Source organism: Pseudomonas syringae (genome assembly GCF_001698815.1).
Lineage (GTDB): Bacteria > Pseudomonadota > Gammaproteobacteria > Pseudomonadales > Pseudomonadaceae > Aquipseudomonas > Aquipseudomonas syringae_A.
Genome location: NZ_LGSI01000066.1, coordinates 55,968 through 110,031 on the forward strand (window position 1 = coordinate 55,968; position 54,064 = coordinate 110,031).

Here is a 54,064-nt window from a genome sequence, read left to right on the forward strand (position 1 = left end):
CGCCGGAGAACCCGGCATCGGTCGGGCCGTTGGCCAATTGCGGGGCGGCGCTGATCCGTTGTGGATCCATATTGTAGCCAGGCCCGCCATCAGTCTTGATGGCCCACTGTTCTTCGTCGGTGCCGTCGGACCGGCCGAAATGAACTCGCGATGACGGGCCACCTCGAGCTTGGCTTGTGTGGCTGGATTGTCATGGTCGAGGGGCAGCGGGATCATGATTTTCCCAACCGGTTTGCCAGGCTTGGCCGGTCGCCGCGCATCGTTAAATCTGGTCCATCCTCCGAACGACACCAGCGTACAAGCGCCTACCATCGATCACTGTGCGCTATGACCGTGCCGTTATGCCCGCCGACAAACAGATCGCGCAACGCCTTCGGCCCGGAGTAGCTCAGCTGTCGCCTATAGACAAAATTGCGCCCATCTCGTCTACCGACCAAGGCCATGATCGAACTCCTCTCGAAGCCAAAACTTTTAAAACCTTCCCCACGTCATCCCGCCAAGAATGTTGAGTGTTATCAGGGATCAAGGCCCCTGCGACCTGTGAGGGTTGTCCACTGACGCGGGACTGGCGGCTCCTTACGACCGGGAGCTCGGGCATCTCATGATCTGGCCTCCTGAACACTTCCGAGGAAGTGGGCGGGTGGAGGCTGCACTGGCTGACGAGACCGGCGCCGCGAGATCCTGAGTCAGGTGAGGGCAGTGATGCGATGACAGGGGCATGCCTGACTGTCAGTCAGGTGCAGTCCATTCTCTGGGCTGCGGCACCATCATCTGCATCGCTGTTGCTGGTGATTTCGGTGTTTGTCACGCCGATTGTCACGAGGGGGAATGCCGCAAAGCCTTGTACGAGTTGGGCTGCAGCAGCGGTAGGAGCGCCCGTCTCTTTCCGGAAGAAAGAGACGGGCGCAGGTTGGCGCAGTGAAATGGCCAAGCGGATAGGTTGCTGCAGAGCAGCTATGAAAGGGGATGAGTTGCCGCAGTGGGCACACTGTTAAAAGTAGGCATCCATCACATCGCTGTGAGCGTGCGAGCCGCCGGACGCTAATCGCACTTTGGGAGAACCACCACGGTGTGGCGTAACCTTAAAGGTTCTGGCTACCTGGGTTGCTGTCAAAGACAGCGCTTTGCCCGATCTTTTCTACGCCTGTGGATAATTTGGGTCAAGGCTCGAATTTTCGGGAATTCTGCGGCTGTGGATGAAATTATCCACCGGTGGAAATCTATGGTTTTCCACAGACAATTTGCGTGGGCTTTAGATTTTTTAAATGAGGTCCATCCAAGCAGGGCGGCTTTGCAGCCCCGCTTGGATGGACCCGCGTGGAAGGGCGGACAACGGTGATCTCACAGGCTTACCCACGTTTGGATGCGCCACGGCTATTTTGTAGGGCCGTGATGTTGTCGCCGACTGGGTGAGCGAATTCGTGGGGTGTCACATGCCCATGGCGGTTGGCGTCGATGTAGTTGCTCCACCACGCCATGATCAGCCTGCGCTGCTCCAGAAATTCAGCTTTGTGGATATACGCGGCGCGCACGCGGTTGCGTTCCTTGTGGCTCATTTGTCTTTCGATGGCTGCGTCGGTCCATAACCCGGACTCCAGTAGGGCGCTACAGGCCATGGTCCTGAAGCCGTGGCCGCACACGTCCTTGCTGGTGTCATAGCCGACGTTGCGGAGCATGGTGTTCACCGTGTTCTCGGACATGGGCTTCCAGTACTTGTGGTCGCCCGGTAGCACCAACTCTGAAAAGCGACTGAGGCTGCGCAGGCGCTCCAGTATTTCGATGACCTGCGGCGATAGCGGAACCATTTGAATGTCGCCGTTCATCTTGGTCCCACGTGTGGAGTTGCGTACCCCTTCAATCGGTGCGCGCGTGTCGGGGATTTCCCACATGGCACGTTGGAAATCGAACTCACTCCATCGTGCGAAGCGCAGTTCGCTGGAGCGGACGAATACGTGCAGCGTCAACAGGACGGCAAGGCGCGTCAGCTCGCGGCCGTTGTAGTTGTCGATACGGTGTAGCAGTTCGGGTAGGCGGTTGAGGGAAAGGGCCGGGCGATGGACTGTGCGCGGCGCGTGGATCGAGCCTGCCAGATCCAGCGCGGGATTCATGGTGATCTGCCGAGCCCTTTTGGCCCCGCGCATGATGGTGGATAAGTAGTTCTGTACCCTTAACGCCACATCCATAGTGCCGCGTTCCTTGATGCGCTGGGTGATCTCTAGCAGGTCGTGGGTATCGAGTTCGGCGATGGGCCGTTGGCCGATCAGCGGGAAGACGTGGGTACGCAGTCGGCTCATCACGGTTTTTGCGTGTCCTTCGGTCCAGCGACGGGACATGTCGGCGTGCCACTCCAGAGCAACGGTTTCGAAAAGCAGTGCCGCCCGCTGGGCTACGATCTTGGCCTTCTTCTTTTCTTCCATTGGGTCGAGGTTGTCGAGCAGCAACGCCTTGGCTTCGTCTCGCTTACGTCGTGCGACGGAAAGGGTAACGATGGGGTAATTGCCGATGATGAGCGTGCCTTCCTTGCCGCTGGGCTTGGTGTACTTCAAGCGCCAGGTCTTCACGCCATTGGGTTTGACGAAAAGGTACATGCCGCCGCCGTCGAACAGTTTGTAGGCGCGTTCGCGGGTTTTGGCCGTGCGGCATTGCAGGTCGCTGAGGGGGATCGCTAGACGTGGCATAGGGGTACGCGCTCCTGACCGGGAAATCGCAGTACCCCTAACATACTCTCGGGGAAGGGGGATTTTGTTGGATCCCGACAGAGGGTCCTGGAACGAAAAAACCCGCCAAAGGGCGGGTTTTCGGGGCTTCCAGAGCATTCGGTGGAATGCAATGGAGCCTAATGTGGTGCCGGCACCAGGAGTCGAACCCGGGACCTACTGATTACAAGTCAGTTGCTCTACCAACTGAGCTATACCGGCATGATGGGCGCAGAGTATATAGAGGTTTTCGGGCGTGTAAAGTCTAGCTGCCTGATTCGGTTGAAAAATATTTTCCTACGGGGTTTTTGTGCGCTGTGTAGCGCGGTTGCGTTGTGTGCGGGTTTCGCTGGGGAAAGCTTGTTAAGATGGCCCGTCGCCATGGATTGCAAGCTGAATGCCCAAAACACGTACGTATTACGACGAGCTCAATGTCGCCCGGGATGCTTCTGCGGAGGAGATCAAGCTCGCCTTCAGGAAGCTCGCGCAGCAGCTGCATCCGGATCGAAATCCGGCGGTCAATGCGTCGGATCTGATGGCGTTGCTCAATGCGGCGCATGATGTGTTGGCGGACCCGGCCAAGCGTGCGGAGTACGACGCGACCCTGATTCGTCAGGCGCAGGCGGGCAGGGCGCCGGTTGCTCCGTCGGCCGCCGCCAGACCTAAACCTTCGCGCCCAGCGGCGCAGGCTAGAACTTCCAGGCCGCTTCGACGTGGCAGCCGTTGGCGTTGGGCGGCGCTGTTTATCGTGTTTTGTGCAGGCGGTGCGTGGATGGGTTATGACCCGGATGCGGGCAAGTCTTTCGTGCCGCCGCCGGTCATCGAAGCGGTTGCGGCTGTCGCGCTGGTCGAGTCCAGGCCTGAGGCGGTAGTTGTGCCGATTGGTACTCCGATCAAGTTGGTCGACCCGGCCCAGCCGCAATGCATCGCGCCGCCGGTTGATCCGCTGGGCGCGCCATGGCCGGTTGCTGCCGGATATATCAGCGGCATGCCGGTGATTCGGGATGGCGGATGGTCGGAAATTACCGTGGATAACAGCGCGGGCGATGAGCCGGTGTACGCCAAGGTTACCGATGCCGGCGGGCGTCACGCTTATCGACATGCGTTTGTTCCGGCGCACGGCTCTTTCACGTTTGCGCGCATGGACGTCGGTTATTACCTGTTGAAGTACAGGATGCTCGACACCGGTTGTGCGTATGCGTCCAGTCGAATTCGCCTGGAGGAAACGGCGGTGAGTAATCGGGTCAAGTCGACGGTGTACAAACTGACGCTGCGCAAATTGGAGAACCGCAATTCGCAGTTTTCCAATGTACGCAGTGATGAGTTTTGAGGTCTGGTTGCCGTGGTGCAGGGCTTTTCGCGAGCAAGCTCGCTCCCACATGGGCTGCTCAGGTCATGCTTAATCGGTAGGACCGGCCGGGGTGGCGCTCCACCTTGTCCGGGAAGGCGTCTGCCGAGCAGATCTTCAGCGTTTGCACCGGCCTCTTCGGGGACAAATCCCCTCCTACCGAGTTGTGTTTGGCGCGGTAAGAGTCCTCCTGCCGTTAGTGTTGCGTGATACTCAAGAAGTACGACCCGACTCAAACAGGAACCAGATGCGGCGTTCGGCTTCGTCGATCCAGTTTTCCAGCAGGCTGGCGGTGGCGACGTCGTTGTGTTCGTCGCACAGCGCGTGGGTTTCGCGCATGTAGTTGGCCAGTTGCATGTTGTCTTCGCGCAGTTCGGCGAGCATGTCGGCCGGCGTGACGAAATCGGCGTCGTTGTCGGTGATGCGTTGCAGGCGTTTGATGTGGCCGGTTGAGCGTAGGGTCGTGCCACCCAGCTTGCGCACGCGTTCGGCGATGGCGTCGGTGGTGGCGAAGATCTGGTCAGCCTGATCGTCGAGCAGCAAGTGGTAGTCGCGGAAATACGGGCCGGACATGTGCCAGTGGAAGTTCTTGGTCTTCATGTAGATGCCGAACGTGTCGGCCAGCAGGGCGTTGAGTTCGCCGGACAAATCGCGACGGGCATCTTCGCCCAGGCTGTTCGGGGTGTGCAGGTCGGCCTTGCGGTGGTCTTTGGCGGCTTCGAGATTCTTCATGGACGTTTCCTTCCTGATTGATCAATAGACGGAACGGGATGGCAAAAAAGGTCGCGCAGACTGCGTGCAGGCACCTGAAGCGGGCCTGGCAAGGCGAACCTTATCCTGGGACGAATACGCCTGTTTGGGCAATGCCAATGTGACGGATGTCAGTGTTTGGCATTCCAACAGCCCCGGCTGCGGCTTTCTTTACTGCGCGTGCTCAAATCTTATGCACAGGCTCTGAACCACGCGAACCAATTTGGCAGATGTTTCTGGAACCGTTCTCATTTCTCGGGAAACCGCTGTTTACAGGGGCTTTGAGCAACGTCAAAAAAATCAGCGCACGAATTAAATAGCTAGCGAGCTAAGTTTTTGGGGCACTCTGCCTATTTTCATCAACAGAGTTATCCACAGGTTTTGGTGCTTTTGGGCGATCAGCCAAGTTGGGCGATCAATAGCAGATTGCGTGGGGTTAGATGGCTGTCACAGAAGGTCCCGACGCGAACGTTGTAGTGGCGTTCCTGTAGATACAGCGCCCGGTCCAGCACCAGCCAAAGCTCCAGCGGGCGACGGAACAGGTTGCGCACCAGCTCCAGATTGCGCACTTGCGCCAGACGTTCCCAGCCAGCGGCCTCCAGCGCCGACCAGTCCTGCTCGGGAATCGGCGGCAGATCCTTCAAGGCTCCCAGGTCGCGACAGTAGTCGGCGAAAGGTTTGTCCAGCCAGGCAACCGGCAGCGAAGGCGTGGGTAGGTAGTCGTCGGTAGCGCGCAACTGGCGCTGCAGCAGGTCGAAGGCCAGGCGGCGCGCCATCGAGGTGTCGCGCTGACGCCGCACACGAGCGCCAGCGGTGACGGTTTCGCTGAGGGGCAAGCCCAGATCGTCCCTGGACAGTTTCAGTGCGGAGGCCTGGGCTTCGATGGACAGAGGTTGATACTGCTCGGCGTCGATGCGGTTGTAGCAGCAGGGTGCGATAGCCACTTGCGCGCAGCGGACCCGGGTGGCGATGCGCATCAGTTGCACATGCAAGTCGCCGCAGGCGTGCAGGGCGACCGGAGTGTGATGGGCTTGCAAGCGACGCCAGGCATCGTCGGCCATGACGTCTTGCTGCACATGTGTGGCGTTGATGTTCAATCGGTCGCTGAGCTGATGCCCGGCCTGCACCAGTTTCGGATCACGCTCCAGGCAGGTCAGCGACTGGTCTTGATGGGTCAGGCGGCGCCCGAGATGGCCTTTGCCCGCGCACCAGTCCAGCCAGTGTTCGGGTGTCCTGGTGAATTCCAGGCAACTGGCGAAGGCTTCGATCTGCTGCCATTTTCGCCCCGGCACATCCACGCTCATGCGCGACGCCACAGGCGTCAGATTGAATGCAGGAAGCGCCGCAATACTGCTCAATTCAACGGCTTCGGCGGCCAGTTGTGGAAAAGGAAACGGTGCGTCGAGTTGTTCGGGACGGTTATGCGCGACCTCGGCTTCACTCAGCGAGCGTTGCCGCAGCCAGCCGGCCAGCTCCGGATAGCGACTTTCCCACGGCAGTTGCAGATGGGTAAACGGCCGGGGGCGCCATAGCGATTGATAGGCGAACAGGAAGCTGTCCAGCGCGCGAAAGCGGCTGCGCAGGTGTTCGTCTTGTGCAACGGGGTCGTGGGCCATGGTCGGCTGCTGTCTGGGTGCGAAAAAGGCTGGTCGGGAAACCAGCCCTCTTCATAGCAGCACGTTTGGTGCGCGTCTAGGCAAAATGCAGGGGCGACCGGCGATTAATACCGACGATCGCGACACAATCGGCTTAAAGAATGCTGAACGGGAAGTACTTGTCGTTAATTTTCTTGTAGCTGCCGTCTTCGATGATTTCTTTGATTGCCAGGTTGAGTCTGGCGCGCAGCGGGTCGTTCAGGCGCACGGCGATGCCGATCTTGTCGTTGTCGTAGACCGGATTACCCTTGAATTCGAAGCTCATGCCCGCGTCGCTTTTCAGCCATTCGTAGCTCGGGTATTTGTCGGCCAGGATCGCGTCCAGATGCCCGGCGGCCAGATCGGCGTAGGCGCTTGCCTGCGTGTCGTAGAGCTTGATTGTGACTTCTTCGCCCAGATTCTGTTGCAGCCAGGTCGCGGATACAGTGTCGTTCTGCGTGCCGATGGTCTTGCCGCGCAACGAGTCTTTGATCGACGCGGTGTCGGTTTTGATGTCGCTGGTCTTGGGGGCGATGAATTGCAGTTTGTTGGAATAGTACGGGGTGGTGAAGTCCACCAGCGCGCTGCGTTCCGGCGTGATGGACATGGACGACATGATGAAGTCGTAGTTGCCTACGACCAGCGACGGAATCATCTCATTCCATCCCGTAACCACCACTTCGCACTCGACTTTCATCTTCGCGCACAGTGCATTGCCGATCTCGACGTCAAAGCCGACGACCTGGCCGCTGGCGTCTTTGTTATTGAACGGCGGGTAAGCCCCTTCGACGCCCATCTTCAACTTGTCCACAGCAAAAGCGCTGGTCGTGAAAGCCAGGGCGGCCACTGCGACCAGCAGGCATTTTCTGTACATCTGCATGGGTGTTGCTCCGTTTGCGGTTGCTGGACATGAATGATTTGCGCCGTGCCGGCAGACCGTTGGAGCGGTCTGGCGCGGCGATTCAGCTCTTCGACCCTGGCGCGCGGTAAAAGCTCAACGTCCGAGGGCGCCGAATGAAGTTTATTTCATGGACGAGCGGGCGTGTGGGATGGTTTTAGCTGAATGGGTCAGATGGATCGACACGCGTTGTACGAGGTTTCGCAATGGACCTGCAAAGACCGGACCTTGTAGGAGGGGACTTGTCCCCGATTGCAATGCGTCCTGCACCGATAAAATCCGAAAGTAACGCCGCCTGTACCGGCCATTCGGGGACAAGTCCCCTCCTACCTGTAATCCAGATCGCACCATGGTGGCAGATTCTCTCCTGCGCATTTACGAGTTACGTGCGCTTGTTTTTCCGCACACCCAGACAAGACGCACCGCTGCGGTGCATCGAGATCCTGGGGTGTGTAGTTTCGGTGCGTTCTCGTGTCGCGTCTTGGGGCGGCAGGTAACAAATCCTACAAAAATGGCTAAACGCCAGTGCAATCAATAAGTTGTCGTATATCTCCCTAAAGCCTCTATTCCAAGGGCGACGTCGTTTTTGAAACATTTTGGCGTAATTCTTGCGTCAATAATAAAAAACAGCACCGTTGCTTTCTTTTTACGAAGAGGTCCGGTGCGAATCGTTCCCCCTCTCAAAGGTAGGTTCAATGAGCAGTACCCCGATTTCTTCCGAGCTCGATCAGGGGCTCAAGCCGCGGCACATTACGATGTTGTCGATTGCCGGTGTGATTGGCGCCGGTTTGTTCGTTGGCTCCGGACATGCCATCGCCGAAGCCGGTCCTGCTGTTCTGCTGGCCTATGCTGCTGCGGGAACATTGGTGGTGCTGGTGATGCGTATGCTGGCCGAGATGGCGGTTGCGTCGCCCGATACCGGCTCGTTTTCTACCTATGCCGACCGCGCGATCGGGCACTGGGCCGGTTTTACCATCGGCTGGTTGTATTGGTGGTTCTGGGTGCTGGTGATTCCGCTGGAGGCCAACGCCGCCGCGACCATCCTGCATGCCTGGTTTCCGAATGTGGCGATCTGGGCGTTCACGCTGGTCATCACCTTGCTGCTCACGGTCACCAACCTGTTCAGTGTGAAGAATTACGGTGAGTTCGAGTTCTGGTTTGCGCTGATCAAAGTCGTGGCGATCATCGGTTTTGTCGTGCTGGGCGTTGCGGCGATCTTCGGTTTGCTGCCCAACAGCCAGGTCAGCGGTGTCAGTCATCTGTACGACACCCAAGGCTTCTTGCCCAATGGCATGGGCGCGGTGCTGGCCGCGATGTTGACCACGATGTTCTCGTTCATGGGTACCGAGATCGTGACCATCGCGGCCGCTGAATCGAAGGATCCGGAAAAGCAGATCACCAAGGCCACCAATTCGGTGATCTGGCGGATCTCGTTGTTCTATCTGCTGTCGATTTTCCTCGTCGTGGCATTGGTGCCATGGAATCACAGCGGCCTGGCTGAAGTCGGTTCCTACCAGACCGTGCTGGACATGATGGGCATTCCGAACGCCAAGATGATTGTCGATATCGTGGTGTTGATCGCCGTGACCAGCTGCCTTAACTCGGCGCTGTACACCGCTTCGCGGATGCTGTTCTCCCTGGGCAAACGCGGTGATGCGCCGGCTGTTGCCAAGCGCACTACGCAAAGCGGCACGCCTTATTGGGCGGTGATGTTGTCTACGGGCGCGGCGTTCCTGGCTGTTTTTGCCAACTATGTCGCCCCGGCAGCGGTGTTCGACTTCCTGCTCGCCAGCTCCGGTGCCATCGCGCTATTGGTGTACCTGGTGATCGCCGTTTCGCAATTGCGCATGCGCCAGAAGAGCATCGCGGCAGGTGAGAGCGTGGCCTTCCAGATGTGGTTGTTCCCATGGCTGACCTGGGCGGTGATCGTGTTCATCGTTGCGGTGCTGGGCGTGATGCTGATTCAGGAATCCCATCGCGTGGAAATCCTCGCCACTGGCTTGCTCAGCCTGCTGGTCGTCGCCGCTGGCCTGTTCGTTGCCCGCCGCCGCAAGATTGAACGGGCTGGCAAGGTTGTGTTGAGCTGACATCGCACATGTAGGAGCCAACTTATGTGGGAGCGAGCTTGCTCGCGAAGCGTCCTGACATCGCCTCGCCAACAAGTTGGCTCCTACAAAATCAACGCATCCGGTACAGCACCGAACGCCCTGTCACTTGATGCTTGATCACGGCCAGCAAATGCAGGATCACCAACACGGCAAGTAGCGCACAGAGAAGGTGATGCACGCTTTGCAGCTCGGCCAGGGTGGGCGTTGAGTGAATCAGTTGAGGCATCGGGATCATCATCAGCAGGATGACCGGGTGATTCATCATCAGAACCCCAGTGATCAGCACGCCCGCAATCAGCAGATACAGCGCGCTGTGGGTTACCCGTGCCAGTGTCGCCTGAGCTGACTTGGCGGTTGTTGCAGGTGCTGGCGCCTTGAGGTGCAGCCAGAAGCGCCAGGCGAAGAAGGGGATGAACAGCGTAGATACTTGCGGATTGAGCGCTTCGACCCATTGACGCAGCGCATCGCCCTTGGGCAGCAGCGCCACGCCGAAACCGCTGACGGTCGCCCAGATGATGACCAGGGCGGACAACCAGTGCAGGAAAACCCGAACGCTTGAGTAAGTCTTGGGTCGGCCTGTCGTAGGATCAGCGGTTGGTGTTGTGCTGTTCATTGCGTTCAACGTTGCGCTCGCTGTTGAGAAATAGAGTCATTCTCTTTAAGCAGCGTAAGCTATGCCCTGAAGCGCTCGATGTAAATTAAATAACAGCGTTGAAAATTGATCTGGCTCAGCGAGCCGGCTTCTCGTTGCGCTTGAGCAGCAGGCGCGAGGCTTCGTTGTAGTCAGTTGCAGAAGGTCCTACGCGGAGTCCTACGTCATTCAGAGATAATTCAGTCAAGCCGAATGGCTCGCTTCCTCTTATCTAGGTCTAACAATTTTTCTAGTTTCACGCCCTCACGATTCTTTGGCTGAATCGCTCTGTGGGGGCGAATGATCAATGAAGCAAGTAGGGAAGTCCCGAAGCTGTTCCTGTTCATGTTGTGTGAGCATAAGGTCACCGACCAAGGAGTTTCTGGAGCGACAGCGTCAGCTGCGCGGAGCCGAAGATGTCCGCCGACAGCAGGCGGCGAGGGCTGCTGACGAGGCCCGGATGCAGGAGGATTTACGCCGTTGGGAGGAGCGCGAAGAAGCCAGGCGGCTTGAGCCACCAATCGTTCAGCAATGCACTTTTGCCAAATCACTGATGGTGCCCAGGGGGCAAGCCTGTTATCCAAGTGCGAAGGCGCCGTTTGAAGGGCTGAGCAATTACGGTGATTTTGCTGTGCTCAGTACGGCTGAAGAGATCACCGATGATGGTGCCACGCTGCATTTCATCGGTGGCTCGGTAGATGCGCTTACCCTGTCGGGGCGACTGGGCAAAGGTGCGTTGTCATTAGTGCGTACTGTCCCGGTTGCTGTCAGTGGTGCGGGAGCCGCAGCAATTGCTGGTGCAGCAGGCAGCTCCGTGGCGGGTGGTCTGCTGGCGGGAACCGTCGCCATGCTGATACCCAATTGGTCCTTGGCTCCCGATGCAGCTTTCTACACACGCGAGGACTTCGCGGACCTGACGACAGCCACTACCGGCGTTCGCATCAATATCAAATACCTGCCAGAACAATCCGTCAGTGCGTTCGGGGTTTACACCGGCGCTAACCGGGCTTGGCGTAGCGTGCCGCTGATTGCTGCCACCGGGCAGGGTGAACAGCTAGTCGCCGATATGGGTGACGGCATCGGGCTGATCTGGACGCCCGCTGCTGGCACCCGTGACAAACCAGCCATTCCCGCCCTTGAAGGCGCGCCACAATTACCTGGCCCGCTTGTGTACCCCGAAGCCGAGCAGGCTGAGCGGATCTATAAACACCCGGTCCTCGAACAGGACTTTCGCGACGCCATTATCTGGTTCCCCACCAGACCAGAACTGTCGCCTATCTATCTCTCCCTCAGCGTGCGCAATGCGCCGGGTGTAGTGACCGGTAAAGGCGAGGATGTAATCGGGATCTGGTTGGCGGGTGCAGGCCAAGGTCTTGGTGTACCAATCCCGACGTGGATTGCGGATAAGCTGAGAGGGCGGGAGTTTTCAAGTTTTGATCTGTTCAGGAAGGCGTTTTGGGGTGAAGTCGCGAACGATTCGGCATTGAGTAGCCAATTTACTACGTCGAATCTAGCCGCTTTAAAGAAAGGGTATGCACCAGTGACAACTGCTTTAGGGCAGGCGGGAAAACGAATGTCCTTTGAATTACACCATGTTGATAGGGTTGCCGACGGCGGTCCTATTTATGATGTCGACAACATTAGAGTCACTACGCCTAAGAATCATATTGATATTCATCGGGAGCTAAAGTGATGGATGAAAAAACTAAACTTTCGGATTATACCGAACATCAGTTCATGAAGTTTATTGAGGCAATACTGGATGCTGAGACTGAGAGTCAGCGCGACGAGCTGCTTTATCATTTCAAGACTGTTGTTCCACATCCAGCAAGTACCGATCTTCTGTTTTATCCCGAGGATGGTGCAGATGATTCAGCAGAGGGAGTAGTGCGAACCATACAGGAATGGTGCTTGGCGAATGGCCATCCTGGCTTCAAACCGCGCTTTTGATCCGCGTTATCAGCTATGCCAGATGGAGCCTCACAAATGTGAGGCTTGGGCAGCCCACGCGGCGCGAGTGGCAGTGAAAGAACAGGTAGCCGCGAGTCGGCATCAGTCAACTGATCACCGAATCGGTCTCGGTAGCACCATGGCCTGAAGCAAGTTGGCTCAGCGAGCCGGCTTCTCGTTGCGCTTGAGCAGCAGGCGCGAGGCTTCGTTGTAGTCGGTCTGGAACGAAGTGCTGCCGATCCATTCAATCGCCGTGTCTTCGTCTTCTTCGTAGAACATCGCCCGGTAGGTAATCAGCAGGCCCATCATGAAGTCGGTGGCTGGCTCTTCGTCTTCTTCGGCGATGACCAGTTCCAGCACCGGGTATTGCAGGAACACCACGCACATCGCCAGCTGGCTGATGTTGTGCGCGGCTTTCATGGTCTGGAACAAATCATCGAAGTCGGCAGGGTCGAAGCCGTTTTCTTCAATGTCCTTGAAGTCGAAGGTGCTCAAGTCGATTTCGACGTCATCGAATGGCTGGTTGACCAGCGGCGAAGCGAAGACCGGATGCACAACGTTTTGCACCGGTTTGCTGGAGCGGTTCTGCTTGGCCTTGGCTTTCGCTCGTTGGGCGCGTTTGTGCTGCTTGTCTGGCGAGGCCATGGGCTTGGGTCCTGTTGCGGTCGAAGGTTCACAGGCCGCTATTGAAACGCAGACAGTTGGATTTACCAAGGCGCTATTTACTGACGCCTTCGCGATATTGACCTGGCGACTGCCCCGTCCAGCGTCTGAATGCGCGGCTGAAGCTGCTGGTGTCGGCAAATCCAAGCAGATAGGCAACCTCGCTCAATGAATTGCGCGGATCACTCAGATGCTGCAACGCCAGATTCTGTCGCACCTCGTTCAGCAGCAGATCATAGCGGCAACCTTCATCCGCCAGATGCCGCTGCAAACTGCGCAGACTGACATGCAACGTCTGGGCAATGCGTTCAGCAGAGGGTTCGCCTTCGGGCAGCTGCGCTTCGATGATGGCGCGTACGCGACGTTCCCAGGTCAGCGGCTGGAGTTGCTCAAGGGTGCGGTTGAGCACGGTTTCGTTGTGCTGCGCCAGTTCCGGGTTGCCGTCGTCCAGATGGCTGTCGAAATCGGCACAGTCGAACTCCAGCAGATTCTCCTCGGCGGCAAAGAATATCGGCGCCCGGAACACCTGGCGCCAGGGCGTAGGATCCGCCGGTTCCGGACGTTGCAGGTGCACCGCCAGCGGCGCATAGGTTCTTCCCAGCCGGTTGCGGCAGGTGCGCACGTAAATGGCGGCAAACGCGTCCAGCGCTTCATGAGCTGGCGCTGGGCTATCGACCGGCACGCGGAAACGGAACCGGTAACGGTCTCCGGCGCGTTGCAGGTCCAGTTCGAGCGCATCGCTGACCACCGGGTGATAACGCACGATGCGCTCGAACACCTCGCGCAACGACCCGCTGGCTACCAGCGCATAACCCAGCGCATGGAAGGTGGTCGGGCTCACAAACCGGGAAACCCGCAAGCCAATGGCCGGATCGCCGCTGGCCTGGACCGCCAGTTGCCACAGGCGCGTGGTGTCGCTCACCGGATAGCGGGCGTTGGGATCGTCCATCAATTGCGGGTCCAGCCCAGCCGCTCGACACAGCGCAACGCTGTCCAGGCCCAAAGCATCGAGCTGCTTGCGCAAGGCGCGGGTCCAGCTGGCGAGGATGCTTGGTTCGTGCATACAGATTGGCGCTTCCGGTCAACAGGTTGGCGTGAGGGGGCGCGCGGTGTTCCGCAAGTCCGCGCACAGTGCTTTCACTTCATACCTAGAGGATGGAAGCATGCACGACACTTCTGCAAGTCCCGCCAGACTGAATGCGCAGCAGCGATCAGCACATATTCGCGCCGTGGTAATGGAGCGCGGTGAAGAACTGCGGGCGCGCTATCCGATTCTTCGTCATCAGGACGCGATTGGCGTTGGCATCTTGCTGTTCGCCCTGACGGGCATGATCGCCAGCGCCGCCTTGTACATCGGCGGCTATGTGGCCTGGTGGGTGTGCCTGCTGCTCAACGGGTTTTTCGCGTCCCTGACCCACGAACTTGAACACGACCTGATCCACAGCATGTATTTCCGCAAGCAGCGCATCCCGCACAACCTGATGCTGGCGCTGGTCTGGCTAGCGCGCCCCAGCACCATCAATCCGTGGATTCGTCGACATCTGCACCTCAACCACCACAAGGTTTCCGGCACCGAGGCCGACATGGAAGAGCGCGCCATCACCAACGGCGAACCTTGGGGCCTGGCGCGGCTGCTGATGGTCGGTGACAACGTGATGTCCTCGCTGATCCGCATGCTGCGAGCGAAAACCCCCGCGCACAAACTCAGCATTCTCAAGCGCACCCTCAAAGTCTATTTCCCGCTGGCCTTGCTCAACTGGGGCTGCTGGTACGTATTTCTAGGCTTCCACGCAGCCAACGGCGTTGCCGGTTTGCTCGGCTCACCGATTGTCTGGTCGGCGGACACAATGGCGGTCATGCAAGTGATCGACATCGCGGTCGTGGTGCTGGTCGGTCCCAATGTCCTGCGCACGTTTTGCCTGCACTTCGTCAGCTCGAACATGCACTACTACGGCGACGTCGAGCCTGGCAACGTGCTGCAGCAGACCCAAGTCATGAACCCGTGGTGGATGTGGCCGATGCAAGCGTTCTGCTTCAACTTCGGCAGCACCCATGGCATCCACCACTTTGTGGTCAAGGAGCCGTTCTACATCCGCCAGATGACCAGCCCGGTGGCACACAAAGTCATGGCCGAAATGGGCGTGCGCTTCAACGACTTCGGCACGTTTGCCAGGGCGAATCGATTTGAGCGGGAGGAGGCGCGGGTTTAACAGGGGTTTCAGTGGGCGTGCGGACTCCGGTAGGGCCGGACTTGTCCGGGAAGGCGTCGGTTCAGGCACTGGAGGTGGGGCAGGTGTATTGAGGTTGGCTGGCCTTTTCGAGGACAAGTCCCCTCCTACCGGCTTTGCGTATGACTGTAATGCCGCTCGAAGTCGGTCAGGCGAATTGTTGGAGACAGACCGCCCAGCCGTTCATGCTCCACTTTCGTCAGTTCGCGCGGAGCGCCAGGACCGATCAATCTTCGGGGTCTTTAGGCTCTTCAGGTCTCCACCGCTGGATAAGCTCCGCCATGCCAGCGACGATTGTGTCGGAATTGCTCTCCAGGACCGCCAGATAGCTACGGATGCTGTCGGATGTCTCTTGGTCACCTTGGTGCTCGATCCACATACGAACCTCACCCACGGCCAAGGCGATGGCGTTGATGTTCTGATTAAAGCGCGCGAGCAGGATAGGGGTAGGGTCATCGGGTAGTGGCATGGTGTTTCCTCCGTATAGAGAGGAAAGCGTAGAGCATGGGCAAGAGCCAGTAACGCAGGCTGACGAATTGCAGGCAAAGAAAAGCCCGCGATGGGGATCAGCGGGCTCAAGGTGTTGAAGGAGCTGAATAGACCATACAGGCCGAGACGTGAAAAGCTCGTGAACGACCGGAATGAAAAAGCCCGGCGCTCGGCCGGGCTAGTCGTTCAAGATTCGTGCTGAACTGGAATCTAACTTTCTATCCAAAATCCGCAAGGGAGCGGTAGGAATCGCAGACAACAAAAACCCGCACAAGGCGGGTTTTTTGGGTTTCAGATGATTGTGTAGCACCACCTGAATCTAATTAGTGGTGCCCAGAGACGGAATCGAACCGCCGACACGGGGATTTTCAATCCCCTGCTCTACCGACTGAGCTATCTGGGCAACGGGGCGCATTAGACGTTTTTTTCTGGGGGTCGTCAAGCGTGTTTTTTAAAAAATTTGAATTATTACCGTCGCTTACGACCCGCATTGCTGGAAACGCTTTATTTTTCGGGGGGAACGTAGCCGTCGGCCTTGGCGTATTCCTCGCCGGAAAGGAACTTGTCCATCTCGGTTTGCAGGAATTTACGGTCTTCGGCGTTCATCATGTTCAGGCGACGTTCGTTGATCAGCAGGGTCTGGTGTTTCTGCCAGTCGCCCCAGGCTTTCTGTGAGACGTGATTGAAAATGTCTTCGCCTTTGGCGCCAGGGTAAGGGGCGCGTTCCAGGCCGGGCAGTTCTTCTTTGTATTTGCGGCACATTACGGTGCGGGTCATGACGACTCTCCTGCATTCAATACGTCGGCTGCGCGTTTCAGCAGCTTCTTCACCGGGGCGGCAAGGCCCAGGCGCGGCGGGGTGGCGAGGTTATACCAGAGCCAGTCGGCCTCGGCCACGTGGTGAGCGGACTCCTCGACCTGGACCAGCCAGGGTTCGATGCTCAGGCGAAAGTGGCTGAAGGTGTGGATCAGCCCCGGCAGTTCGTGGTGTTTGCCCAGCTCCAGCGAGTGTTGCAGGGCCAGGTGTTGCAGATCGGCGAAGTCATCCAGTTCCGGAAGGCTCCACAATCCGCCCCACAAACCCGTGGAAGGCCGGCGATAAAGCAGAATCGCGCCATCGCGGTTGGCGAGCATCGGCATCAGCGTGCGCTTCTGCGGGACGTCCTTGCGCGGTTTGGGGATCGGGTAGCGGGTTTCCAGGCCCAGTAGGTGCGCTTCGCAGCCACTTTCCAGCGGGCACAGCAGGCACGTGGGTTTGCTGCGGGTACACAACGTTGCGCCCAGATCCATCATCGCCTGAGTGTAGTTATTGACCCGCGCGTGGGGCGTGAAGCGCTCGGCAGTGGCCCAAAGCTGTTTGGCGACCTTCGGCTCGCCGGGGTAACCCTCTTGTGCCGTGTAGCGCGCCAGAACGCGTTTGACGTTGCCGTCGAGGATCGGCGCGCGCAGGCCCATGCTCAGGCTGGCGATGGCGCCCGCGGTGGACAGGCCGATGCCGGGCAGCAGGATGAGTTGTTCCACATCCCGGGGGAATTCGCCGCCGTGCTCAGCGACGACGATTTTTGCGGTCTTTTGCAGATTGCGCGCGCGGGTGTAATAACCCAGGCCGGTCCACAGGTGCAGCACTTCGTCTTCCGGCGCTTCGGCCAGGGCTTGCACGGTGGGCAGTGCCTCCATGAAGCGGTCGAAGTAGTTGAGCACGGTGCTGACCTGGGTCTGCTGCAACATGATTTCCGACACCCACACCCGATACGGCGTGATGCCTTGTTGCCAAGGCAAGTCGTGGCGACCATAGCGGTCGTACCAGTCCAGTACAGCGGTGGAAAATTGCTCGGGTTGCATTGCTTGATCCGGGTTGATCTGGAGGCGTATGGGTTGTTTTAGGCGCGGCTGTGTAGGAGCGGCTTTAGCCGCGAGACTTAATTCTCGCGGCTAAAGCCGCTCCTACAGATACACCGACAGCCGGTCGTACAAATCGGCAGCGTGTCTAGCGCTTGAACAGCCCACGCAACGCGTCCTTGAGTTCCGGGCTGACTTTGTCGCCGAGTTTCTCTTCGATCTTGTCACCCAGCTTGTCACCCGCCAGTTTCGCGGCGACCTGGCCGAGGCCTTCCTTGTCCAGGCGGCACGCCTTGGCGCCCAGTTCCAGCGGGCCACGGCAGCGCACTGGCCACTCGATGCCGACATAACGCGGATTCACTTCGCACGCTGGATCAGGCATGTCGGTCTTGTCACCTTCGATGACGATGCCCACGCGATAGTTCATGCCCAGCACGCGCAGGTCCACGTCGCCATCGCCGTTCACGGTCAGGCCGGGAATCCGCACTTTGAGGTCAGGGTTGCTGGCCACGCCGTTACGGAACACCAGATTGCCGTTGAGCTGCTGGAAAGGCGTGTCCTTGCCGCGCGGTTCGCCGCTGAGGGTTTTGCGGTTGAGCAGGGAAATGCCCTGGCACAGCTGTTGTTCAAGGTTGGCGTTGACCAGCACGCCATTGTTGAGCACGAAGCTGGCGGTGCCGTTGAGGCTGTCGATCAGGGCTTTTTCGCTGTTGCCCTTGCCGTTCAAGTCACTGTTGAGGGTGAGCAGGCCTTTGACCGGCGGGGTTTGGCCCTGGCTTTGCAGAACGCTTTCAATCGGCACTTTGGCGACGCGGGTCTGAACGCTGACCAGCGGCACGTCCGGGCGCACGTCAAGGTTGCCTTTGACTTCGAAATTACCGTTGTATAGATCGCCACGCAGGCTTTCGAGGCTGACCACGCCGTCAAGCGCCTGGGTTTTGAGTGCAGCGTTCTGAATCGGCAGCTTGTCCAGCGTCAGCGTGCCGAAACTGAGGTCGGCATCTACATCCAGTTTGCGCATGCGCTCCAGCGGCAGCAGTTTGCTGGTGCTCCAGGCGGCCTTGGTAGGTTGCGCCGGCAGCGGCGTCGTACCCGCGCCGGCGACAGCAGCAGCTTCACCACTCTGAACTTCGGTTTTGCGCGCGGCTTTTGCCCCTTTGGTTTCTTCGCTTTCGGCCGGACGATAGCGGTCGGCATTGAACGTGTCGCCCTTGAGTTGCAGGCGCAGCGCCTGTTTGGCGAAGTCATCCACGGCGATGCGCCCGGTGAAGGCGCTGTTATCGACTTTCAGATTCAAGTCTTCCAGTGCAACGCTGGTTGGCGTGCCGGTCAGGCGGGTGACCATTTCGACCTTGCTCAGGCTGCCTTCAGCCATGGCCGGCAGCGTCTGGCCAACGCTGTCGAGGAAGGTGCGCAGGTCAAACTGGGCAATCGACAGGCCTCCGCTGAGTTGCGGGGTTTTATCCAGTTCGCGAACGTGCAGTTCACCCAAGGCGCGTAATTGGTTGGCGGACAGCTTGAGGCTGGTCCATTCGGCGACGTTCGCTGCCAGATCGACCAATAATTGCCCTTGGGCCGCGAAGGTCACGGTTTTGCCTTGCAGCGGTTCGCCCGAGGCTTCGCCGGACAAACGCATGTCTTCGAATTGATAACGCTTGAGCGCCCGGTCCAGGCGCAGCTCGCCAACCAGTTCGGTCTTGGCGCGCATCACTGGCTGGTTGGTGGCCAGGAATGCAGTCAGTTTGATCGGAATCTCGGCGCCTTCGTGGATGGCGCCGGTGCTCAGCTGGATGCTTTCGGCACTGAAGGACTGGCCTTTGCGCGCATCGGTGTATTCGACCCGTGCGTTGTTGACGGTCAGGCTGTCGATATCCAGGCGGATGGGCTGCGAGGCCTTGTCGGGCCGGGTCGCAACGGCTGGGCTGTTGTCGGTGGGCGGTGGTGTGGCGCCGGGTTCGGCAGGTGCGGGTTTGCCGATATCTTCCCAGTTGCCATGACCGTTTTCGTCGCGATTGAGGCTCAGGTTCAAGCCTTCGACACGTACGTCGCTCATCTGTACCTGGCGGCGCAACAGCGGCAGCACGCGCACGGACAGACCGAGCATTTGCAGATCGGCGAAAGGTTTGGTGGGGTTGGTCAGGGTTGCGACGCTGGCTTCATGCAGCTCCAGGCCCAGCCATGGAAACAGGCTCCAGCCGATGTCGCCGTTGAGCGTGAGCTCCACGTTTGCCTTGTCGCGTGCCAGTTGGCGAATCTCGTCTTTATAGTCGTTGGGATCAAACAGATGACTCAGGGCGAAACCGAGAGCCACGATGATCAGCAACAGCCCGAGAACAAACAGTCCCAGGATTTTGCCGAACGCTTTCATGGGCGAGTCCTTGTATTCGACGTTCAAAATATGCCCGCGAGTATAACGTCCTCACGCAGGTATCGGGCCTTGGATGCCTCACGCACAGCTTGTCCCAGGCTTAGGCACTGGGGAAATCTGCAACTCTACGTGGAGTTTGGCCGCCAGAGTCTGGACTTCGAGAGCCTCGGCGGTTGCCAGCAAGCGTAGCGTGCAACCGGCATCTTCGGCCGATTTCTGCGCATGAATTACCAGACGTTCGGCGACCCCGCGCCGGCGGGTGAGGGCGCGCACGCACAGGTGCGACAGTTCCCAGACTTGAGCGTGCCTTTGCAGGCGAGCTGCGCCCAGCAAGCGGTCGTTGAAGCGCGCGGCGATGAGCGTGTTGTGATCCAGCGCCGATTCAATGAGTTGTGATGCATCGCTGAACGGTGCGAAGAGCCAGGGCGGTGCGTCTCGATAGATCTTCTGTAAATCCCCCTGGTCCTGGTAAGTGGCCGACTGCAGGGACTCGACAACGATAGGCATGATGTTTCCTTTTGCGGCGTGAAGGCGTCTGGATAGTGCTCAGCCGGCAACGCTCTAATTGGCGTCAAAAAACTGATGGCAGGTTGCCTCTAGTGCTGCAGCAAATGCTAATCTCTCGCTTTTGGTGCAATAGGTGCGTCGTTTTGTCACGTAACTGGAAATGGCGCCGATAAGAGAGCTGTTGCCCGTGCGAATGGACTCTGTGTGCAGCAACCAAGGCCTTGCGAGTTATACACAATTGGGGAATACAAAAATGAGTTCAAGCACTGTGTTGGACGGCTCTGCCGTGCAGCCTGCGTTCTTGTCCAAAGAGCGCATCATCGCCAAACCCGGTTTCAACCGTTGGCTGGTTCCACCTGCGGCACTGGCAATCCATCTGTGCATCGGCATGGCGTATGGTTTTTCGGTGTTCTGGTTGCCGCTGTCGAAGTCCGTTGGCATCACCGCACCTGTCGCTTGCGCACCTGATATGAGCTTCTTCGCGCAGATTTTCTCGTCTGCCTGCGACTGGCCGATCTCGATGCTCGGCTGGATCTATACCCTGTTCTTCATCTTCCTGGGTTGCTCGGCGGCCATTTGGGGTGGCTGGCTGGAGCATGCGGGTCCACGCAAGGCTGGCGTTGTTTCGGCATTGTGCTGGTGCGGAGGCCTGTTGATATCAGCGCTTGGGGTGTACACGCACCAGATATGGCTGATGTGGATAGGCTCGGGCGTGATCGGCGGCATTGGTCTGGGCCTTGGTTACATTTCGCCGGTCTCGACCCTGATCAAGTGGTTCCCGGACAAGCGCGGCATGGCTACCGGCATGGCGATCATGGGTTTCGGTGGCGGCGCGATGGTCGGCGCACCGTTGGCAGCAGCCTTGATGGGGCATTTCGCTTCGGCCGGCAGTGTCGGCGTCTGGCAGAGCTTCGTGGTGATGGCGGTGATTTACTTCGTCTTCATGATCGGCGGCGCCTTGTCTTATCGCGTTCCGCCAACCGGCTGGAAACCTGAAGGCTGGACTGCTCCGGTCAAGAAAGCCAGCAACGCGATGATCACCCACCGTCACGTGCATGTGAACGTGGCCTGGAAAACCCCGCAGTTCCGTCTGGTCTGGCTGGTGTTGTGCCTGAACGTTTCGGCAGGTATCGGCATTCTCGGCATGGCTTCGCCGCTGTTGCAGGAAGTGTTCGCCGGCAAACTGCTGGGCAATGGCTTGACCTTCAGTCAGCTCGATGGCGATCAGCTGAAGCAGATCGCGGCTATCGCTGCGGGCTTCACTGGTTTGTTGAGTCTGTTCAACATTGGCGGACGGTTCTTCTGGGCATCGTTCTCGGATTACCTGGGTCGTAAAAACACTTACTTCGTGTTCTTCGCGCTGGGCTTTGCGCTGTATGCGTTGATTCCGGGCATGGGCCATCTGGGCAACATCGCGCTGTTCGTCGGTGCGTTCTGCATCATTCTGTCGATGTACGGCGGCGGCTTCGCAACGGTTCCGGCTTATCTGGCCGACCTGTTCGGTACGCAGATGGTCGGCGCGATCCATGGTCGTCTGCTGACGGCATGGGCAGCGGCGGGTGTGTTGGGTCCGGTGTTGGTCAACTACCTGCGTGAGTATCAGCTGAGCCACGGCGTTGCTCGTGCCGATGCCTACGACATCACCTTGTACATCCTCGCCGGTCTGTTGGTGTTGGGCTTTATCTGCAACCTGCTGGTACGTCCGGTTGCCGACAAGTACTTCATGACCGATGCCGAGCTGGCTGCAGAACAAGCAATCGGCCACGACAAGGGTGCGGATCACACCACCGTACTTGAGTGGAAAGCCAATCCATCCACCAAGCCGCTCGCTATCGCTGCCTGGCTGGCAGTGGGCATTCCGTTGGCGTGGGGTGTGTGGGTGACATTGCAGAAGACTGCGGTGTTGTTTCACTAAGACTGACGCCGCGCCTACCGACGTGTAGGACCGGCTTTAGCCGGGAGCGTGGCATTTCTGACAACGGAAATGCCGCGTTCCTGTTGTCCTTCTCGCGGCTAAAGCCGCTCCTACGAGGGAGCGTTTTTAGCCGTCGACCGCCAATAACCCCCGTAATTCGTCGTCTTCTTCCTTTCCCTTCTTCTGTTTGCTTCATGCCAGGCGCCTTCTAGGCCTATAATGATCGCCTTTTTTCGCCCAATGATTTTGCGGAGCTGGTGATGGCCGAACGTAAGGCGTACGTCGAGCGCAATACTCTGGAAACCCAGATCAATGCCTCGATCAACCTGGATGGCACCGGAAAGGCCCGATTTGATATCGGTGTGCCTTTTCTTGAGCACATGCTCGACCAGATCGCCCGGCACGGGCTGATCGACCTGGATATCAACTGCAAAGGCGACCTTGAGATCGACGACCACCACACGGTGGAAGACGTCGGCATCACTCTGGGTCAGGCTTTCAGCAAAGCCATCGGCGACAAAAAAGGCATCCGTCGTTACGGCCACGCCTATGTGCCGCTCGATGAAGCGCTGTCGCGTGTGGTCATCGACTTCTCCGGCCGCCCTGGCCTGCAGATGCATGTGCCGTTTACCCGCGCTGTGGTCGGCGGTTTCGACGTGGACCTGTTCCAGGAATTCTTCCAGGGCTTCGTCAACCACGCCAATGTCTCCCTGCACATCGACAACCTGCGTGGCACCAACACTCACCACCAGATCGAAACCGTGTTCAAGGCTTTCGGCCGCGCGCTGCGCATGGCGGTTGAGCTGGACGAGCGCATGGCCGGGCAAATGCCTTCGACCAAGGGTGTGCTCTGATGCAGACGGTCGCGGTTATTGATTACGGCATGGGCAACCTGCACTCGGTCGCCAAGGCGCTCGAACACGTTGGCGCGGGCCGGGTTCACATCACCAGCGACGCCAATGTGATTCGCGAAGCCGACCGCGTGGTGTTTCCAGGCGTTGGCGCGATTCGCGACTGTATGGCTGAAATCCGCCGTCTTGGTTTTGATTCGCTGGTGCGGGAGGTCAGCCAGGATCGCCCGTTTCTCGGCATCTGCGTCGGCATGCAGGCCTTGCTCGACAGCAGCGAAGAAAACGGCGGCGTCGACTGCATTGGCATGTTTCCCGGCCAGGTGAAGTTCTTCGGCAAGGATTTGCATGAAGACGGCGAGCACCTGAAAGTGCCGCATATGGGCTGGAATGAAGTGGCGCAGGCGGTCGATCACCCGCTGTGGCACAACATCCCGGATCTGGCGCGCTTCTACTTCGTGCACAGTTTCTATATCGATGCCGCCAATCAGCGCCAGGTCGTTGGCCGTGGTCACTACAGCGTCGATTTCGCCGCCGCGCTGGCTGAAGGCTCGCGCTTTGCCGTGCAATTCCACCCGGAGAAGAGCCATACCCATGGCCTGCAACTGTTGCAGAACTTCGCCGCGTGGGATGGTCGCTGGTAATCGCCATGGCTAAAGCTAAAGGCAAGCCGCCGATCCTGACCCTCAGCGCAGAACATGAGCAGCAGGCTATCGACAAGCTCAAGCGCCTGTTCTCTCAGCGCTTCGAACTGGACCTGGGTTCGTTCGAGGTCGCCGAAGTGCTTGAGTTGTTCACCAACGAGATCGCCCCGCATTACTACAATCGCGCGATTTTCGATGTTCAACAGCATCTCAAAGAGCGGTTCGAGAGCATCGAAAGCGATTTGTGGGCGCTTGAAAAGAATTGAAGAATTGAACAACACGTAGGAGCGGCTTCAGCCGCGAGCAATATCGTGAGCTCGTGGCCCTTACGGCCCTCACGGCCCTCGCGGCTAAAGCCGCTCCTACGGTTCCCTTTGACGAAGGAAAAAGCATGCTGATTATCCCCGCTATCGATCTTAAAGACGGTGCCTGTGTGCGTCTGCGCCAGGGCCGGATGGAAGATTCCACGGTGTTCTCCGATGATCCGGTGGCCATGGCCGCCAAGTGGGTCGAAGGCGGCTGCCGTCGTCTGCATCTGGTCGATCTGAACGGTGCGTTCGAAGGTCAGCCGGTGAATGGCGACGTGGTGACTGCAATCGCCAAGCGCTACCCGAACCTGCCGATCCAGATCGGCGGCGGTATTCGTTCGCTGGAAACCATCGAGCATTACGTCAAGGCGGGCGTGAGCTACGTCATCATTGGCACCAAGGCGGTCAAGAATCCCGAGTTCGTCGCTGAAGCCTGTCGCGCGTTCCCTGGCAAAGTGATCGTCGGTCTGGATGCCAAGGATGGTTTCGTCGCCACCGACGGCTGGGCTGAAATCAGCACCGTGCAAGTGATCGATCTGGCCAAGCGTTTCGAAGCCGATGGGGTGTCGGCCATCGTTTATACCGACATCGCCAAAGACGGCATGATGCAGGGCTGCAATATCCCGTTCACTGCCGCCCTGGCTGCGGCAACGCGGATTCCGGTGATTGCCTCCGGTGGCATCCATAATCTGGGTGACATCCGTGCCTTGCTCGACGCGAAGGCGCCAGGGATTATCGGCGCCATCACCGGCCGTGCGATCTACGAAGGCACGTTGGATGTGGCTGAAGCTCAGGCGCTTTGCGACCAGTACCAACGCTAAATCGCTTTACGACGTAGGAGCGGCTTTAGCCGCGAGGGCGCCCTCCCGGCTGAAGCCGGTCCTACGGTCCAATCCGTTCTGGAGATCAAGCCCATGGCCCTGGCCAAACGCATCATCCCTTGCCTGGACGTCGACAACGGTCGTGTGGTCAAGGGCGTCAAGTTTGAGAACATTCGTGATGCGGGCGATCCGGTTGAAATCGCGCGTCTTTACGATGAGCAAGGCGCGGACGAGATCACCTTTCTCGACATCACCGCCAGCGTCGATGGCCGCGATACCACGCTGCATACCGTGGAGCGTATGGCGAGCCAGGTCTTCATCCCGCTGACCGTGGGCGGTGGCGTGCGTACCGTGCAGGACATCCGCAACCTGCTCAATGCCGGTGCCGACAAGGTTTCGATCAATACCGCAGCGGTGTTCAATCCGGAATTCGTTGCCGAAGCGGCGCAGCACTTCGGTTCGCAATGCATCGTCGTCGCCATCGACGCCAAGAAAGTTTCGCTGCCCGGTGAAACCCCGCGCTGGGAAATCTTCACCCACGGTGGTCGCAAGCCGACCGGGCTCGATGCCGTGCAGTGGGCGATGAAGATGGAAGAGCTGGGCGCCGGTGAAATCCTCCTGACCAGCATGGATCAGGACGGCATGAAAAACGGCTTCGACCTCGGCGTGACCCGGGCGATCAGCGATGCGCTGGGCATTCCGGTGATTGCGTCCGGTGGTGTTGGCAATCTGCAGCACCTGGCTGACGGCATCATCGAAGGCCACGCCAGCGCCGTATTGGCAGCGAGCATCTTCCACTTCGGCGAATACACCGTCCCCGAAGCCAAAGCGTATATGGCCAAGCGCGGGATTGTGGTGCGCTAAGATCAAAATCCGTTGGAGCGAGGCTTGCCCGCGAACGCGCGCTTTCAGTCAATGAATATGGCGACTGGGATACCGGTTCGCGGGCAAGCCTCGCTCCAACGGGATGAGTTTCCTCCCGGTTGCTGGCTATACGCAGTCCCTCTGGACAAGCACCCGACAGCGCTGCACTCTGTGCGCTGTCATGCGTCAGGAGGATGCACATGTTCAGATGCCGTCTTATTGCATTCGTAGCCTTCAGTTCATTGCTGGCGGGGGCGGTTCAGGCCGCGACGACTGGCGACGAGGGTGGGAGCGCGTCACCGACTTCCATCGTGTTGCTGACCGAAAACTTTCCGCCGTTCAACATGGCCGTCGACGGCAAGAACTTCGCTCAGGAAAGCAGCATCGACGGCATTGCTGCCGAGGTGGTGCGCGCGACGTTCAAGCGCGCGGGCATCGACTACAGCATGACGTTGCGTTTCCCTTGGGAGCGGGTTTACAAGCTGGCGCTGGAAAAACCCGGCTATGGCGTGTTCTCCACGACACGACTGCCGGAGCGCGAGCATCTATTCAAATGGGTTGGCCCGGTGGGTTCCTACGACTGGATCATGCTCGCCCGCGCTGACAGCCCCATCAAATTGACTACTCTGGAACAGGCCAAGGCCTACAAGATTGGTGCCTACAAAGGTGACGCCATCGGCGAGCGCCTGGCTTCTCAGGGTCTGAATCCGATCCTGCTGCTGCGTGATCGGGACAACGTGAAGAAACTCACCAGCGGCCAGATCGACCTGTGGGCCGTGGGCGATCCGGTGGGCCGCTATCTGGCGAAACTGGATGGCGTAACCGGGCTCAAGACGGTGCTGAAATTCAACAGCGCCGAGTTGTACTTGGCACTGAACAAGAACACCCCGGATGAAATGGTTGCCCGCTTGCAAACCGCGCTGGACCAGATCCGCGCTGAAGGCAAGATTGCCGAGATTCGTAGTCGGTTTGAGTAGGTGGTCTCAAGCAACACATAAACCCTGTTGGAGCGAGGCTTGCCCGCGAAAGCATTCGTTCAGCCAGCAGACATCTAGTGGATGTGCCGACCTCTTCGCGGGCAAGCCTCGCTCCAACGGACCATCTTTTTGCCCTACCGATAAACCCCATTCTTGCCATGCCCGGCCGTGGCTTCATTGCCGCGCACGCTGATCATCCGGCGCAGGTCGATCCAGTCGATGCCTTGGGCCTTGAGGTTGGGCAGTTCGCGTTCCAGCACGTCGAGGGTGACGGGGTAGGGATGGCCGATCATCACCGCAGAACCCTGCTTGTGCGCCAGCTTGATGGCGATCTGCAATTGGCGAGTGATGGCTTCGGAGGTGCGCTCGTCGTCGAGGAACACGTCCCGTGACACGCTCGCCAGGCCGATCTGCTGCGCCTGTGCAGCGGCGACGGTCTTGGCGCTGGTGCGGCTGTCGACGAAAAACATATGCCGACGTTGCAGTTCAGCCACCAGCCAACCCATGGCGACCGGCTCGGCGGTCATGCGGCTGCCCATGTGGTTATTCAGGCCTGCGGCATAAGGTACTTTGAGCAGCGCGGCGTTGAGTCGGCTTTCGAGTTCCGGCAAAGGTAGTTCCGGATGCCAGGCAAACGGGCCCGTCGCCGGGTCCATGGGCATGTGCAGCATGACGGTCTTGCCGGCCTTGTGAGCCTGACGGGCGAATTCGGTGGCGTGGGGCGTGTCCGGCATGATCGCCAGGGTTACCGGGCCGGGCAGCGCCAGGGCGCGTTGGTCCCGGACCGGGTTTTGCCCCAGGTCGTCGATGATCAGGCTCAGATAAGCCACCCGAGCCTGGGGTTTTTCCGCCACCGGCGACGCTGCTAGGGCAACGCCGCTGATGCCCCACGACAAGGCCAGCAGCCAAACGCACAGAAACGAGCGCATCGGTTATTTGCCGCGGGTGATACTCAGGCCCTTGAGCAAACTGAGCGCCTGGCTGAGCTGGAAGTCGTCGTCCTGCGGACGCGCCTTGCTGGCTCCGCCTTTGACGGTCGGTTTGTCCGCGCCGCCATTGCCGTTGCCCAGGTGACCGAGCAGGTCCGCTTCCTTGTAGTTCTCGCCATCGACTTCGTTGGTGACCTTGGCGCGGCGTACGACGATGTCCGGGTTGATGCCCTGCGCCTGAATCGAACGCCCGTTCGGCGTGTAATACAGCGCGGTGGTGATCTTCAGCGCGCGATCATTGTTCAGCGGCAGCACGGTTTGTACCGAGCCTTTGCCGAAACTGTCGGTGCCCATGAGGATGCCGCGTTTCTGGTCCTGCAAGGCGCCGGCAACGATTTCCGATGCTGATGCGCTGCCGCCGTTGATCAATACCACCAATGGCACGCCTTCGCTGGCGTCAGCCGGATCGGCCGAGAAGCGCAGTTCGGAATTGGCGATACGGCCCTTGGTGTAGACGATCAGGCCTTTGGTCAGGAAGTGATCCGCGACTTCGACCGCCGACTGCAGCACGCCGCCGGGGTTGTTGCGCAGGTCCAGGACCAGGCCGCTCATCTTCTTGCCGTTGTCCTTGCGCAGCTTGGCCAGGGCCTTGCCGACTTCTTCGCCGGTCTTGACCTGGAACTGGGTGATGCGGATATAGCCGTAGCCGTTTTCCAGCATCTGCGCCTTGACGCTCTTGACCTGAATGGTCGCCCGCGCCAGCGTCACGTCGAACGGCGTGCCGCCGTCGCGCACCAGCGTCAGGGTGATTTTTTCGCCGATCTTGCCGCGCATCTTGTCGACCGCTTCCTGCATGGTCTGACCTTGCGTCGGCGCGCCGTTGATCTTCACGATCAGGTCGCCGGCTTCGATGCCCGCTTTGGAGGCCGGGGTGTCATCGATAGGCGAAACGACTTTGACGAAGCCGTCTTCGACGCCCACTTCTATGCCCAGGCCGCCGAACTCGCCGCTGGTGCTTTCCTGCAACTCCTGGAAATCTTCCGGGCCGAGGTAGGCCGAGTGCGGGTCAAGGTTGCTGAGCATGCCTTTAATGGCGTTCTCCAGCAGCGTCTTGTCGTCCACCGGTTCGACATAGGCGGCCTTGATCCGGTCCATGACCTCGGCAAAGGTGCGCAGCTCTTCCAGCGGCAAAGGCGCCTTGGCTGGCGCTACCGGCGCAGCGGCGGGGGCAACCTTGACCTCAGCAGCCTGAGCCAGTGGGGAGCCGATAACGATGGCAATAGCGAAAGCCAGCGAGGTGAGGCGGGACAGATACGGCATGTCTAACGAACTCCTGAAGTTGATACCGACTTATCCTTGAGTGCGGCACCATTGGGCCGGATCACTTGGGCGACCCTGCTGACGAATAGCGAAATACAACGCTGTAGCTTCTTGACCGCCACTGTTGCCTACCGTGGAAATTGCTTCACCTGCTTTAACAACGTCACCCGCCTGCTTGAGCAAACTCTGATTGTGACCGTACAAACTCAAATAGCCGTTGCCATGGTCGAGAATGACCAGAAGCCCCGAGCCGCGCAACCAGTCCGCGAACACCACGCGACCGCCGTGTACGGCATGCACCTGGCTGCCCGCAGCGGCATTGATCATCACGCCATCCCAGGTCGAACGGGCATCATCGCCACGGGCTTCGCCGAAGCGCGCTAACAATCGACCATCAACTGGCCATGGAAGTTTGCCCTTGGCCTCTGCAAAAGGCCCGCCATAGGAAACTCCAGCGCTGGAAACCAGTGCGCCGGGCGACTTGACCGGACGGCGCGGTGCCTCGTCGACCTCTTCCTTGCTGTCATCACGGCTCTTGTTTCGCTCCGCCAGGGCCTGAGCCTGGGCTTCACGCTGGCGCTGTTCTTCAGCCTCGCGTGCGGCAATCAGAGCTTTCTGGCGCGCTTCTTCGGCTTCGCGAGCCTGGCGCGCCAGTGTTTCTTCAATAGTCTTGAGGACTTTGGCCAGATCGGCCTGATCCTGCTGCCGCGATTGCAGTTTCTGATCGCGAGCCTTGTAATCCTGATTCAGCTTGGCCAGCACCTTCTGGCGTTCCTGGCGAACCTTGTCGAGTTCCTCGCGCTGGTCATCCAGCGTGCTTTTCTGGACGAGTAATTGCGCCTGTTGCAGGTCGATGTCTTTGCCGACTGCCGCCAGTTGGCGCAACGTTTCGTTGAACGTGTGCAACTGCGCTAGACGCGCCTGACTCATGTAATCGTAGTAGGTCAGCGTGCGGGCGAATTTTTCCGGGTGTTGCTGATTAAGCAGCAGTTTCAGGTATTCCTGGCGACCGCTCTGATAAGCGGCACGTGCCTGAATGGCGATCAGCCGTTGTTGCTCAACGCGCTGGGCCTGCAGCTTCTTTTTTTCCTGGTCGAGCCGTTGCAGCTCGACTTCGGTCTTTTTTAGTTCCTTTTGCAGGACCTCGACCTGCTTTTCCAGCTTACCCATTTCGGTTTCAGTGCCGCGCAGATCCTTTTGGACGCCGGTTTTTTCTTCCTGCAACTTGCCCAGGGCTTTTTGCAGCTCAACGACATCCTGACGCGCAGCATCAATCTGTTTTTGGGTTTGCGCACGCTCATCATCGGCAAACGCCGGATTGAGCAGGCAGATCAGGGCAAAGGCGATAAAGGCGCGGAGCATGAGGGTGGGCGATACCGAGGAATTGTGAGAAAAAATGACAGGCCTAGTATGCCCGCCATAACTAGCAAAAAAAATGCCTCTTCATTAAAGCTTTGAGGCCATACAGATAAAAAACCGGCATTGTCGTTGCCAACAAGCCGGTTCCGAGTCTTTACTCAGCCACGAGGATCGAGTGGCCGGTCATTTCTTCGGGTTTTGGCAGTCCCAGCAGTTCAAGCATAGTCGGCGCGACGTCGGCCAGCACGCCGCCTTCGCGCACCTTGAGCTTGCGCTTGCCGATATAGATGAAGGGCACCGGTTCGGAAGTGTGAGCGGTGTGGGCCTGGCCGGTGTGATCGTCGGTCATTTGCTCGACGTTGCCGTGGTCAGCCGTGACCAGCGCTTCGCCGCCGACCTTTTCCAGTGCTTCGGCGATACGTCCGACACAGACATCCAGATATTCAACGGCTTTGATCGCTGCTTCCATGATGCCGCTGTGCCCAACCATGTCGCCGTTGGCGTAGTTGACCACGATCACGTCGTAACGCTGATGCTCGATGGCGTCGACGATACGGTCGGTGACTTCCGGCGCGCTCATTTCCGGCTGCAGGTCGTACGTGGCGACTTTCGGCGACGGGATCAGGATGCGCTCTTCGCCGGGGAACGGTTCTTCACGGCCGCCGGAGAAAAAGAACGTCACGTGGGCGTACTTTTCGGTTTCGGCGATGCGCAGCTGCGTCTTGCCGTTGGCGGCAAGGTATTCGCCCAACACGTTTTTCAGGCTGCCGGCCGCAAAGGCCGACGGTGCCGGAATGCTTGCGGCGTATTGGGTGAGCATGACGAAGCCGGCCAGTTTCGGTTGGCGGGCGCGCTCGAAGTCCTTGAAATCATCTTCGACGAACACACGGGTCAGCTCCCGGGCACGGTCGGCGCGGAAGTTCATGAACACCACGGCGTCGCCATCTTCGACTTTGACCTGCTCGCCAATGCTGGTTGCTTTGACGAATTCGTCGTTCTCGTCGCGTTCGTAAGCGGCTTTCAGACCGGCAACGCTGGTCGCGGCCTGGAATTGTGAGTCGCCATCGACGATCAGATTGTAAGCCTGGGAAACGCGGTCCCAACGGTTGTCGCGGTCCATGGCGAAGTAGCGGCCGATGATACTGGCGGTGCGGCCTTTGCCCAGGCGCGTGAACGTGGCGTCCATCAGCTCCAGGGATTTCTGCGCGCTGCGTGGCGGCGTGTCGCGGCCATCGAGGAAAGCGTGCAGGTAGATTTTTTCGGCGCCGCGCTGGGCCGCCAGTTCAGCCATGGCCACCAGGTGGTCCTGGTGGCTGTGAACGCCGCCGTCGGACAGCAGGCCGAGAATATGCACGGCCTTGCCGGCGCCTACCGCTTTGTCCACGGCGGTGCAGATGGTCGGGTTGGTGAAGAAATCGCCATCACGGATGGATTTGGTCACCCGGGTGAAGTCCTGATACACCACGCGCCCGGCACCGAGGTTCATGTGTCCGACTTCAGAGTTGCCCATCTGCCCGTCCGGCAGGCCGACGTCCATGCCTGAACCGGAAATCAGGCCGTTGGGCATGGTCTTGTACAAGCGGTCCATGACCGGCATTTTGGCGGCCAGAATGGCGTTGCCTTCGCGGTGCTCGCTGTGTCCGAAGCCGTCCAGAATGATCAGGACCAAAGGTTTTGGCGTGGTAGTCATAGATCCCACTCGTGGCTGATGAAGTTAAATAAAAAAAGGATCGGCATTTTAGAGGCTGTTGTTGTTCAATTGCGAGCCGCGTTGCCGGGTCCAATCCTGTGCGCAAGGCATCAAAGGTGCTCAAAACGTGTCAGCGCCGTACGGGCTTTGGCCGATCTTGGGTGCTGTGTATACTGGCCGACATTTTAACGCCCCTGGAACCTACTGATGGTTGATCACCTGATTGCATTTGCCACGAACCACTATTTGATCACTGGCGCCTTCGTCATCCTGCTGGCGATGCTGATCGCCTACGAGATGAGCAAGGGCGGTCGCAGCCTGAGCACGCGTGAGCTCACGGCACTGGTCAACAGTGATCAGGGTGTAGTCATCGACATCCGTTCGACCAAGGATTACGCGGCGGGCCACATCGTCGGTGCGCTGAGTTTCCCTCAGGACAAAATCCTGACCCGCACCGCCGAGCTTGAAAAGCACAAGGCCAAGACCCTGATCATCGTAGATGCCATGGGCCAGCACGCTGGTACTACTGCTCGCGAGCTGCTCAAGTCCGGTTTTACCGCAGCCAAACTGTCGGGCGGCGTTTCCAGCTGGCGCGCAGACAATCTTCCCCTGGTGAAATGAAATGGCTGAAGTCATCGTCTATTCCAGCGATTATTGCCCTTATTGCATTCGCGCCAAGCAATTGTTGCAGAACAAGAGCGTGGCATTCGAAGAAATCAGAGTCGATGGCAAGCCGCAAGTTCGCGCCGACATGGTGAAGAAGGCCGGTCGTACCTCGGTACCGCAGATCTGGATCGGTTCGACCCACGTCGGTGGATGCGATGAACTCTTTGCCCTGGAGCGCGCCGGCAAGCTCGACGCGCTGCTGACAGCCTGATTCCAAACCCTACTAGACCCTAAAAGTAAGAAGGATCTGAGATGACTGATCAACCGACCAACGGCACCGTTGCCAACGAAGAAGACGCACCGCAATTCTCGTTGCAGCGTATTTATGTTCGCGACCTGTCGTTCGAAGCGCCGAAAAGCCCGGCGATTTTCCGTCAAGAGTGGACGCCTACCGTCAGCCTTGACCTGAACACCCGCCAGAAAGCACTGGAAGGCGATTTCTACGAAGTCGTGCTGACCTTGTCCGTTACTGTGAACAACGGCGACGAAGTGGCCTTCATCGTTGAAGTCCAGCAAGCGGGTATCTTCCTGATCAAGGGTCTGGATCAGGGCGCAATGAGCCACACATTGGGCGCGTTCTGCCCGAACATTCTGTTCCCGTACGCTCGCGAAACCATCGACAGCCTGGTTGTCCGTGGCTCGTTCCCGGCGCTGATGCTGGCTCCGGTGAACTTCGATGCCTTGTACGCGCAAGAGCTGCAGCGCATGCAGGAAGCTGGCGAAACACCTACTGTTCAATAAGTGTTGCCGCTGGACTGAAAAAGCGCCTTTCGGGGCGCTTTTTTTTGGGGTCATTTGGCCGGCCCCGACCCGTAGGACCGGCTTTAGCCGGGAGATGGGCATTGTCGACGAAACAGGCGCGGTGACTGCACTGCCTTCCTCCCGGCTAAAGCCGGTCCTACGGGATTTGTGCTACTTGAACCCCAACTGCCGCCATGCTTCATACACCGCCACGGCAACGGTGTTGGACAGGTTCAGGCTGCGGCAGCCTTCGCGCATCGGCAAACGCAGGCGCTGGTCGCTGCTCAGGGCGTCAAGGACTTCCGGAGGCAGGCCGCGACTCTCGGGACCGAAGATGAACGCGTCACCGTCTTCGAAGCGGGCGTCGTGAAAGGGCCGCGAGCCTTTTGTGGTAAAAGCGAACAGGCGTGGATGACCAATACTTTCCAGGCAGCTGGCCAGGTCAGCGTGGGTCTGCAAAGTGGCGTACTCGTGGTAATCGAGGCCCGCCCGGCGCAGGCGCTTGTCATCCAGCTCGAAGCCCAGTGGCTCGATCAAATGCAGGGTGCTGCCGGTGTTGGCGCACAGCCTGATGACGTTGCCGGTATTCGGCGGAATTTCTGGTTGAAAAAGGATGACGTGAAACATGCACGGCTCCGAACTTAAGGACGGGGTGCATTCTACCCCCGAAGAGGACCCGCGACCGAAGCTATGGCCGCGTGTTCTTGGTTCGTTGGCAATTGTCGGTTTGATGGTGGGGCTGATGATCGGCCGCCTGACCGAGCCCGATCCCCTCGAACTGCTGCAAATCGAAGAGCTGCCCACCGGCCTGGCGCTGTGGTTCAACCACGAACCGCAAGTGGTGAGCGAACAGGTCGATGGCACGGTGGCGTTACGCTTCACGGCGAAAGGTCAGCCATGGCGTGGTCAGTTGAAGCTCGATGGGAAAGATGTGCGCTGGAAGCTGGAGCGAAGCGGGAAGGATTTGCTGCTGAACCTGCTGGCGGCCCGTCCGCTGCACGGCGACTTGCGCGGTGCGGCGGTGGACGGGCGCTGGAGACTGGAAGTCAGTCTCCGAGAGGAATAAAAGAGGGGAATCCCCGGCCTGCCTGTACCAAGGTCCCCAAAACTGGTGATACGTAACCTATTGCAGAGGTCGTGCCAGTTTTCTGATTTTTGCAAAAAACAACCTGCTGAATTTGCTTCAGTTCGCCCGAGGCCCCGTTATTTCGGGCTTCTGAGCTGCGGAAGTGAATTTTCGTGGGATGTGTTCAGCTCGGATACAGCTCTCTTATGAACCATGCGGTGGCCATAACGGATTCACAGTTACGCATCGTTGCGGTGCATCGAGCGCCTTGATGCACCTTTGTGAATGCGCAAGCGCCTGTTTCATACTTGTGACCTGCTTACGAAGAATCGCTCGCCAACAGACGCTGCCGGACAGTGCGAAAGCGCTTTTGTTCATCACCCCCCATCCCGATTTGCCGAATTCAGGTTCAAAAACCCGGATTTCAGGTCTTTCTTAAGCCGTTCTTAAATTATTTTTCAGGTTTATATCGCGGTCCGACCTAAGGCGGTGGCAATTGTCACAATTGCGGCTACTGACGCGGGTTTCCCGTATTTAAAGGGCCGCAGCGAATTTTCAGGAAGTGTAACGGCCAGGTTACGGTGACTGGATAGTCGGATTTAAGCCGTTTGCCAGGTCGGAACACGGTTCCCCGACCAGCGGTCATGAAATAAATTTTGGGAATTAGCTTTGCAGGTCGATACACTCCTCGACGGACGGAACCGACATGGCTTGTGACATATATCCGATAGATCTAAAAGGATGAATATTAATTCTTTTTAGATTTTAGAAATGTTCACTACCCTGCTGACCACCGACACACGCGGTCTAGTCATTTAGTCTTGAGGCGCCCAGTAACCATTGACTCACCGAGTCGGGTCTGGCGCTAATCGCGCATCCCTGAGTTAGAGCGCTTCGGCGCCGGCATCAGGGATTACAAAAATTAGATTCACGAGGAGCGAAACATGAAGAAGTCCACCCTGGCCCTGGCCGTCACCGTTGCTGCATTGGCGCAACAAGCCGGTGCTGCTGGTTTCATTGAAGACAGTAAAGCGACCGTAAGTTCGCGCACCATGTATTTCGATAACGATTCCCGCGAAGGGCTTCGTGCTGCTGATCAGCGCGAAACAGCAACGGCTCTGAAGTTCGATTACCTGTCCGGTTTTACTCAGGGCACAGTTGGTTTCGGTCTCGACTTGCAGGCAGTGGTGGGCGTCCACCTCGGCGGCGGTATCGAGCACCACACCGCAGCAACCAGCAACAGCTTCTTCCCGACTGATACCGACGGTAGTTCGGTAGACAGCTGGAGCCGTCTGGGCGGTAACCTCAAGGCTCGCTTCTCGAAAACCGAACTGCGTGCCGGTAACGCATTGGCACCTAACCTGCCAATCCTGGTTTCCAACGATGGTCGTCTGATCCCTGCCGCTTATGAAGGCGGCGTTGTGACTTCCAAGGAAATCGACAACGTTACGCTGACTGGCGGTCAACTGGGCAAATCGTCCGGCCGTGCAAGCAGCAACTGGACTGACCTGTCGGTCAACGGCGGTACTAAAGGCAGCGACCAGTTCCGTTTCGCTGGCGGCGACTGGAAAGTCACCAAAGACCTGACCTTGCAGTACTACTACGCGAACCTGGAAAACTACTACAACCAGCACTTCCTGGGCCTGGTACACGTTCTGCCAATCGCAGAAGACCAGTCGTTCAAGACTGACCTGCGTTACTTCAACAGCAGCTCCGACGGCAAAAACGGCGACACCGGCTACGTGTTCAACAACAACAGTGGCTATGCCAAGAAAGCTGGCGAAGTTGATAACCAGACCTGGTCCGCGATGTTCACCTACACCTTGGGTGGCAGTGCATTCCTGATCGGCCATCAACAAGTGGGCGATGACGGCGGCATGGTTTTCCTGAACCAGGGTAGCGTCGTTAACGGTCGTAACCGTAACGAAGGCAACGGCGGTTCCAGCGTTTACCTGTTCACTGACTCCATGGTCAACAGCTTCACCCGCGCCGGTGAAAACACCACCTTCGGTCAGTACTCCTATGACTTCGCTCGTCTGGGCGTCCCAGGCCTGAAAGCTGCAGTTGCTTACCTGCACGCTGAAGACATCAAAGGTGGCACCGTTGCTACTGCTGGTCGTGAGTTCTCCGAGTGGGAACGCGACGTGCGTGTTGACTACGTCATCCAGAGCGGCCCGCTCAAGGGTTTCGGCACCACCGTTCGTCACGGTTCGTACCGCGCCGATGCTGATCTGAACAGCTCGACCAACGTTGACCAAACCCGCGTGATCTTCAACTACACCTACGCTTTCAAATAAGCTTGGTTGGTTGACTGGTTGAGTTAAAAAAGGAACCCCGCCTCGTGCGGGGTTCTTTTTGCCTGAAATTTGATATTTCCTTTAGTGCTATATAAAGCGTTATCTATTCTTTTTAATTAGCATCGCGTTGGGGCAGAGTAAGGTTACGAACTCAGCAACGACTCAGCTAATAAGGAGCAACATCCATGAGCCTGCGACTTGGCGACATCGCCCCTGATTTTGAACAGGAATCCAGCGAAGGCCGTATCCGCTTTCACGAATGGCTGGGCAACAGTTGGGGCGTGTTGTTTTCCCACCCGGCGGACTTCACCCCGGTCTGCACCACCGAGTTGGGTTTCACTGCCAAGCTCAAGGCTGACTTCTATGTTCGTGGCGTTAAAGCCATCGCGCTGTCGGTGGACCCGGTCGACTCGCACATCAAGTGGATCGACGACATCAACACCACGCAAAACACCCTGGTCAACTTCCCGATCCTGGCTGACGCCGATCGCAAGGTGTCCGACCTGTACGACCTGATTCACCCTAACGCCAATGACACGCTGACCGTGCGTTCCCTGTTCGTGATCGACCCGAACAAGAAGATTCGCCTGACCATCACCTATCCGGCCAGCACCGGGCGCAATTTCCACGAGATCCTGCGGGTCATCGACTCCTTGCAGCTGACCGACAACTACAAGGTCGCCACGCCCGCCAACTGGGTCGACGGTGACGACGTGGTGATCGTGCCGTCGCTCAAGGATGAAGACGAGATCAAGCAACGCTTCCCCAAAGGCTACAAGGCCGTCACGCCTTACCTGCGCCTGACGCCGCAACCCAATCGCTGATTTACCCTTTCCACGACAAGCAGGGGTTAGCTTGGGGCCGATTCGTCGGCCCTTTTTTTTATGCCTGAAATTTGCCCCGAGCCGGTAGGAGGGGACTTGTCCCCGAAGAGGTCGGTGCAGGCAAGAAAGATCTGAATTGTCTGCACCGACCTCTTCCCGGACAAGTCCGGTCCTACCGAAGTTCGATATATGCATTTAAAGAATAACCAAATGAAAAAATGAGATTTATAGATATAAAAAACTGCTGTTAAGGTCAGTGCGTGCTGGCGTCATTGCCAGCGAACGAATTGTCGTCACACGCCTTACTCGCCCGCCATCGGGCAAGCAGGTGCCATTCATGAATCAGCAAAGGAGAGCGCCAATGCGCACTGTCATTTTGCGTCGAGGCTTGGCCGCTCTGTTTGCTGCAGCGGTCGCCTTGGGCGCCATCAACCAGGCACAGGCGGAAAGCTTGCGCATTGGTTATCAGAAATACGGCACCCTGGTGCTGCTCAAGGCCAAGGGCTCGCTGGAAAAGCGGCTTGCCGAGCAGGGCGTGCAAGTGCAATGGACTGAATTCCCCGGCGGCCCGCAGTTGCTCGAAGGGCTCAACGTCGGCTCCATCGATTTTGGCGTGACTGGCGAAACGCCGCCGGTGTTCGCCCAGGCCGCCGGTGCCGATCTGTTGTATGTCGCTTACGAGCCGCCTGCGCCGACCAGCGAAGCGATTCTCGTGCCCAAGGACTCGCCGATCACTTCGGTCAAGGACCTCAAAGGCAAGAAAGTCGTGCTCAACAAAGGCTCCAACGTGCATTACCTGTTGGTCAAGGCACTGGAAGACGCCGGCCTGAAATACACCGATATCCAGACCGTGTTCCTGCCGCCCGCCGATGCCCGCGCCGCATTCGAGCGTGGCAGCGTGGATGCCTGGGTCATCTGGGACCCGTACCAGGCCGCCGCCGAGCAACAGTTGCAGGCGCGAACCCTGCGCGACGGCACCGGCATCGTCGATAACCATCAGTTCTACCTGGCGACCAAGCCTTACGCGCAACAGCACCCGAAAGTCATTCAGGCGCTGATCGAAGAAGTCCGCGCGGTAGGCGAATGGTCCAAGGCCAACCCGGAAGAAGTCACCACCCAGGTCGCACCGTTGCTCGGCCTGCCAGCTGACATCACCTTGAAGTCAGTCAAGCGTCAGGGCTACGGCGCGCTCTTCCTTACGCCGCAGGTCGTCGCTTCGCAGCAGAAAATCGCTGACACGTTTTATCAGCTCAAGTTGATTCCCAAGCCGCTGAACATTGCGGACGTGATCTGGACCCCACCCGCTGCTGTCGCGAAAGCCCAGTAATCAGCAGGCCACTTGAGGAGACAACTCCATGAGCCTTAGTGCTTCGCAACGCATCGTCCAGCGCCTCGCGCCCTGGGCATTACCGATCCTGCTGCTGGCAATCTGGCAGCTATCGGTCAGCGCTGGCTGGCTGTCGACCCGCATTCTGCCTGCGCCCAGTGCCGTCATCGAAGCGGGCGTCAATCTGGTTTCCAGCGGGGAAATCTGGACGCACCTGGCAATCAGCGGCTGGCGTGCCGGAGTTGGTTTCGCCATCGGTGGCGGCATCGGCCTGGCCTTGGGCTTTATCACCGGCCTGTCGAAATGGGGCGAACGCCTGCTCGACAGCTCGGTGCAGATGATTCGTAACATTCCGCACCTGGCGCTGATTCCGCTGGTGATCCTCTGGTTCGGCATCGACGAAACCGCCAAGGTGTTTCTGGTGGCGTTGGGCACTTTGTTCCCGATCTACCTCAACACGTATCACGGCATTCGCAACATCGATCCGGCGCTGGTGGAAATGTCGCGCAGCTACGGGTTGTCCGGCTTCAGCCTGTTCTGGCACGTGATTCTGCCGGGCGCCATGCCTTCGATTCTGGTCGGCGTGCGCTTTGCCCTGGGCTTCATGTGGCTGACCCTGATCGTCGCCGAGACCATTTCTGCGAGTTCCGGCATCGGTTATCTGGCCATGAACGCACGGGAATTCCTGCAAACCGATGTCGTGGTTCTGGCCATCGTGCTTTACGCGGTACTCGGCAAGCTGGCGGATCTGGCTGCGCGTGGCCTGGAGCGGGTCTGCCTGCGCTGGCATCCAGCCTATCAAGTGAATAAAGGCGGTGCGGCATGAGCAGCTTGAAACAGCAACAACCGGCCCATCTGCTACGCGGCATTCCACTGGCTGTGCGCAACCTGAAGAAAACCTTCGGCAGCCGCGAAGTCCTCAAGGACATCGACCTGCATATTCCGGCCGGGCAATTCGTCGCCGTGGTCGGGCGTAGCGGTTGCGGCAAGAGCACCTTGTTGCGCCTGCTGGCGGGCCTGGATAAACCCACTGGCGGCGAATTGCTGGCCGGTTCGGGCAAGTTGGTCGACGCCCGGGAAGACACCCGTTTGATGTTCCAGGAAGCGCGTTTGCTGCCTTGGAAAAAGATCATCGACAACGTTGGGCTCGGTTTGAGTGGTGACTGGCGCAGCAAGGCGCTGGAAGCCCTCGAAGCGGTGGGCCTGGCCGAGCGCGCCGATGAGTGGCCGGCGGCATTGTCCGGCGGGCAAAAGCAGCGCGTGGCGCTGGCTCGGGCGTTGATCCATCAACCGCGTCTGTTGCTGCTGGATGAGCCGCTCGGCGCGCTGGATGCCTTGACCCGCATCGAGATGCAGCAACTGATCGAGAACCTGTGGCGCAAACATGGCTTCACCGTGCTGCTGGTGACTCACGATGTCAGCGAAGCGGTGGCAATTGCCGACCGCGTGATTTTGATTGAAGAAGGGCGCATTGGCCTGGACTTGCTGGTGGAGTTGCCGCGTCCGCGCGTGCGCGGCTCGCATCGCCTGGCCGCTCTGGAAACCCAGGTGCTGGAACGCGTCCTGTCCCTGCCCGGCACGCCGCCGGAACCTGAACCTGTTTCACCGTTGCCCACGCAATTGCGCTGGGCTAACTAGTCGCGCCAACTAATCGAATCAACGATTTTTAACCCCACACACAGGAAACTCATCATGACTATCAAGGCCATCAACGTTCGCAACCAGTTCAAAGGCACCATCAAGGAAATCGTCGAAGGCGACGTGCTGTCCGAAATCGACGTGCAAACCGCGTCCGGCATCGTGACCTCCGTAATCACCACCCGCTCGGTCAAAGAGCTGGAACTGGTGGTGGGCAGCGAAGTAATCGCGTTCGTGAAATCCACCGAGGTTTCCATCGCCAAGCTGTGATCGATGGGCAACAACCACGGCCCCGGACGGTGACGACCCTCCGGGGTTTTTTGTGTCCGGATACACCGTCAAACGCTCGGCCAGCCAATCCTGGGGAATCCTGAAACCTAGCAGTTTTGCTAGGTATACGGCGGCTGCGATTTCGCCGATTCTAGAGGTCAGGCTGCTTCGTTTTTCGCGAGCAAGCTCGGCTCCCACAGGGATATCAACATGGAGTAGCTCTGCCATGGCTTCTACATCACAGGTTGTGCTATGCCGTTATCGCTATGACCCGCTGGACCGTCTTGCGGGAACAGCGCCTTTGGGTCAGGCGGATGCTCTGCGTTTTTACCAGAAGAACCGCCTGGCGACGGAAATTCAGGGAGCTGTTCTGCGCACGATTGTTCAGCATGAAGATCTGCTGCTGGCTCAACAACAGCGCTTTGAATCGGTGATCGAAACAGCGCTGCTGGCAACTGATCAACAACGCTCGGTGCTGCAACTGCTCGATAACACCGGAACTCGTTCGCTGGTTTACTCCCCATATGGCCATCTTCCGGCTGACAGTGGATTAACCAGCTTGCTGGGTTTTAACGGCGAACACCGGGACCCGGTTACCGGGCATTATTTGTTGGGTAATGGCTATCGTGCGTTTAATCCGGTGTTAATGCGGTTTAACAGCCCGGACAGTTTGAGTCCGTTTGGCGAGGGCGGGATTAATGCGTATGCGTATTGTGCGGGGGATCCGGTTAACTTTGCGGACCCGACGGGGCATTCACCATGGAGTGTATTTACGACTACTTTTAAGTTTGTCCAGCGGCTTAAAGCTAAAACCCGGCTCACCCTTTGGAAACGTGTTGAGGTTGGTGATCACGCAAGTGCGTTGAAATACGTAAGCTTCGGTACTGGTGCGCATTCGGCGCCTCAGGCTCGTCTCGTATCAAACGCCAGTACTTCGACTGCTGGGCCAAGTGTTGTCGCAGGGACTAGTTCTTCTGTTTCGGCGTCTCAGCCGAGTCACGTAATTCTACCGCCTGCCGAAGTTGGGAGGTTACAGAGTGCTGTTCGTAATACGTTAAATCGTGAAGTCACTAAACAACCTGTAAGTGACTATTTTGGTAAAGCGATTTCAACGTACAAAACGTTAAAGCGCCATAGTCAAAGGGTTACCAAATTAAGAGATCATTTTCATGGGAAATTTGCAGCAACAGGGTCTCCGCATAATATGAACCAGTTCAGGAGCTATCGCAATCATACCGCTCAGGCTAACTCTGATCTAGAGCGCTATTTAAATGAGTTAAGTGAGAAATTCGGGCGACATTCCGGACCGGGCAAACCTGACTAAGTCTATGTATGGCGATCTGGCTGGCATACGCTTCAACAATTATTCTATGAAAGGGAGTATTACTATTTCCCGTTCGCATCTCTTCTCCATATAGACCGGCAAATACAACCCCAGATAAGCATCAAACACGCGCATGCCTTCTTCGGCCATGCGCGGGGTGATTTCATCGTGCAGTTGCATGGAACGGGCGTAAACCCGATCACCCAGTTCCATCGCGAGGGCAAACACGTCGACGTCGTCGGGCAGGGCTGGCAGCTGGAAGTGGCGATTGAAGACCTCCAGCATCAAGTGGCCCAGCTCGATGTCGTGCTGGCGGTCGGCCTGGTTGATTTCTGTGAGGCCGTGCTGGGCGAGGATCAACTGGCGGGCGGCGGCGTCAGCGTTGTAGATATCCAGCATGCGCATTTCGACCAGCCGGGACAGATCGCGCCAGTTGCTCAGTTCGGCATGTTCGATAGGCGCTTGCAGGCAGGCGCGAAAGGCGGCGTGAATATCGGCGGTCAGCGCTTCGAGCAAGGCCGGGACGCTGGCGAAGAAGTGATACACCGACGACGGCGGAATCTGCGCCCGTTCGGCCACGCTGTAGATCGACAGACTCGCCACACCTTCAGTCGCCAGCAGTTCGCGTGCGGCATCAAGGATCGAATCGATCCGGGCCTGACTGCGTGCACGAGGTTTGCGGGGCGTGGCGGGGCGGGTCATGAAGTAGTCTCTTGGGCGGGGCAGCGGGGATTGTAACTAATTATGGGCGCGGTAGGACCGGCTTCAGCCGGGAGAGGGCCAGTACATTCGCTGCATTTCCTTGATCAGAAAAAATGCTCTCCCGGCTAAAGCCAGTCCTACGGGATCATTGCCAGGCTCTCATGCAGATAACAAAAAACGCCGCCAAACCTCACGGTCCAGCGGCGTTCTTTGTTCTTCACACCCGGTTAAACGGTATGCAGATACCAGTTGTACTCAAGGTCGGAGATGGAGTGTTCAAACTCTTCCAGCTCGCTTTCCTTGCAGGCGACGAAGATATCGATGTATTTCGGGTCGATATAGCGCGCCATGATTTCACTGTCGTCCAGCTCGCGCAGGGCATCGCGCAGGTTGTTCGGCAGGCTTTGTTCGTTTTGCTCGTAGGAGTTGCCTTCGACGGGCGGCGGCGGTTCTATCTTGTTGGTCAAACCGTGATGCACGCCTGCCAGGACCGAAGCCATCAGCAGATACGGGTTGGCATCGGCACCGGCAACCCGGTGTTCCAGACGCACGGCATCGGCAGAACCGGTCGGCACGCGCAAGGCGACAGTCCGGTTGTCCAGACCCCAGCTTGGCGAATTCGGCACGTAGAACTGAGCACCGAACCGGCGGTATGAGTTGACGTTCGGGCAAAGGAACGCCATCTGCGCCGGTAGGGTCTCGAGCACACCGCCGATCGCATGACGTAATGCGGCGTTCTGCTCGGGATCCTCGCTGGTGAAGATGTTCTTGCCATCGCGATCCAGGATCGAGATGTGGACGTGAAGACCATTGCCTGCCTGACCCGGATAGGGCTTGGCCATGAAGGTCGTGTCCATTTCGTGGTCGTAGGCGATGTTCTTGATCAGTCGCTTGAGCAGTACCGCGTAATCGCAGGCCTTGATCGGGTCGGCGACGTGGTGCAGGTTCACTTCAAACTGAGCCGGGGCGCTTTCCTTGACGATAGCGTCAGCCGGAATGCCTTGTTCTTTCGCGCCTTCCAGAATGTCCTGGAGGCAATCGACGTATTCGTCGAGATCGTCGATCAGGTAGACCTGTGTCGAGTGCGGGCGTTTGCCGGAGATCGGCGAACGTGGCGGTTGTGGGCGGCCATTCACGTTCTCCTGATCGATCAGGTAGAACTCCAGTTCGAAGGCGGCGCAGATCGTCAGGCCCATGTCATCGAACTTGCTGACCACTTGACGCAGGACTTCACGCGGGTCGGCGAAGAAGGGTTCACCTTCGATTTCGTGCATGGTCATCAACAGTTGCGCGGTAGGGCGCTTCTGCCAGGGCTCATTGCACAGGGTGTCAGGGATTGGATAACAGATTCGGTCAGCATCACCGATGTCCAGACCCAGGCCGGTGCTTTCCACCGTCGAGCCATTGATATCCAGGGCAAATAAAGAGGCAGGCAGGTTGATGCCCTTCTCGTAAACCTTATGGAGGCTGGTGCGTTCTATGCGCTTGCCGCGCACCACACCATTCATATCTGCAATCAGAAGGTCAACGTACAGAACCTCAGGATGTTCCTTAAGGAACGCGTTCGCTTCGTTAAGCTGAACGGCACGCGGGGGTACCGACATGATGCAACACCTTTGTTGTTAAAAATATCAATCATCGAGCCTTACGGGATTCAGTCAATCCGAAAGCCATGATTAAGTCAATAGAGCCTTCTTTTGCCCTAAAAGGGCGCCGAAAAGCCGTTTTTGCCGCAATTAGGGGCAAGTATTGGACGCTGGAAGGGCCCGGCACATCAGGTCTGAACGGGCCGTGTTCGATTTTTTACCGCACAGTTGTGGAAAAAAATGAACAAGGCTAAGCTCGATTGCAACCCATAACAGCAGCAACAACACGGGGGTCCTATGTCTCGCCTGCCACTGATCGGCGTCACCGCCTGCAACAAGCAGATCGGTCACCATGCCTATCACATCAGCGGCGACAAATATGTCCGTGCGGTAGCCATGGCGGCCAAAGGCCTGCCTCTGATTCTGCCAGCGCTCGGACCCTTGCTTGATCCCGCCGAAATCCTCGCCAGCCTTGATGGGCTGCTGTTCACCGGCTCGCCTTCCAATGTCGAACCCTATCACTACAGTGGTCCTGCCAGCGCTCCGGGTACGGAGCACGATCCTGATCGCGACAGCACCACCTTACCGCTTATTCGTGCCGCCGTGGCAGCTGGTGTTCCTGTTTTGGGCATTTGCCGCGGATTTCAGGAGATGAATGTGGCCTTCGGCGGCAGTCTGCATCAGCGTGTTCACGAAACCGGAACCTTCATGGACCATCGTGAACCGGACAACGAACCTGTCGAAGTGCAGTACGCGCCAAGCCATGCAATGCATGTCCAGCCAGGCGGCGTATTGGCCGGGCTTGGGTTGTCCAGCGAGATCCAGGTCAATTCCATTCACGGGCAAGGCATTGAGCGTCTGGCGCCGGGCTTGCGCGTGGAAGCAACGGCGCCGGACGGCCTGATTGAAGCCATTTCGGTTGAAGGCAGCGAAGGATTCGCGCTGGGTGTGCAATGGCATCCCGAGTGGCAGGTGACTTCCAATCCGGATTATCTGGCGATCTTTCAGGCGTTTGGCGATGCCTGTCGAAAACGAGCGATAGAACGCGACGCCGATGCGTCACACAACTCCTGATTCTTGATCGGGACCAAGCGGGTCTGTTGAGCCTCAACAGACGCTTTATAAACCTGAGGTATTTATGAGTACCAACCTCGACCAGCTCACCGATTGGTTGAAAGAACACAAGATCACCGAAGTCGAATGCATGATTGCCGACCTCACCGGGATCACTCGCGGCAAAATCTCACCCACCAACAAATTCATTGCCGAGAAGGGCATGCGCTTGCCGGAGAGCGTATTGCTGCAGACCGTCACGGGTGATTACGTCGAAGACGACATTTATTACGAACTGCTCGACCCTGCCGACATCGACATGCTCTGTCGTCCCGACCAGAACGCGGTGTATCTGGTCCCCTGGGCAATCGAGCCCACGGCGCAGGTGATTCACGACACCTACGACAAGCAGGGCAACCCCATCGAGCTGTCGCCGCGCAACGTCTTGAAGAAAGTCCTCAAGCTGTATGCCGATCGAGGCTGGCAGCCGATTGTCGCGCCGGAGATGGAGTTCTACCTGACCAAGCGCAGCGACGACCCGGATTACCCGTTGCAGCCGCCGATTGGTCGCTCCGGTCGCCCGGAAACCGGTCGCCAGTCGTTTTCGATTGAAGCGGCCAACGAGTTCGACCCGCTGTTCGAAGACGTCTATGACTGGTGCGAGCTGCAAAACCTCGATCTGGACACCTTGATTCACGAAGACGGCACCGCGCAGATGGAAATCAACTTCCGTCACGGCGATGCCTTGTCCCTGGCCGACCAGATCCTGGTGTTCAAACGCACCATGCGCGAAGCCGCGCTCAAGCACGACGTGGCCGCCACGTTCATGGCCAAGCCGATGACGGGCGAGCCGGGCAGCGCCATGCATTTGCACCAGAGCATCATCGACATCAAGACCGGCAAGAACATCTTCTCCAACGAAGACGGGACCATGAGCGAGCTGTTCCTGCATCACATAGGCGGCCTGCAGAAATTCATTCCCGAGCTGTTGCCGCTGTTCGCGCCCAACGTCAATTCATTCCGCCGCTTCCTGCCCGACACCTCGGCGCCGGTGAACGTCGAATGGGGCGAAGAAAACCGCACTGTGGGCCTGCGCGTGCCGGATGCCGGTCCGCAGAACCGCCGTGTGGAAAACCGCTTGCCCGGCGCCGATGCCAACCCTTATCTGGCGATTGCCGCGAGCCTGCTGTGTGGTTTCATTGGCATGGTCGAAGGGCACAACCCAAGCGCGCCGGTGGTGGGCCGTGGTTACGAGCGGCGCAATCTGCGCTTGCCGTTGACCATCGAAGACGCGCTGGAGCGGATGGAAAACAGCAAGACCATCGAGAAATACCTCGGCAAGAAATTCATCGTCGGCTACGTCGCCGTCAAACGCGCCGAACACGAAAACTTCAAGCGCGTGATCAGTTCATGGGAGCGAGAATTCCTGCTCTTCGCCGTCTGATGCCGCAAACAAAAGGCCTGTAGGAGTTGCAGGGTAGGAGGGGACTTGTCCCCGATGACGTCATCCCGGACGGTATTATTTTCTGGATATGCCGGTGTCAGGCCAAATGCCTTCGGGGACAAGTCCCCTCCTACCGGATCCCACGTTTGCTGTGCGACAGCGCGACGTCTAAATGACGGGGATCTTCTACGGGAATACAAGCATATGGAGTGCTATAAATGAGTTCAAACAACCCGCAAACCCGCGAATGGCAGGCCTTGAGCAGCGAGCATCACCTGGCCCCGTTCAGTGACTACAAACAGCTTAAAGAAGTCGGCCCGCGCATCATCACCCGCGCCAACGGCGTTTATCTCTGGGACAGCGAGGGTCACAAGATTCTCGACGGCATGTCCGGCCTGTGGTGCGTCGCGATCGGCTACGGCCGCGATGAACTGGCCGAAGCCGCCGCCAAACAGATGCGTGAGCTGCCTTATTACAACCTTTTCTTCATGACCGCTCACCCGCCGGTGCTGGAGTTGGCCAAGGTCATCTCGCAAATTGCCCCGCAAGGCATGAACCACGTGTTTTTCACCGGTTCAGGTTCGGAAGGTAACGACACGATGCTGCGCATGGTTCGCCACTATTGGGCGATCAAGGGCCAGCCGAACAAGAAAACCATCATCAGCCGGGTCAACGGCTATCACGGCTCGACCGTGGCCGGCGCCAGCCTGGGCGGCATGACTTACATGCACGAGCAGGGCGACCTGCCAATTCCAGGCATCGTGCACATCCCGCAGCCGTACTGGTTTGGTGCGGGTGGCGATATGACTCCCGACGAGTTCGGTGTCTGGGCCGCCGAGCAGCTGGAAAAGAAAATCCTCGAGCTGGGCGTGGACAACGTCGGTGCTTTTATTGCCGAACCGATCCAGGGCGCCGGTGGCGTGATCGTGCCGCCTGCAAGCTACTGGCCGAAGATCAAGGAGATCCTCGCCAGGTACGACATTCTGTTTGTCGCTGATGAAGTGATCTGTGGCTTCGGGCGTACCGGCGAATGGTTTGGCAGTGATTTCTATGACCTCAAACCAGACATGATGACCATCGCCAAAGGCCTGACCTCGGGTTACATCCCCATGGGCGGCCTGATTGTGCGCGACGAAATCGTCAAGGTGCTCAACGAGGGCGGCGACTTCAACCACGGCTTCACTTATTCCGGGCATCCGGTTGCGGCAGCGGTGGCGCTGGAGAACATTCGCATTCTGCGCGACGAGAAGATCGTCGAGCGGGTGAAGGCGGAAACGGCACCGTATTTGCAGAAGCGTTTACGTGAGCTCAACGACCATCCGCTGGTGGGTGAAGTCCGGGGCGTGGGCCTGTTGGGGGCTATCGAGCTGGTCAGGAACAAGGCGACTCGCGAGCGTTACACCGGCAGGGGCGCAGGCATGATTTGCCGAACCTTCTGCTTCGACAATGGCCTGATCATGCGGGCAGTTGGCGATACCATGATCATCGCGCCACCGCTGGTGATCAGTTTTGCGGAAATTGACGAGTTGATCGACAAAGCTCGCAAATGTCTTGATCTGACCCTGGCGGCGCTGGAAGGCTAAGCTGTTTGGCACTTTGCGGGCGCGATGCTTGCCCGCGAAGAACGATACCGCGTTATACCTGATGCACCACGGCGTATGGTTCGCGGGCAAGTCGGAACGCCGCCCGCTCGTTCCAACGGGGCGGTTGTCATCGTCAGTGATTAATCTAAATGGAGCTGTATACATGAAAAAATTTGGCAAGACCCTCCTGGCACTGTCCCTGATGGGCGTTGTGGCCGCCGCCGCTCAGGCTGATGACAAAGTGCTGCACGTGTACAACTGGTCCGACTACATCGCACCGGACACCATTTCCAAATTCGAAGCAGAGTCGGGCATCAAAGTCGTCTACGACGTGTTCGACAGCAACGAAACCCTCGAAGCCAAGTTGCTGGCCGGTAAATCCGGTTACGACGTTGTTGTGCCGTCGAACAACTTCCTCGCCAAGCAGATCAAGGCGGGCGTTTATCAGGAGCTGGACAAGTCCAAGCTGCCTAACTACAAAAACCTGAATACCGCGCTGCTCAAGGCCGTATCGGTGAGCGACCCGGACAACAAGCACGCCTTCCCGTACATGTGGGGCTCGATTGGCATCGGCTTCAATCCGGACAAGGTCAAGGCCGTGCTGGGTGCCGACGCACCGACTAACTCCTGGGACTTGCTGTTCAAACCAGAGAACGCTGCCAAGCTGAAATCCTGTGGCATCAGCTTCCTCGATTCACCAACTGAAATGTTGCCGATTGCCCTGCATTACCTGGGCTACCCAACCGATTCCCAGGACAAGAAGCAGTTGGCCGAAGCCGAAGCGCTGTTCCTGAAAGTTCGTCCATCGATTGGCTATTTTCACTCGTCCAAGTACATCTCCGACCTGGCCAACGGCAACATCTGCGTAGCGGTGGGTTATTCGGGTGACATTTACCAGGCCAAATCCCGGGCTGAAGAAGCCGGTGGCAAGGTCAAGGTCAGCTACAACATTCCCAAAGAAGGTGCTGGCAGCTTCTACGACATGGTCGCCATTCCCAAGGATGCCGAAAACGTCGAAGGCGCCTACAAGTTCATGAACTTCCTGATGAAGCCGGAAATCATGGCTGAAATCACCAACGAAGTGCATTTCCCTAACGGCAACGAAGCGTCGACCCCATTGGTCAACAAAGACATCACCAGCGACCCGGGCGTTTACCCGCCTGCTGATGTGTTGGCGAAACTGTACGCCATCGCCGATTTGCCAGCAGCGACCCAGCGGATCATGACCCGCAGCTGGACCAAGATTAAATCGGGTAAGTAAGTTTGCTCGATTGAATTGCGTAGGACCGGATTTATCCGGGAGGGCGTCTTTAAGGCTGGCATGAAATCTCGTGCTTTTCCCGACATCCTCGCGGATAAATCCGCTCCTACGGCTCGAGTGTGTAGGCACGAATTCATTCGCTCCTGCATTATTCTGTTCCCACACAGTCCAGCTCAGCGACACGGGCACCAGACCCCATACAGAAAAAGGATTGTTCACGTGTCTATTTCCTTATTTGCCAAATCCATGCTCGCCGCTACGACGCTGACCCTTACGGTCGGTGCCCAGGCAGAATCCGTCGTGCATATTTATAACTGGTCCGATTACATCGGCACGACAACGTTGGCGGACTTCGAAACCACCACCAATATCAAGCCGATGTACGATGTATTCGACTCCAACGAAACCCTGGAAGCCAAGTTGCTGGCCGGGCGCACCGGCTACGACGTGGTGGTGCCGTCCAATCACTTCCTCGGCAAGCAGATCAAGGCCGGCGCTTTTCAGAAACTGGATAAAGCCCAGCTGAGCAACTATCAGAATCTTGATCCGGCGCTGCTCAAGCGTCTGGAAAAAAACGACCCCGGCAATCAATACGCCGTGCCATATCTGTGGGGCACCAACGGCATCGGTTACAACGTCGACAAGGTCAAGGCTGTGCTGGGTGTCGACAAGATCGATTCCTGGGCGATGCTGTTCGAGCCTGAGAACATCAAGAAGCTGTCGAGTTGCGGCGTGGCTTTCCTCGATTCCGCCGATGAAATGCTTCCGGCGGTGCTCAACTACATGGGCCTGAGCCCCAACAGCACCAACGAAGCCGACTACAAAAAGGCCGAAGCCAAACTGATGGCGGTACGTCCTTATGTCACTTACTTCCATTCCTCCAAGTACATTACCGACCTGGCCAACGGCGACATTTGCGTAGCTGCCGGTTTCTCCGGTGACGTGTTCCAGGCCAAGGCCCGTGCGGCCGAAGCGGGCAAGGGCGTGAACATTGCCTACGCTGTGCCTAAAGAAGGCGGCAACCTGTGGTTCGACATGCTGGCGATTCCGGCCGATGCCAAAAACGTCAAGGAAGCCCACGCGTTCATCAATTACCTGCTCAAGCCTGAAGTGATCGCCAAGGTCAGCGATCAGGTCGGTTATGCCAATCCGAACCCGAAATCCAGCGAGTTCATGGATCAGGATATTCGCAACGACGAGGCGGTTTACCCCTCGCAGGAAGTGCTGGACCGGTTGTTCGTGAACAGCGAGTTGCCACCCAAGGTGCAACGTCTGATGACCCGCAGCTGGACCAAGGTCAAGTCGGGCAAATAAAAATCCAGCGCCCGGCTGCATTGGCCGGGCTGCGAATCTGTTGGGAGTTTCACCCATGGCAGTTGCCTCCGGCGCCTACAAGAAATCACTCGAAGGCGGTCAGCAACCAAAACAGGTGCTGGTCAAGATCGATCGGGTCACGAAGAAATTCGACGAGACGATTGCGGTGGACGATGTGTCCCTGCAAATCAACAAGGGCGAAATCTTCGCCTTGCTGGGCGGTTCGGGTTCGGGCAAGTCCACGTTATTGCGCATGCTGGCGGGTTTCGAACGACCTACCGAAGGCCGGATTTACCTGGATGGCGTCGATATTACCGACATGCCGCCGTACGAACGTCCGATCAACATGATGTTCCAGTCCTACGCGTTGTTTCCGCATATGACCGTCGAGCAGAACATCGCCTTCGGCTTGCAGCAGGACAAATTGCCCAAAGCTGAAGTGACGGCCCGCGTCGAAGAAATGCTCAAGCTGGTGCAGATGACCCAGTACGCGCGCCGCAAGCCGCATCAATTGTCCGGCGGTCAACGGCAGCGGGTTGCGCTGGCGCGTTCCCTGGCCAAGAAGCCCAAGTTGCTGCTGCTCGACGAACCCATGGGCGCGCTGGACAAAAAACTGCGCTCGCAGATGCAACTGGAACTGGTGGAAATCATCGAGCGGGTCGGCGTGACCTGCGTGATGGTGACCCACGACCAGGAAGAAGCCATGACCATGGCCGAGCGCATCGCGATCATGCACCTGGGCTGGATCGCGCAGATCGGCAGCCCCATCGACATCTACGAAACCCCGACCAGTCGGCTGGTCTGTGAATTCATCGGCAACGTCAATCTGTTCGAAGGCGAGGTCATCGACGACGCCGAAGGCCATGCGTTGATCAGCACTCCGGAACTGGAGCGCAGCATCTACGTCGGCCACGGCGTTACCACTTCGGTGGAAGACAAACGCATCACCTACGCATTGCGTCCGGAAAAACTGCTGGTCACCACTGAGCAACCGACCTTCGAGTACAACTGGTCCCGGGGCAAGGTTCACGACATCGCGTATCTGGGCGGTCATTCGGTGTTCTACGTGCAATTGCCGTGCGGCAAGCTGGTGCAATCGTTCGTCGCCAACGCCGAGCGTCAGGGCACGCGACCTACCTGGGGCGATGAAGTCTTCGTCTGGTGGGAAGACGACAGCGGCGTGGTACTGCGCTCATGAAAATACGCAAGATCAAGCGTGCGCTGAGCCGGATAACGCCCGGCGGCCGGCAGTTGGTGATTGGAGCGCCGTTTCTCTGGCTGTTCCTGTTCTTCGCCTTGCCGTTCATCATCGTCATCAAGATCAGCTTCGCCGAAGCTGACGTCGCAATCCCGCCGTACACCGAGATTTTCAGTTACGCCGAACAGAAGTTCGAAGTGATCCTCAACTTCGCCAACTACGCGCTGCTGACCGGCGATGATCTGTACATTTCGGCTTATCTGGGTTCGCTGAAAATGGCGTTCTTCAGCACGCTGCTGTGCCTGCTGATCGGCTTCCCCATGGCCTACGGCATTGCCACGGCGCGCAAGGAGATGCAGACCGTTCTGCTACTGCTGATCATGATGCCGACCTGGACCGCGATCCTGATCCGGGTGTATGCGTGGATGGGCATCCTCAGCAATAACGGGCTGCTCAACGCCTTCCTGATGTGGCTGGGCCTGATCGACGAACCTTTGCAGATCCTCAACACCAACCTCGCGGTCTATATCGGCGTGGTGTATTCGTATCTGCCGTTCATGATTCTGCCGCTGTACGCCAACCTCGTGAAACATGATCCGAGCCTGCTGGAAGCCGCGTCGGACCTGGGTTCGAGTACCTTCAACAGCTTCTGGAAAATTACCGTGCCGCTGTCCAAGAACGGCGTCATTGCCGGTTGCATGCTGGTGTTCATTCCGGTGGTGGGCGAGTTCGTCATCCCTGAGCTGCTCGGCGGCCCGGAAACCCTGATGATTGGTCGCGTACTGTGGCAAGAATTCTTCAACAACCGCGACTGGCCGGTGGCGTCCGCGCTGGCGGTGGTCATGCTGTTGATCCTGATCGTGCCGATCATCCTGTTCAACCGCAGTCAGGCCAAAGAGCTGGAGGGCAAGGCATGAGAAACTTTCGATTCTCGAACATGATGCTGGTCCTCGGCCTGCTGTTCATCTATGCGCCGATGGTGATTCTGGTCATCTATTCGTTCAACGCCTCCAAGCTGGTGACGGTGTGGGGCGGCTGGTCGGTGAAGTGGTATGTCGGCCTTTTGGACAACACGCAACTGATGGGTTCGGTGATGCGCTCGCTGGAAATTGCCTGTTACACGGCGATTGCGGCGGTTGCACTGGGGACCATGGCGGCGTTCGTGCTGACGCGCATCACCCGCTTCAAGGGCCGCACGTTCTTCGGCGGTCTGGTCACTGCGCCGTTGGTGATGCCCGAAGTGATCACCGGTCTGTCATTGCTGCTGCTGTTCGTGGCCATGGCGCAATTGATCGGCTGGCCGCAGGAGCGCGGCATCGTCACGATCTGGATCGCTCACACCACGTTCTGCGCGGCGTATGTCGCGGTGGTGGTGTCGGCGCGCCTGCGTGAGCTGGACCTGTCCATCGAAGAGGCGGCAATGGATCTCGGCGCGCGGCCGTGGAAAGTGTTCTTTCTGATCACCATCCCGATGATCGCGCCGTCCCTGGCAGCGGGGGCGATGATGTCATTCGCCTTGTCGCTGGACGATCTTGTGCTGGCGAGCTTTGTTTCCGGGCCGGGCTCGACGACCTTGCCAATGGAAGTCTTCTCCGCCGTGCGTCTGGGTGTGAAGCCGGAAATCAACGCCGTGGCGAGTTTGATTTTGCTGGCGGTTTCCATGGCGACCTTCCTGGTCTGGTTCTTCAGCCGCCGCGCCGAAAACCTGCGCAAGAAAGCCATCCAGCAAGCCATCGAGGAAAGCGCTGCCGACACCTACAAACAGCCCGATCCACGCCGGGTGGCTGCACCGGTTTGATGATCTGCACCGGCCTCTTCGGGGACAAGTCCCCTCCTACTGGTTTTGCACAGATTCGGTAGGACCGGACTTGTCCGGGAAGGCTTTTGAGCGACACGGAATTTGTAGTCGTTTGGGCCGCTTCGAGGACAAGTCTTCTCCTACCGGGTTGTGTGTTGCTCGGTAGGACCGGACTTGTCCGGGAAGACG

General features: G+C 58.2%; 50 protein-coding genes, 2 tRNA genes and 2 pseudogenes (1 of these 54 running past the window's edge). 31 read left to right on the top strand and 23 right to left on the bottom strand.

Annotation, left to right across the window (positions count from 1 at the left end):
- From AFK24_RS22495 to AFK24_RS22505, 4 genes and pseudogenes are all read right to left on the bottom strand, one after another.
- Positions 1–249: pseudogene (locus AFK24_RS22495) on the bottom strand (multicopper oxidase domain-containing protein); its annotated part reaches 572 nt to the left of the window's first position; the annotation flags it as partial.
- Between the two features lie 59 nt (positions 250–308).
- Positions 309–443, bottom strand: a pseudogene (locus AFK24_RS31655) (integrase domain-containing protein); the annotation flags it as partial.
- Between the two features lie 906 nt (positions 444–1,349).
- Complete coding sequence (locus AFK24_RS22500; RefSeq protein ID WP_057384675.1) at positions 1,350–2,678, bottom strand: tyrosine-type recombinase/integrase; 1,329 nt, start codon at positions 2,676–2,678, stop codon at positions 1,350–1,352.
- A 164-nt stretch (positions 2,679–2,842) separates the two neighbouring features.
- Positions 2,843–2,918: transfer RNA gene (locus tag AFK24_RS22505), tRNA-Thr, on the bottom strand.
- A gap of 175 nt (positions 2,919–3,093) precedes the next feature.
- On the opposite strand from AFK24_RS22505, the gene AFK24_RS22510 reads away from it, so the two are divergent.
- Complete coding sequence (locus AFK24_RS22510; RefSeq protein WP_065835325.1) at positions 3,094–4,026, top strand: J domain-containing protein; 933 nt, start codon at positions 3,094–3,096, stop codon at positions 4,024–4,026.
- Between the two features lie 231 nt (positions 4,027–4,257).
- Here the strand turns inward: AFK24_RS22510 and AFK24_RS22515 are convergent, their stop codons facing one another.
- The 3 genes from AFK24_RS22515 to AFK24_RS22525 all read right to left on the bottom strand — a co-directional run bounded on the left by AFK24_RS22515 (position 4,258) and on the right by AFK24_RS22525 (position 7,308).
- The gene (locus tag AFK24_RS22515) at positions 4,258–4,776 is read right to left on the bottom strand and encodes a Dps family protein (protein ID WP_065835326.1); all 519 of its coding nucleotides are present in this window, start codon (positions 4,774–4,776) and stop codon (positions 4,258–4,260) included.
- A gap of 416 nt (positions 4,777–5,192) precedes the next feature.
- Positions 5,193–6,410: a methyltransferase gene (locus tag AFK24_RS22520; RefSeq protein ID WP_065835327.1), complete on the bottom strand. Its 1,218-nt coding sequence runs from the start codon at positions 6,408–6,410 to the stop codon at positions 5,193–5,195.
- A gap of 133 nt (positions 6,411–6,543) precedes the next feature.
- A complete protein-coding gene (locus tag AFK24_RS22525; protein ID WP_065835328.1) occupies positions 6,544–7,308 on the bottom strand; it encodes a transporter substrate-binding domain-containing protein in 765 nt (254 codons plus the stop codon).
- Positions 7,309–8,021: 713 nt separating this feature from the next.
- On the opposite strand from AFK24_RS22525, the gene gabP reads away from it, so the two are divergent.
- A complete protein-coding gene (gabP, locus tag AFK24_RS22530; RefSeq protein WP_065835329.1) occupies positions 8,022–9,413 on the top strand; it encodes a GABA permease in 1,392 nt (463 codons plus the stop codon).
- A 91-nt stretch (positions 9,414–9,504) separates the two neighbouring features.
- Here gabP and AFK24_RS22535 read toward each other — a convergent pair whose 3' ends face one another.
- Positions 9,505–10,047 (bottom strand): cytochrome b, encoded by a 543-nt coding sequence (locus AFK24_RS22535; protein ID WP_080482255.1) that lies wholly within the window; start codon positions 10,045–10,047, stop codon positions 9,505–9,507.
- Between the two features lie 478 nt (positions 10,048–10,525).
- On the opposite strand from AFK24_RS22535, the gene AFK24_RS22540 reads away from it, so the two are divergent.
- Both AFK24_RS22540 and AFK24_RS22545 read left to right on the top strand, forming a co-directional pair.
- Positions 10,526–11,758 (top strand): S-type pyocin domain-containing protein, encoded by a 1,233-nt coding sequence (locus tag AFK24_RS22540; RefSeq protein ID WP_170826381.1) that lies wholly within the window; start codon positions 10,526–10,528, stop codon positions 11,756–11,758.
- A complete protein-coding gene (locus tag AFK24_RS22545) occupies positions 11,758–12,015 on the top strand; it encodes a bacteriocin immunity protein (RefSeq protein WP_065835331.1) in 258 nt (85 codons plus the stop codon). Before AFK24_RS22540 ends, AFK24_RS22545 begins: the two co-directional genes overlap by 1 nt.
- Positions 12,016–12,174: 159 nt before the next feature.
- Here AFK24_RS22545 and AFK24_RS22550 read toward each other — a convergent pair whose 3' ends face one another.
- Positions 12,175–12,660 (bottom strand): hypothetical protein, encoded by a 486-nt coding sequence (locus AFK24_RS22550; protein ID WP_065835332.1) that lies wholly within the window; start codon positions 12,658–12,660, stop codon positions 12,175–12,177.
- Between the two features lie 73 nt (positions 12,661–12,733).
- Positions 12,734–13,741, bottom strand: a complete 1,008-nt coding sequence (locus AFK24_RS22555; protein ID WP_065835333.1) for an AraC family transcriptional regulator — start codon at positions 13,739–13,741, stop codon at positions 12,734–12,736.
- 100 nt (positions 13,742–13,841) lie between these two features.
- Here AFK24_RS22555 and AFK24_RS22560 point away from each other — a divergent pair, with 100 nt between their 5' ends.
- Complete coding sequence (locus AFK24_RS22560; RefSeq protein ID WP_065835334.1) at positions 13,842–14,888, top strand: fatty acid desaturase; 1,047 nt, start codon at positions 13,842–13,844, stop codon at positions 14,886–14,888.
- Positions 14,889–15,132: 244 nt separating this feature from the next.
- On the opposite strand, the gene AFK24_RS22565 is transcribed toward AFK24_RS22560, so the two are convergent.
- The 6 genes from AFK24_RS22565 to AFK24_RS22590 form a co-directional block, all read right to left on the bottom strand.
- Complete coding sequence (locus AFK24_RS22565; RefSeq protein WP_065835335.1) at positions 15,133–15,375, bottom strand: hypothetical protein; 243 nt, start codon at positions 15,373–15,375, stop codon at positions 15,133–15,135.
- Between the two features lie 347 nt (positions 15,376–15,722).
- A tRNA-Phe gene (locus tag AFK24_RS22570) sits at positions 15,723–15,798 on the bottom strand.
- A gap of 101 nt (positions 15,799–15,899) precedes the next feature.
- Entirely contained in the window at positions 15,900–16,172 is a 273-nt protein-coding gene (locus tag AFK24_RS22575) for an oxidative damage protection protein (RefSeq protein WP_065835336.1), read from the bottom strand.
- Positions 16,169–17,236, bottom strand: a complete 1,068-nt coding sequence (mutY, locus tag AFK24_RS22580; protein WP_065835337.1) for an A/G-specific adenine glycosylase — start codon at positions 17,234–17,236, stop codon at positions 16,169–16,171. Before mutY ends, AFK24_RS22575 begins: the two co-directional genes overlap by 4 nt.
- A 145-nt stretch (positions 17,237–17,381) precedes the next feature.
- The gene (locus AFK24_RS22585) at positions 17,382–19,601 is read right to left on the bottom strand and encodes an AsmA family protein (RefSeq protein ID WP_065835338.1); all 2,220 of its coding nucleotides are present in this window, start codon (positions 19,599–19,601) and stop codon (positions 17,382–17,384) included.
- Positions 19,602–19,679: 78 nt separating this feature from the next.
- Positions 19,680–20,108: an acetyl-CoA sensor PanZ family protein gene (locus AFK24_RS22590; protein WP_065835339.1), complete on the bottom strand. Its 429-nt coding sequence runs from the start codon at positions 20,106–20,108 to the stop codon at positions 19,680–19,682.
- A gap of 253 nt (positions 20,109–20,361) precedes the next feature.
- Here AFK24_RS22590 and AFK24_RS22595 point away from each other — a divergent pair, with 253 nt between their 5' ends.
- From AFK24_RS22595 to AFK24_RS22625, 7 genes are all read left to right on the top strand, one after another.
- On the top strand, positions 20,362–22,023 hold the full coding sequence (locus tag AFK24_RS22595; protein WP_065835340.1) for an OFA family MFS transporter: 1,662 nt from the start codon (positions 20,362–20,364) through the stop codon (positions 22,021–22,023).
- A 260-nt stretch (positions 22,024–22,283) separates the two neighbouring features.
- On the top strand, positions 22,284–22,877 hold the full coding sequence (gene hisB, locus AFK24_RS22600; RefSeq protein ID WP_020291744.1) for an imidazoleglycerol-phosphate dehydratase HisB: 594 nt from the start codon (positions 22,284–22,286) through the stop codon (positions 22,875–22,877).
- Positions 22,877–23,515: an imidazole glycerol phosphate synthase subunit HisH gene (hisH, locus tag AFK24_RS22605; protein WP_065835341.1), complete on the top strand. Its 639-nt coding sequence runs from the start codon at positions 22,877–22,879 to the stop codon at positions 23,513–23,515. The genes hisB and hisH overlap by 1 nt, the downstream gene beginning before the upstream one ends.
- A 5-nt stretch (positions 23,516–23,520) precedes the next feature.
- Positions 23,521–23,781: a DUF2164 domain-containing protein gene (locus AFK24_RS22610; protein ID WP_065835342.1), complete on the top strand. Its 261-nt coding sequence runs from the start codon at positions 23,521–23,523 to the stop codon at positions 23,779–23,781.
- A 125-nt stretch (positions 23,782–23,906) separates the two neighbouring features.
- Complete coding sequence (hisA, locus tag AFK24_RS22615; RefSeq protein WP_065835343.1) at positions 23,907–24,644, top strand: 1-(5-phosphoribosyl)-5-[(5-phosphoribosylamino)methylideneamino]imidazole-4-carboxamide isomerase; 738 nt, start codon at positions 23,907–23,909, stop codon at positions 24,642–24,644.
- Positions 24,645–24,737: 93 nt separating this feature from the next.
- A complete protein-coding gene (gene hisF / locus AFK24_RS22620; RefSeq protein WP_020291748.1) occupies positions 24,738–25,508 on the top strand; it encodes an imidazole glycerol phosphate synthase subunit HisF in 771 nt (256 codons plus the stop codon).
- Positions 25,509–25,708: 200 nt separating this feature from the next.
- The gene (locus tag AFK24_RS22625; protein ID WP_065835344.1) at positions 25,709–26,485 is read left to right on the top strand and encodes a substrate-binding periplasmic protein; all 777 of its coding nucleotides are present in this window, start codon (positions 25,709–25,711) and stop codon (positions 26,483–26,485) included.
- Positions 26,486–26,619: 134 nt separating this feature from the next.
- Here the strand turns inward: AFK24_RS22625 and AFK24_RS22630 are convergent, their stop codons facing one another.
- The 4 genes from AFK24_RS22630 to gpmI all read right to left on the bottom strand — a co-directional run bounded on the left by AFK24_RS22630 (position 26,620) and on the right by gpmI (position 31,783).
- Positions 26,620–27,414, bottom strand: a complete 795-nt coding sequence (locus AFK24_RS22630; RefSeq protein WP_065835345.1) for a divergent polysaccharide deacetylase family protein — start codon at positions 27,412–27,414, stop codon at positions 26,620–26,622.
- 3 nt (positions 27,415–27,417) lie between these two features.
- Positions 27,418–28,734, bottom strand: coding sequence for a S41 family peptidase (locus tag AFK24_RS22635; RefSeq protein ID WP_065835346.1), 1,317 nt, complete (start codon positions 28,732–28,734; stop codon positions 27,418–27,420).
- Positions 28,735–28,764: 30 nt separating this feature from the next.
- The gene (locus tag AFK24_RS22640; RefSeq protein ID WP_065835347.1) at positions 28,765–30,096 is read right to left on the bottom strand and encodes a murein hydrolase activator EnvC family protein; all 1,332 of its coding nucleotides are present in this window, start codon (positions 30,094–30,096) and stop codon (positions 28,765–28,767) included.
- Positions 30,097–30,247: 151 nt separating this feature from the next.
- Entirely contained in the window at positions 30,248–31,783 is a 1,536-nt protein-coding gene (gene gpmI / locus AFK24_RS22645) for a 2,3-bisphosphoglycerate-independent phosphoglycerate mutase (RefSeq protein WP_065835348.1), read from the bottom strand.
- Between the two features lie 207 nt (positions 31,784–31,990).
- Here gpmI and AFK24_RS22650 point away from each other — a divergent pair, with 207 nt between their 5' ends.
- Genes AFK24_RS22650 through secB form a run of 3 tightly spaced genes read left to right on the top strand, consistent with a single transcriptional unit; the run spans position 31,991 to position 33,190 of the window.
- A complete protein-coding gene (locus AFK24_RS22650) occupies positions 31,991–32,404 on the top strand; it encodes a rhodanese-like domain-containing protein (RefSeq protein WP_065835349.1) in 414 nt (137 codons plus the stop codon).
- A 1-nt stretch (position 32,405) separates the two neighbouring features.
- Complete coding sequence (gene grxC, locus AFK24_RS22655) at positions 32,406–32,660, top strand: glutaredoxin 3 (protein ID WP_065835350.1); 255 nt, start codon at positions 32,406–32,408, stop codon at positions 32,658–32,660.
- A 41-nt stretch (positions 32,661–32,701) separates the two neighbouring features.
- Positions 32,702–33,190: a protein-export chaperone SecB gene (gene secB, locus AFK24_RS22660; RefSeq protein WP_020291756.1), complete on the top strand. Its 489-nt coding sequence runs from the start codon at positions 32,702–32,704 to the stop codon at positions 33,188–33,190.
- A gap of 171 nt (positions 33,191–33,361) precedes the next feature.
- Here the strand turns inward: secB and trmL are convergent, their stop codons facing one another.
- Positions 33,362–33,817, bottom strand: a complete 456-nt coding sequence (trmL, locus tag AFK24_RS22665) for a tRNA (uridine(34)/cytosine(34)/5-carboxymethylaminomethyluridine(34)-2'-O)-methyltransferase TrmL (RefSeq protein ID WP_065835351.1) — start codon at positions 33,815–33,817, stop codon at positions 33,362–33,364.
- Here trmL and AFK24_RS22670 point away from each other — a divergent pair.
- The 8 genes from AFK24_RS22670 to AFK24_RS30150 all read left to right on the top strand — a co-directional run bounded on the left by AFK24_RS22670 (position 33,816) and on the right by AFK24_RS30150 (position 41,936).
- A complete protein-coding gene (locus AFK24_RS22670; RefSeq protein ID WP_065835352.1) occupies positions 33,816–34,256 on the top strand; it encodes a hypothetical protein in 441 nt (146 codons plus the stop codon). The genes trmL and AFK24_RS22670 overlap by 2 nt on opposite strands.
- A 944-nt stretch (positions 34,257–35,200) precedes the next feature.
- The gene (locus AFK24_RS22675) at positions 35,201–36,553 is read left to right on the top strand and encodes an OprD family outer membrane porin (RefSeq protein WP_065835353.1); all 1,353 of its coding nucleotides are present in this window, start codon (positions 35,201–35,203) and stop codon (positions 36,551–36,553) included.
- A gap of 185 nt (positions 36,554–36,738) precedes the next feature.
- Positions 36,739–37,377 carry a peroxiredoxin gene (locus tag AFK24_RS22680; RefSeq protein WP_065835354.1) on the top strand — a complete coding sequence of 213 codons (639 nt, stop codon included), beginning with the start codon at positions 36,739–36,741 and terminating at the stop codon, positions 37,375–37,377.
- 361 nt (positions 37,378–37,738) lie between these two features.
- Positions 37,739–38,704: a sulfonate ABC transporter substrate-binding protein gene (locus AFK24_RS22685; protein WP_065835355.1), complete on the top strand. Its 966-nt coding sequence runs from the start codon at positions 37,739–37,741 to the stop codon at positions 38,702–38,704.
- 28 nt (positions 38,705–38,732) lie between these two features.
- Positions 38,733–39,530, top strand: coding sequence for an aliphatic sulfonate ABC transporter permease SsuC (ssuC, locus tag AFK24_RS22690; protein WP_065835356.1), 798 nt, complete (start codon positions 38,733–38,735; stop codon positions 39,528–39,530).
- A complete protein-coding gene (gene ssuB, locus AFK24_RS22695; protein WP_065835357.1) occupies positions 39,527–40,342 on the top strand; it encodes an aliphatic sulfonates ABC transporter ATP-binding protein in 816 nt (271 codons plus the stop codon). Before ssuC ends, ssuB begins: the two co-directional genes overlap by 4 nt.
- Before the next feature lie 54 nt (positions 40,343–40,396).
- Positions 40,397–40,612, top strand: a complete 216-nt coding sequence (locus AFK24_RS22700; protein ID WP_020291765.1) for a TOBE domain-containing protein — start codon at positions 40,397–40,399, stop codon at positions 40,610–40,612.
- A gap of 226 nt (positions 40,613–40,838) precedes the next feature.
- A complete protein-coding gene (locus AFK24_RS30150) occupies positions 40,839–41,936 on the top strand; it encodes an RHS repeat-associated core domain-containing protein (protein WP_080482256.1) in 1,098 nt (365 codons plus the stop codon).
- Positions 41,937–41,975: 39 nt separating this feature from the next.
- On the opposite strand, the gene AFK24_RS22710 is transcribed toward AFK24_RS30150, so the two are convergent.
- Together AFK24_RS22710 and AFK24_RS22715 are read right to left on the bottom strand one after the other, a co-directional pair.
- Positions 41,976–42,638 carry a TetR/AcrR family transcriptional regulator gene (locus AFK24_RS22710; RefSeq protein WP_065835358.1) on the bottom strand — a complete coding sequence of 221 codons (663 nt, stop codon included), beginning with the start codon at positions 42,636–42,638 and terminating at the stop codon, positions 41,976–41,978.
- 227 nt (positions 42,639–42,865) lie between these two features.
- The gene (locus tag AFK24_RS22715; protein ID WP_020291769.1) at positions 42,866–44,242 is read right to left on the bottom strand and encodes a glutamine synthetase family protein; all 1,377 of its coding nucleotides are present in this window, start codon (positions 44,240–44,242) and stop codon (positions 42,866–42,868) included.
- A 279-nt stretch (positions 44,243–44,521) separates the two neighbouring features.
- Here AFK24_RS22715 and AFK24_RS22720 point away from each other — a divergent pair, with 279 nt between their 5' ends.
- The 8 genes from AFK24_RS22720 (at position 44,522) to AFK24_RS22755 (ending at position 53,875) form a co-directional block, all read left to right on the top strand.
- A complete protein-coding gene (locus AFK24_RS22720) occupies positions 44,522–45,298 on the top strand; it encodes a gamma-glutamyl-gamma-aminobutyrate hydrolase family protein (protein ID WP_065835359.1) in 777 nt (258 codons plus the stop codon).
- 64 nt (positions 45,299–45,362) lie between these two features.
- A complete protein-coding gene (locus tag AFK24_RS22725) occupies positions 45,363–46,721 on the top strand; it encodes a glutamine synthetase family protein (RefSeq protein ID WP_020291771.1) in 1,359 nt (452 codons plus the stop codon).
- Between the two features lie 218 nt (positions 46,722–46,939).
- On the top strand, positions 46,940–48,304 hold the full coding sequence (locus AFK24_RS22730) for an aspartate aminotransferase family protein (protein WP_065835360.1): 1,365 nt from the start codon (positions 46,940–46,942) through the stop codon (positions 48,302–48,304).
- Positions 48,305–48,467: 163 nt separating this feature from the next.
- Positions 48,468–49,565, top strand: a complete 1,098-nt coding sequence (locus AFK24_RS22735; protein WP_065835361.1) for a polyamine ABC transporter substrate-binding protein — start codon at positions 48,468–48,470, stop codon at positions 49,563–49,565.
- Positions 49,566–49,784: 219 nt separating this feature from the next.
- A complete protein-coding gene (locus AFK24_RS22740; RefSeq protein ID WP_065835362.1) occupies positions 49,785–50,879 on the top strand; it encodes a polyamine ABC transporter substrate-binding protein in 1,095 nt (364 codons plus the stop codon).
- A 55-nt stretch (positions 50,880–50,934) separates the two neighbouring features.
- Entirely contained in the window at positions 50,935–52,077 is a 1,143-nt protein-coding gene (potA, locus tag AFK24_RS22745; RefSeq protein ID WP_065835363.1) for a polyamine ABC transporter ATP-binding protein, read from the top strand.
- Entirely contained in the window at positions 52,074–52,994 is a 921-nt protein-coding gene (locus AFK24_RS22750; RefSeq protein WP_065835364.1) for an ABC transporter permease subunit, read from the top strand. The genes potA and AFK24_RS22750 overlap by 4 nt, the downstream gene beginning before the upstream one ends.
- The gene (locus AFK24_RS22755; RefSeq protein ID WP_065835365.1) at positions 52,991–53,875 is read left to right on the top strand and encodes an ABC transporter permease subunit; all 885 of its coding nucleotides are present in this window, start codon (positions 52,991–52,993) and stop codon (positions 53,873–53,875) included. Before AFK24_RS22750 ends, AFK24_RS22755 begins: the two co-directional genes overlap by 4 nt.
- Positions 53,876–54,064 lie beyond the last annotated feature (189 nt).

Coding starts and splice junctions, on each gene's coding strand:
- AFK24_RS22500 (WP_057384675.1), bottom strand. CDS start 2,678: ATGCCACGTCTAGCGATCCCCCTCAGCGACCTGCAATGCCGCACGGCC.
- AFK24_RS22510 (WP_065835325.1), top strand. CDS start 3,094: ATGCCCAAAACACGTACGTATTACGACGAGCTCAATGTCGCCCGGGAT.
- AFK24_RS22515 (WP_065835326.1), bottom strand. CDS start 4,776: ATGAAGAATCTCGAAGCCGCCAAAGACCACCGCAAGGCCGACCTGCAC.
- AFK24_RS22520 (WP_065835327.1), bottom strand. CDS start 6,410: ATGGCCCACGACCCCGTTGCACAAGACGAACACCTGCGCAGCCGCTTT.
- AFK24_RS22525 (WP_065835328.1), bottom strand. CDS start 7,308: ATGCAGATGTACAGAAAATGCCTGCTGGTCGCAGTGGCCGCCCTGGCT.
- gabP (WP_065835329.1), top strand. CDS start 8,022: ATGAGCAGTACCCCGATTTCTTCCGAGCTCGATCAGGGGCTCAAGCCG.
- AFK24_RS22535 (WP_080482255.1), bottom strand. CDS start 10,047: ATGAACAGCACAACACCAACCGCTGATCCTACGACAGGCCGACCCAAG.
- AFK24_RS22540 (WP_170826381.1), top strand. CDS start 10,526: ATGCAGGAGGATTTACGCCGTTGGGAGGAGCGCGAAGAAGCCAGGCGG.
- AFK24_RS22545 (WP_065835331.1), top strand. CDS start 11,758: ATGGATGAAAAAACTAAACTTTCGGATTATACCGAACATCAGTTCATG.
- AFK24_RS22550 (WP_065835332.1), bottom strand. CDS start 12,660: ATGGCCTCGCCAGACAAGCAGCACAAACGCGCCCAACGAGCGAAAGCC.
- AFK24_RS22555 (WP_065835333.1), bottom strand. CDS start 13,741: ATGCACGAACCAAGCATCCTCGCCAGCTGGACCCGCGCCTTGCGCAAG.
- AFK24_RS22560 (WP_065835334.1), top strand. CDS start 13,842: ATGCACGACACTTCTGCAAGTCCCGCCAGACTGAATGCGCAGCAGCGA.
- AFK24_RS22565 (WP_065835335.1), bottom strand. CDS start 15,375: ATGCCACTACCCGATGACCCTACCCCTATCCTGCTCGCGCGCTTTAAT.
- AFK24_RS22575 (WP_065835336.1), bottom strand. CDS start 16,172: ATGACCCGCACCGTAATGTGCCGCAAATACAAAGAAGAACTGCCCGGC.
- mutY (WP_065835337.1), bottom strand. CDS start 17,236: ATGCAACCCGAGCAATTTTCCACCGCTGTACTGGACTGGTACGACCGC.
- AFK24_RS22585 (WP_065835338.1), bottom strand. CDS start 19,601: ATGAAAGCGTTCGGCAAAATCCTGGGACTGTTTGTTCTCGGGCTGTTG.
- AFK24_RS22590 (WP_065835339.1), bottom strand. CDS start 20,108: ATGCCTATCGTTGTCGAGTCCCTGCAGTCGGCCACTTACCAGGACCAG.
- AFK24_RS22595 (WP_065835340.1), top strand. CDS start 20,362: ATGAGTTCAAGCACTGTGTTGGACGGCTCTGCCGTGCAGCCTGCGTTC.
- hisB (WP_020291744.1), top strand. CDS start 22,284: ATGGCCGAACGTAAGGCGTACGTCGAGCGCAATACTCTGGAAACCCAG.
- hisH (WP_065835341.1), top strand. CDS start 22,877: ATGCAGACGGTCGCGGTTATTGATTACGGCATGGGCAACCTGCACTCG.
- AFK24_RS22610 (WP_065835342.1), top strand. CDS start 23,521: ATGGCTAAAGCTAAAGGCAAGCCGCCGATCCTGACCCTCAGCGCAGAA.
- hisA (WP_065835343.1), top strand. CDS start 23,907: ATGCTGATTATCCCCGCTATCGATCTTAAAGACGGTGCCTGTGTGCGT.
- hisF (WP_020291748.1), top strand. CDS start 24,738: ATGGCCCTGGCCAAACGCATCATCCCTTGCCTGGACGTCGACAACGGT.
- AFK24_RS22625 (WP_065835344.1), top strand. CDS start 25,709: ATGTTCAGATGCCGTCTTATTGCATTCGTAGCCTTCAGTTCATTGCTG.
- AFK24_RS22630 (WP_065835345.1), bottom strand. CDS start 27,414: ATGCGCTCGTTTCTGTGCGTTTGGCTGCTGGCCTTGTCGTGGGGCATC.
- AFK24_RS22635 (WP_065835346.1), bottom strand. CDS start 28,734: ATGCCGTATCTGTCCCGCCTCACCTCGCTGGCTTTCGCTATTGCCATC.
- AFK24_RS22640 (WP_065835347.1), bottom strand. CDS start 30,096: ATGCTCCGCGCCTTTATCGCCTTTGCCCTGATCTGCCTGCTCAATCCG.
- gpmI (WP_065835348.1), bottom strand. CDS start 31,783: ATGACTACCACGCCAAAACCTTTGGTCCTGATCATTCTGGACGGCTTC.
- AFK24_RS22650 (WP_065835349.1), top strand. CDS start 31,991: ATGGTTGATCACCTGATTGCATTTGCCACGAACCACTATTTGATCACT.
- grxC (WP_065835350.1), top strand. CDS start 32,406: ATGGCTGAAGTCATCGTCTATTCCAGCGATTATTGCCCTTATTGCATT.
- secB (WP_020291756.1), top strand. CDS start 32,702: ATGACTGATCAACCGACCAACGGCACCGTTGCCAACGAAGAAGACGCA.
- AFK24_RS22670 (WP_065835352.1), top strand. CDS start 33,816: ATGCACGGCTCCGAACTTAAGGACGGGGTGCATTCTACCCCCGAAGAG.
- trmL (WP_065835351.1), bottom strand. CDS start 33,817: ATGTTTCACGTCATCCTTTTTCAACCAGAAATTCCGCCGAATACCGGC.
- AFK24_RS22675 (WP_065835353.1), top strand. CDS start 35,201: ATGAAGAAGTCCACCCTGGCCCTGGCCGTCACCGTTGCTGCATTGGCG.
- AFK24_RS22680 (WP_065835354.1), top strand. CDS start 36,739: ATGAGCCTGCGACTTGGCGACATCGCCCCTGATTTTGAACAGGAATCC.
- AFK24_RS22685 (WP_065835355.1), top strand. CDS start 37,739: ATGCGCACTGTCATTTTGCGTCGAGGCTTGGCCGCTCTGTTTGCTGCA.
- ssuC (WP_065835356.1), top strand. CDS start 38,733: ATGAGCCTTAGTGCTTCGCAACGCATCGTCCAGCGCCTCGCGCCCTGG.
- ssuB (WP_065835357.1), top strand. CDS start 39,527: ATGAGCAGCTTGAAACAGCAACAACCGGCCCATCTGCTACGCGGCATT.
- AFK24_RS22700 (WP_020291765.1), top strand. CDS start 40,397: ATGACTATCAAGGCCATCAACGTTCGCAACCAGTTCAAAGGCACCATC.
- AFK24_RS30150 (WP_080482256.1), top strand. CDS start 40,839: ATGGCTTCTACATCACAGGTTGTGCTATGCCGTTATCGCTATGACCCG.
- AFK24_RS22710 (WP_065835358.1), bottom strand. CDS start 42,638: ATGACCCGCCCCGCCACGCCCCGCAAACCTCGTGCACGCAGTCAGGCC.
- AFK24_RS22715 (WP_020291769.1), bottom strand. CDS start 44,242: ATGTCGGTACCCCCGCGTGCCGTTCAGCTTAACGAAGCGAACGCGTTC.
- AFK24_RS22720 (WP_065835359.1), top strand. CDS start 44,522: ATGTCTCGCCTGCCACTGATCGGCGTCACCGCCTGCAACAAGCAGATC.
- AFK24_RS22725 (WP_020291771.1), top strand. CDS start 45,363: ATGAGTACCAACCTCGACCAGCTCACCGATTGGTTGAAAGAACACAAG.
- AFK24_RS22730 (WP_065835360.1), top strand. CDS start 46,940: ATGAGTTCAAACAACCCGCAAACCCGCGAATGGCAGGCCTTGAGCAGC.
- AFK24_RS22735 (WP_065835361.1), top strand. CDS start 48,468: ATGAAAAAATTTGGCAAGACCCTCCTGGCACTGTCCCTGATGGGCGTT.
- potA (WP_065835363.1), top strand. CDS start 50,935: ATGGCAGTTGCCTCCGGCGCCTACAAGAAATCACTCGAAGGCGGTCAG.
- AFK24_RS22750 (WP_065835364.1), top strand. CDS start 52,074: ATGAAAATACGCAAGATCAAGCGTGCGCTGAGCCGGATAACGCCCGGC.
- AFK24_RS22755 (WP_065835365.1), top strand. CDS start 52,991: ATGAGAAACTTTCGATTCTCGAACATGATGCTGGTCCTCGGCCTGCTG.